Source organism: Amycolatopsis sp. CB00013, assembly GCF_001905755.1.
Classification (GTDB): domain Bacteria; phylum Actinomycetota; class Actinomycetes; order Mycobacteriales; family Pseudonocardiaceae; genus Amycolatopsis; species Amycolatopsis japonica.
In genome coordinates this window covers 564,494-621,380 of the sequence record NZ_LIWC01000003.1, presented here as the reverse complement: position 1 = coordinate 621,380, position 56,887 = coordinate 564,494, and the positions used below count along the sequence as shown (strand labels likewise).

Genomic DNA, 56,887 nt, shown 5'->3' with positions numbered 1-56,887 from the left:
CGTAGGCCTTGCTCGCGCAGTCGGTGGTGACCTGCGGGCCTTCGACCAGCGTGTACTGGAACTGGCCGGTCTTCGACGGCGGGTCCGCGACCGGCGTCGGCTCCGGCTCGTGGCGGATCAGCCACCAGAGCAGGGCCGAGACGACCGCGATGGCGACCAGCCCGCCGCCCTTGAGCGCCAGGGCCTTGGTGTCCCTCGGCGGCTTCGGCGCGGACGGCGGCCCGCCCGGCCCTGCCGGTCGCACCGGCTGAAGCCGGGCCGTTTCCGTCGGTCCCGGGGTAAATTGCGCACCAACCACGGGAACATACGGTAGTTCACGCGCTCCCGGCGGTTCACCTGAACGTGCTTATCACCCGTTCCACGTCGTCAGCCGTGTTGTAGAGATGGAAGCCGAATCGCTGCCTTCCGGCCCGGGTACCGGCCACGATGCCCGCTTCCGCCACCCGGCGGGCGTCGGCGTCGAGCGAGACGATCGCACTCCCCTGACCGGGTGAGCCGATCGCTTCGAGGAGTGAGTCGGCGAGGCCCACGCAGTGCGCGCGGACGGCTTCGAGATCCAAGGACGCGAGGTAGTCGAGAGAGGCGGCGGCGCCGACGAACGCGAGCCAGGCCGGGGACAGGTCGAGCGACCGGGCGCCCTCCGCCAGGCGCAGCGGGAGCCCGTAGACGGTCTGCCAGCGGTCTTCGCCCGCGTACCAGTTCGCGGCGACCGGCACGGCCCGCTCCAGCACCCGCGGATGCACGGCCAGCCAGGCCGCCCCGCGCGGCGCGAGCAGCCATTTGTAGCCCGCGGCGACCACCCAGTCTGCCCAGCCGAGGTCCAGCGGTCGCCATCCGGCGGCCTGGGTGGCGTCGAGCAGGACCGCCGCGCCCGCCGCCTCGGCCGCGGCCCGGAGCGCGGCTAGGTCGACCTGGGCGCCGTCCGCCGACTGGACGACGCTGACCGCGACGAGGTCGTGCCCTTCGACGCGCTCGGTCAGCTCGGCCAGCGGGACTTCGGTGACCTTCACCCCGCGGTGCGCTTGAGCTGCGAAGGGGAAAGTGACGCTCGTGAAGTCGTTCGCGGCGACCAGGACGCTGGCGCCGTCGGGCAGGCCGGCGGCCACGTTCGCGATCAGCTGTGAGACGGACGCCCCGATCGCGACCCGCTCCGCGGGGACGCCGATCAGCGCGCCGAAGCCCACCCTGGTCCGCGCGACGGGCTCGTCGAAGTCGGTCGGGCGGGCCTCGCCGCGCCGCCACCGTTCGACCGCCTCCGCCACCGCGTCGGCCACGTGCGACGGCGGGATACCGATGCTGGGCGTGTTCAGATAACCGGGCGGGACGGCGAATTCGGCTCCGAAGGTCTGCATGCCCCCGAGGTTAATGAGAATCCGGGAGCAGGGCCGCGACGTCGGCGTAGGAGGGCGGGGCCGGCGGGAGTTCGCCGCCGTCGCGCACGGCCTCCACCGTGCGCAGCGTGGCGGCCAGCGCCATCCGGTACGGCAGCGACCCGAGACTGATCCGGGCGACGCCGAGCCCGGCGAGCCCCGCGACGGTGACCTTTCCGGGCAGGAACAGCAGGTTCACCGGCACCCCGACGGCCTTCACCAGCCGTTCGACGTCCGACGCCTCGGCGAGCCCCGGCACGAACACGCCGTCCGCTCCTGCGTCCACATAGGACAGAGAACGGTCGATCGCGGCGCCGATGTCGGGCTCTCCCAGCCAATGCGTGTCCGTGCGGGCGTTGACGAACAGACCGGGAGCGCGGTCCTTCGCGGCCGCGATCTTGGCCGCGTGCCGCACCGGGTCGCCCAGGGCGTCTTCGAGGTTGATGCCCGCGACACCGGCTTCGGCGAGCTCCGCCGCCAGCGCGCCGACCTCGCCCGGGTCTTCGCTGAACCCGTCGGCGAGGTCGACGCTGATCAGCGCGTCGAGCCCGGCGAGCCGCCGCGCCAGCCGGACGGTGGCGTCCTTCGAGGACGGGGCACCGTCCGGCTCGCCCTCGGCGGCCGAGACCCCGAGGCTGGTCGTGCCGAGTGCCGGGAAGCCTTGCGCGGCCAGGAAGGCGGCGGCGCCGAACTCCCAGACGTTCGGCAGGAGCAGCGGGGAACCGGGGACGTGGAGTGCGGCGAAGGCGGTCATGGCACGACGGTAGCCAGCAGACACTTCGGTGACGGCCGAAGCGTCGGTCCCGGTGGTCGTGAGTGGCAAGGGCGGCTCTCTTGAGGGCAGGCCGAAGGTGTCGTGCGCAGACACGGCACGCCGGCCGCCGTGGCGGCTCAGGCCGCTGATTGTGTGGATTTTGGGACGTTGGATGACCCGAAATCCACACAGTCCCCTGTCATCCCTGTGTGTGAGCGGGATTCGCTCCGTTCCAGACCGGGTCGAGTGTTGTCTATGAAGGATTGGGGACGTTCACTGTCCCAAATCCTTCATCAACGGATCCAAACGTGGAGGAGCCGAGACGTTCCGCGCCCCGAATTCCTCAGGCTCGACCCACACCAGTGGGTAAGCAAAACGAGTCCCTCAAGGAGTCCTTCACGGACCGGCGACCCACCGGACCGAAGCCTCAAGCCCGTTCCAGGAACGGCGTCAGCAGTTCCGGCACCGACTCCTCCGCGAACAGCAGCCCCTGCTCCTCCCCCGCGTCGTACACCGAGTACGCCCCGGCACCGGCGGCCGTGGTCGCCACGACGGTCAGCAAACCCTTGCGCCGCTGGAAGATCGACTGCTTCACCGTCCAGCCGATCACGCCGTCGCGCTCCAGCGCGAACGTGCTCCGCCGCACGGTGCCGTGCCGTCCGACGAGGTACCGCCCGGTGATCCCGTGCCCCAGGTTGCGATAGGCGTCCAGCGCCAGCAGCACCGACGCGGGCAGCAGCACCACGCCGAGCGCGGCACCGATCACCAGCAGGACGTCGGTCAGCAGGAAGCCGAGGATCGCGAAGATCGCCAGCAGGACCACCACCGAGCCGATCCACCAGCGCAGCAGCCGTCCCCGCGCGGCACGCGGATGCCCGGTCAGCCGGACGGCTTCGGTCGGCGACACCGGTTCGCGCAGCACCGCCGCGGCGATCCGGTTGGCCGTCGCGACCGGCGCGGCGGGCAGAAGCGTGTGGTAGTCGGTCTTGTCCTTGTCGTCGCTTTGGCGCATGCCGGTGGCGATCGCGTCGACCCGCGCCGCGCCGGAGATCCGGTTCCCGAGCGGCTCGACGAGGTCGATGCCGCGCATCCGGCGTTCCTCGATCGAGATCGAGCGCGTGGTGAACAGGCCCCGGCGCACCCGCAGCGTGCCGCCGGCCTCACGGTCGAGCCGGTAGTTCCACCACATCTCGACCCACAGGCCCAGCGCGCCGATCAGGCCGACGAGCATCGCGATCGCCAGCAGGATCAGGATCGCCACCACCAGCGGGATACCGCGGAACAGGCCGATCACCCAGTCGATCAGGCCCTTCTGCAGACCCGCCCATTCCGAGACCTGCATGAGCCCACCGCCCGCGGCGAGCCCCAGCGCCGGGGTGAGGAACGACATCGGCGCGTAGCGGATCCAGCTCCGGTCGAGTTCGGCCAGCGGCGCGTCCTCGTCGGTCTCCACGGTTTCCGCGCGGCGCAACAGTTCCGCGCGCAACCGCTCGGCTTCGGCGCGCGAGACGGGGTTGAGCTTGATGCGGCCCTGCCCGCCCGACTCGTGCGAGCCGGTGCCGATGGTCACCACCGCCACGCCGAACAGCCGGTGCAGCGGGTTCGCCGTCAGGTCGACGTTGCGGATCCGCTCGCGCTGCAGGGATTTCCGCGAGCGGAAGACCAGGGTGAACGCCGTCTCCAGGCGTTCCGGCGTGAGCCGGTAGCGAACCCCCTTCCAGTAGAAGAGATCCGCCAGCACGCCGCCGGCGACGAGGACCAGCCCGCCTGCCACGACCCAGGCGAGCGCGACCCAGAAGCTCGCGCCGCCGCCGACGATCGCGGCCGTGGTCGGGATGGCGGCGCCGACGGCCGCGCCGGCCATCATCACTGCGGTGACGGCGAGTGTCCGCTTGTCGAGCGTGTTCCAGTCCTCGAATTCGCCCGAGGTCATGTCGCGTCCCCTGGCGTCGCCTGCGTCGTTTCGGTGAGCTGCTCCGCCAGGCTCGCGGCCAGTTCGTGGTCGAGGCCGCGGATCTTGACCGCGCCCCGCGCCGACGCCGTGGTGACCGTGACGGTCGCGAGCTTGAACAGCTGCTGCAGCGGCCCGCGCAGGGTGTCCACGGTCTGGATCCGCGACATCGGCGCGACTCGCCACTCCTGCCAGAAGAACCCGGAGCGCGCGTACACCGCCGTCTCCGTGACCTCCCAGCGATGCACCTTGAACCACCACAGCGGCATCGCGATCACCCACGCCAGGCCCGCCACCGCGAACACCACCGCCGGCGTCAGCAGCCAGAACCGCGCGGGCGTGATGAGCAGCCCGAGCACCACCAGCACCAGTACCGGCGCACCCCAGAAAAGCGTTCCCTGCAGCCGCCACCAGCCCACGACCCGCTGATCCAGCACGTTCCGCGGCGGCCGCAGCCGTACCTTCCCCCGTTCGGCTTCCACCGAGTTCACCCCCGAGCTCGTTTACAATGCGATCGCATCGTAATAACCTGGGACAGTAGTGGCAATGCGATCGCATTGCAAACGGCGGAACGGATGGTGAAGGTGCCGAAACAGGTGGATCACGCCGCGCGCCGCGCGGAGATCGCCGAGGCGCTGACGCGGCTGACGGCCACGCGAGGCCTCGAAGGAGTCAGCCTCCGGCACGTCGCCGCCGAAGCGGGCATGTCGATGGGTTTGGTGCAGCATTACTTCAAGACCAAGGACGAGATGCTGCTGTTCGCCGTCGAACGCCGCTCGCAGGTCTACGAAGAGCGCATCAAGGCCCAGCTGGAGGCCGGCGAACTGCCGTCGACACCCCAGGCCATCATCCGCGCGATCATGGTCGAGATCCTGCCGCTCGACGAGCGCCGCCGCGGCGACTGGCTGATGGGGGTCGCGTTCTTCATCCGCGCGATCTCCGATCCCTCCTTCACGGCCGCGTTCACCGACGGCGTCCCGCAGCTGTTCGAACTGCTCGCCCTCCTGATCCGCCAGGGCCAGGACGCGGGCACTGTCGACAAGTCGGCCGATCCGATGCACGAGTCCGCGATCCTGTGGGCCCTCGCCGATTCACAGGGCACCAACATCGTGATGAAGCACCGCACGCCGGACGAGGCGCTGTCCACAGTGGACTATTACCTCGACCGGCTGTTCGGTTCAGCCCCCGCCGGATGAGGACGCTGCCGACGCCCGCACCGCCCGTAGCTCCCGGAACAGCTTCCGCAACGCGGGGACCGCGTCCCCGCCACGCTCGCCCAGTTCTTCGATCCGGTCCCGGTACCGACGCCTGTCCCGGCCCGAAACGACACCGCGGAGCTCCACCGCGGCCACCAGCGCGGTGAGCGCGGCGTCCACGGTGTCCACATCGGACGCCGGCGCCGGACCGCGTAACGCCTGATCGACCGAGGCCCGCAACCTTTCCACGACGGCCGGATCCCGCACGACCGGACGGCGCGACGGGAACAACCCCAGGATCCGGGCGGTCTTCAAGTCGATCACGCCCGCCGTGTCCAGTTGGGACTCCAGTGCCTCCAAGGTGCCACGCGCGTCCTTGCGCACCCACCCTTTCCACTTGCGCGGGCTCTCCCGGCCGATCTCGGCCAGGAGCTCGTCGAGGACGAGGTCCCCGGTCGGCCCGTCGCCCGACACCGCGACCCGGCCGTCCGCGTCGGTGACGCGGCCGCGCAGCACGAGATCGGTGAGCGCGGCGCCGCGGATCAGCAGGCCCGCACGAGCCCGGTCGCGCAGCTTGGCCTCGCCGACGTCGCACGCGAGCAGATAGGTCTTGGCGGGCAGCGAAAGTTCGGTCATCGTCAGTGCCTTTCCAGCTTGGGCCAGATCTCGTCCCAGGAACCCCGTCTACCGTCGTACCGCCACAGCAGTCCTTCCACCACCGGGGTCACCGTGGCGAAGTAAGGCTTGAGCAGCCTCGGATCGAATCCCAGGAACAGCACGCCGTCCGCCGAATCCGGGGGCCGGTTGAAATACCAATAGCCGCGATGTCCACTGTAGACGTGGTCGATGCCGTACCGCCTGCCGTAGAACTCCGTGGCGGCGGCGAACGGATAGATCTCGGCGTAGACCGCCGTGCGTGCGCGCTGATCCGGCGGCAGGGCCGCGTACGCCTCGCCGACCGCCTTGACCAGTTCCTGTTGCGGCAGTTCACCACCGGCGAAGGAACTGCCGAGCGCGATCGGCCCGAAGCTCGTCCTGGCCATGGTCGCCGGATAGATCGGCAGGCCGGCGAGGGTGATCACCGCCGAAAGCACCATCACCGGCCACGCCACCGGCCGCCATCGGGGGACGTGCTTCGCGAAGCCCGTCGCCGCGGCCGCGAACGGCAGCGCGAAGACGCCCATCAGATAGTAGGAACGTCCGTGCAGCACCAGGAACGCCACGATCAGCGCGGCTATCGCCACCCCCAGGAAGCGATAGCCGCGAAGTTCGCGGGAGAAGTTCAGCCGGACTAGCCCGTAGACGAACGCGAGCACACCCGCACCGACCCCCGCCGTCAAGAAGCCGTCGCGCAGAAAAGGCCACGTGCCGGGGAATTCCGCCGAGACGACCTCGTTCATGATCAGATACGGCCAGCCGTTCCGCGCCTGCCAGAGCAACGTCGGGATCGTCGCGACGACGGCGATTCCCGCGCCGAGCCACAGTTTCGGCCGCCGCACGAGCTCCCTCGGCCCGAGCACCAGCGCGGAGAGCAGGGCGAGCACCCAGAAAGCCGGGACGAGGAACTTCGTCTGCAGGGAGACGGCGGTGACGACGCCCGCCCAGAGCAGCAGCCCGTCCCGGCGGACGCGTACCCAGCGGACGACCAGCCAGACGATCACCGTCCAGAGGAACGGATCGAAGACGTAGGTGCCGATCCAGTGGCTGACGATGATCACGCCGGACGTCGCGTAGAGCCCGGCCGCGAGCACCTGGGCGCCGCGTCCGCCGCCCAGTTCCCTGGCGATCAGCGCGGTGACGACCACTCCGGCGGCGGCCGCCAGGGTCATCGGCAGCCGCAGCATCACCAGCGAACCGGGGAACAGGGTGTCCATCGCCCCGGCCAGGGCGGGGATCAGCGGCGGCTGGTCGAAGTAGCCCCACGCGAGGTGTTCCTTGCCGGCCATCAGGAAGTACAGCTCGTCGAAACCGTGCGCGTAGCGGCCGCTCGTGGCCAGCAGCGCGCCCCCGGCCAAGGTGGCGACGACGAGCACCGGGAGGCGGGCGAAGGTCTGCTCCCGTCCTGTCCGGACGGTCTGGGTCGCGATGCTCATGGTCTCCAGTCCAGCCGAGACGGTCCTGGCCGGATACCCGGTAAGGAGGGTCATGGGATAGACGAAAGTTGCGGATCATCCCGTCGCGGTCGCCGGGTGGTTACCGTGATCCGGTGGAGAGAAGCAGGTCGTTCCGGCCGGGCCCGGTCGACACCGGGTGGCTCACGCTGGCGGCGCTCGCGTTCGCAGGCCTGGACGTCACGCTGTACGTGTTCGGCGAACCGACGTCCGGCTGGGCGGGGCCCGCCGCGGGCGTCACCCTGCAGGTGCTGCTCGATCTCTCGCTGATCCTGCTGTTCCGGTTCCCCCGGCTGATCGCGGGCCTGATCATGGCGGGCGGGCTGCTGATGCTCGCCTCGGACCTGCTCTCCCCCGGCCTGCTGGTGCCGGAACGGCAGCTGACGCTGATGACCGTCCCGACGATCACCCCCGTGGTACTGAGCCAGCTGGCCCGCCTGATCGACCGGCGGACCCTGCTGTGGCTGACCGCGATCCTCGCGATCTGCGCGTCCCGGCCGTGGGACGCGCACTGGAACACCACCCCGTTCGGGCTGCTGAGCACGGCGCTGCCCACCACGCTTTCGCTGTATTTCGAGGCCCGGCGCCAGTTGCTGCGCTCGCTGCGGGACCGGGCCGAACGGGCCGAACGCGAACAGCACCTGCTCGCCGAACGCGCCCGTGCCGAGGAGCGGCGGAAACTGGCCGAGGAGATGCACGACGTCGTCACGCACCGGTTGAGCCTGATGGTGCTGCACGCCGGCGCACTCGGCGTCGTCTCGGCGGACGAGGCGGTGCGGACCTCCGCCGAGGACATCCGTCGCGAAGGCGCGCTCGCGCTGGACGAACTGCGTGATCTCGTCGGGGTGCTGCGCAACGGCGCGAACTCCGAGCCGCCCACCCTGACCGAGGGCCAGGCGGGCGATCCGGCGACGCTGGTCGCCGAATCGGCGTCGGTGGGCATCCCGACCGAACTGATCGTGCGTGGCGACCCCGGCCGGATCTCCCCGACTGTCGCCCGGACGGCGTACCGGGTCGTGCAGGAAGCGCTGACGAACGTCCGCAAACACGCGCCGGGCTCGTCCGCGACCGTCGAACTCCGCCACCACGCGGACGGTGTGGACGTCGCGGTGGAGAACACGCGTGCGGGCGCCCCACCTGATCCGGCGCTGGCGGGCAGCGGTTCGGGCGCCGGGCTGGCCGGATTGCGGCAACGGGTCGAGCTGATCGGCGGCCGGTTCGCGGCGGGGCCTCGACCGGGCGGCGGATTCCGCGTCGATGCGATACTGCCCGCCTACGTCCCGACGGCGGAAGGGGATCGGTGATCCGGGTGGTCGTCGTCGACGACGAGCCGATGGTCTGCGCGCATCTGCGGACGATCCTCGGCTCCGCGGACGACATCGAGGTGGTCGCGCAGGCGCAAGACGGCGCCGAGGCGGTGGAGGCCGTGATCCGGCACAAGCCCCGCGTGGTGCTGATGGATCTGCGGATGCCCGGGGTCGACGGGCTGACCGCCATCGAGCGGATCGCGAAACTCCCGGAGCCGCCCGCGGTCGTCGCGCTGACGACGTTCGACGCGGATACCTACGTCATCCGCGCGCTGCGGGCGGGCGCGGCCGGGTTCCTGGTGAAATCCACCCCGCCGGAGGAGCTGATCGGGCTGGTCCGGGTCGCGGCCGACGGGCATACGGTGCTCTCCCCCGAAGCGGCACGCCGTCTGGTGGCGATGTCGGCCGACGGGCGGCGCCGCGGGGACGACGCGCGCCGGAAGACCGAAGGGCTCACCGAACGCGAAATCGACGTCCTCGCCTGTCTCGGCGAAGGACTGTCCAATGCGGACATCGCGGCGCGGCTGCACCTGGCGGAGGCGACGGTGAAGAGCTATGTGTCGCGGATGCTGGTCAAGCTGGGCTGTGCGAACCGGACCCAGGCGGGACTGCTCGCGCACGAGGCCGGTCTGGTCAAGCGGTGAGCTGACCGTCGTAGCTCTTGCGGGCGTCGAGCACCTCGCCCATGTGGACCCGGGCCCACTTGTCGAGCATCTCGAGCGGTTCGGCGAGGTTGCGGCCGAGGGCGGTGAGCTCGTACTCCACGTGCGGAGGGATCTCCGGATACGCGGTGCGCGTCAGGATCCCGTCGCGGACGAGGCTGCGCAGGGTCTGGGTGAGGACCTTCTGCGAGATGCCGCGCACGCGTTTGCCGATTTCGGTGAACCGGAGCGGGCCGTCGCCGAGCACGCCGACGATCAGCACGGTCCACTGGTCGCCGATGCGGTCGAGCAGCGCGCGGGTCGGGCAGTCGGGGTCGTACGGGTTTCCGAGCACGTGACCTCCTCACTCTCCCGGGGAGAGTAACACGCTCAACGAGAGGGTGCGGGCTGCATCAACGCCTCGAACAGCAGGATCAGATGGCGGCGGCCGCGCTCCCAGCGCGCCTCCAGTTCGGTCTGGTCGCGGGTCGCCCAGCTGGCGATGAGGATGCCGCGGACGACGTCCATCGCCGTGTACACCGCGTGCAGGAACTCCGGATGCGCCGAATGGTCCGGCAGCAGGGCCTTGCCGAACTCGACCAGGCTGCTCGTCGCGATCGGCTCGACCACCGCCATCTGGGCGCGCAGTTCCGCGTCGGTCCGCGACGCCACCCACAGCTCGACGGTCGCCGAGAAGACCGGGCCCTGGTGCATCTCCCACAGCAGCTGCAACGCGTCCCCGACCGGGTCGGCCGAGGCCTTGAGCCGGTCGATCTCCGCCATCGCGACCTCGGTGCGTTTGGCCGCGAGATGCCGGATCGCCGAGGTGACGAGGTCGGTCTTGGTCGGGAAGTGGTGCACCTGCGCGCCGCGGGTCACCCCGGCGCGGTCCGCGACGCGGGTGGTCGTCGTGCCCGCGTAGCCGTACTCGACGAGACAGTCGATCGTGGCGTCGAGCAGCCTGACGCGCATCGCGGCGCTGCGTTCCTCCTGCGTGCGTCGTGGGGCTGCCATGCGCCTACTTTATGGTGCGCCGCGCGAGGCGCGCGCCACGAGGCTCTCGACCATGCGCCCGATGAAGTGGCCGAGGAACCGGCGATGGAACCAGCCGGTGCCCGGGATCTTGGCGGTGAACGTGGAATGCCAGTGGATCGCGGTGCCGTCCCGCTCGGGGGTGAGGTCGACGTAGGCGCGGTAGTCCCGCACCGGGAGCCCCTTCTTCAGCGAGTAGCCGAAGCGTTTGCCGGGTTCGAGGGCGATGACCTCTTCGCAGCTGTTGACGCCGTTGGTGCTGAAGACGCCGATGGCGCCGAGACCGTTGGCGTCGCCCTTGTCGAGCAGGCGGAACGAGCCCATGGGCGACCAATCGGGCCAATGCTCGCGGTCCACGAGGAGCGCGTAGACGGCATCGGGGCTCGCGCTCGTGTGGCCGTGGACGGAAATGCGCTGGATCTTCGCCATGCGTTCTCCTTCACCGGGGTTCGTGCCAGGGAAAGCCATCCGGGGCGGCGGCCGCTCTGGCGAGCAGTTCCGCGTCGTCGTGGCCGTGGACGTCGTGGAGGAAGGGGAAGTCCTCCGGTCCGACGGTGAGTTTGGCGGCCGGCCGGACCGGCACCGGGCTGGCGGCCTGGGTCGGCCGGATGTCCCCGTCCGCCGGTTCCAGGTCGAAGGTCGCGGACGGCAGCAGGTACACGGTCCCTGTCCGCCACGGCCGCCGCGCCAAGGCGGGTGCGCTGATCGAGAAGTGATAGCGGGCCTCGCCACCGGCCCGCACGCACGCGTTGCACATCGACACCTGAGCGCTGTCGCGATCGAGGATCGCGTAGAACATCGGCCAGATCCCGTCGGCCGCCGCGAACACCGCGTGCCTGCTGCCGAACTCCGTGATGTCCGGCGGACGGCGCGGGACGAATTCGGGGATACCCGGGTCACCCGAGCCGTGCAGGACGAAATCCGCGCGGTCGGCGACGTGACACAGGAACTGCCATTTCGGCGCGTCGACGTGGTAATCGACAGGCCGGTCGGGGCCGGCCGCGAGCGCTTCGTCCAGCAGCGCGTCGAACCGCTCGCGCAGCGCGGCCGACGCCGGGACGGCGGGCCGGCGCAGCCAGAAGTCGGGCAGGCTCATGGTTACGACCTTAGCGAGACGGCACCCTTCCCCTCTCGCATTCAGAGGACTGAACGCGGGCGCGATCTCCTCCTCCCGCGCCCGGGCGCTCACGTCGCGAAAGCCACTTTCGGGACATCAGACGTCGCGAAAGTGGCTTTCGCGACGCGCCTGACAGCACCGGAACCTCGCGATGGCGCCGCCAGGACGAAGGCCCACCGTCGCCGACGTTGTGAAAGCCACTTTCGTAACGTTGAAGGTTGCGAAAGTGGCTTTCGCAACACGCCGCCCACCGCATTCAGAGGACTAAACGCGGGCGATGGGCACCGAGAGCGAAGTCCCGCCCAGTTCGATGGTCACCCGGGAGCCGAGCGCGGGCAGCGCCGGGTCGAACATGTCCCCATCGGTCCCGCCCAGGACGAGCGCCAGCCGGTGCCCCACCGCGACGACGTGGTCGAGGCTGCTCAGCCGGAACGTCATCGTGTACGCCTTACCCGGCACGAGCGGCTCACCCCGCCACAGCGACCGGTGATGGCCGAGGTCCGCCCAGCCGGTCGCGACGATCTGTTTGTCCACAGTGGTCAGATCGGCGACGGTGTCGAGGAAGCAGCCGGTGTCCGCGGCGGTGCCCGTGCCCCAGCAGGAACGGGTCGTCAGGTCCTTCGTGCCGAGCGCCGGCCACGTCGTGTTCCGCACGGTCGCGGGCCCGTAATCGACCAGCACCGCGCCGAGCCGAGCGCTCGGCTTGTCCGAGCGGGCGGTCACCGTCACGGTGGCGGTCCCGGCCACGCGCGTGTCCGCCCGCACGGGTTCACCGGCGAAGACGACCCGATCCGGGCTGGGCTGCGACGGGTTCTCCACCCACTGTGACGCTCCGCGCGCCGGATCGTCGGTCACCGAAGCCGTGCCCGGCGACGGGCGATTCCCCAGTCCGCCCGCCACCGATGGCCACATCACGCGCGTCCCCGTCACCGGTGGCCAGCGGCGTTCGTCGGTCCAGCGGTCCGGCGTGTGCTCGACGCGGATCGCGGGTTCGGTCTCGACGCCGTTGCGGACGCCGAGCAGCCAGCGGTCGAACCAGCGGTGCAGCGTCCGCACGAACAGCGACCGGTCGAGGTCGAACGGATCGACGTGCGCCGCCTGGTGCAGCCACGCCTTGCGCGGCACATCGTGGGCGTTCAGCGCCTCCCACCACGGCCCGAACTGGATCGGGTTGACGTTGAGATCGTGGAAGCCCATGGACGCGAAAACGCTCGCGCGCACCTTGCCGGTCTTCGCGACGTAGTCGAGCCCGCGCCAGTACTCGTTGAAGTTCCCGTCCGTCCCCGCGCGCCGCGCGTTGTCCTCTTCGAACGGACGGCACAGCTTCTCGGCACGCTCGTTGTAGAACCCGGCGCCGCCCGCCCAGCCGAAGTAGGCGCCGTGGGAGTTGTGGACCTCGTAGTACGAACTGACCCCCGCGATCGGCACGATCGTCTTCAACCCCTCGATCCCGGACGCCGCCATCCCGATCGCCGTCGCGCCGTCCTGCGATTTCCCGATCGCGCCGACCGACCCGTTCGCCCAGCCCGCGCGGACCCGCTCGGGCCCGAACGGCGTGCGGAAGGCCTGAGCGCGCCCGTTGAGCCAGTTCACGACGCCGTTGCCGGACGCGACGTCGTCGAAGCACCCGGACGAGCGATTGGTGCCGCCGACGTCGACCAGCACGACCGCGTATCCGCGCGGGACGAAGTAGTTGTCGTAGAAGAGCGGGAACTGCGACGGCGTGCCGTCGGGGAGGTACGTCTTCGGCTGGCGCTCGTTGCCGCGCCCGACCTTTTCGAAGTACGGGCTGACGTCCATGATCACCGGGACGCGCTGCCCTCGCGCGGCCGGTTCCGCCGGGCGGATGATGTCGGCGGCGACGCGGTCGATCTGCCCGTCGCGGTCGAGGTCCTGTCCGGTCTCCACCCAGGCGGTCTCCCGGATGGCCTTCTCGTAGGAGAACACCGGCTCGCTGACGCCGTCACGCAGGACGAACGCGGGTGAAGCGACCGCGGGTGCGGCGGTGAGCAGTAGTGTCGCCACGACGGTGGCGGTCAAGGTCTTGAGCCCCATCGTCCGAGTATCGCTTACAAAACCCGAACATTTCCCCCACATTCCTCGTATCCGGCCGCGCCACGCTCTTCGCATGCTGAAACACACCATCGCCGTCTGCCTCACCGCCGCCGGCCTCGTCGCGCTCGCCCCCGCCGCCTCGGCCCAGGCACCGATCACCCTGAGCCCCGAAGAGTCCCAGACGCTGTGCGCCGAATGGCTGCCCAAGCTCACCCAGCGCACCACGAAGCTCACCGAACGCATCAACGGCGGCCCCGAGGTCCGCGGTTCGGTCGCGAACCTCAAGGCCAGGGCCGAGGGCCAGCGCAAGAAGGGCCACAACGACACCGCCGACAGGCTCCAGAAGCGTGCCGACGAGCGCAGCGGACGGCTTCCCGAACTCGCCGCGGCGAAGCAGAAGCTCGACGCGTTCGCCGGGGCGCACTGCAAGGCGGGCAAGTGAAACGCCTGCTGGCCGCGGGTCTGACCGCGCTCGCGTTGTTCGGCACGGCCGCGTGCGGCGACGACGACGCGCCAGCGTCGAGCCCGGCGCCGGGCGAGCTGAGCGACGTCCAGCACACCCTCGACTCGATCGAGCAGGACATGGCCGGCGACCCGGCCCCGTGACAGGATCGGCCGGTGACGACACAACCGGGACGCGGGCTGGTGCTGGTCGTCGAGGACGACCCCGCGATCGCCGAACTCGCCTCGCTGTACCTGCGGCGGGACGGGTTCGGCGTGCACGTGGAGGCGGACGGTGGCGCGGCACTGGCCACGATCCGGCGGACGCGCCCGGTCGCGATCGTGCTCGACATCGGACTGTCCGGAATGGACGGTATCGAGATCTGCCGGACGCTGCGCGCGGACGGCGACTGGACGCCCGTGCTGTTCGTGACCGCGCGCGACGACGAGCTGGACCGCTTGCTGGGCTTGGAGATCGGCGCGGACGACTACCTGACGAAACCGTTCAGCCCGCGTGAACTCTCGGCGCGGGTCCGGACGGTACTGCGGCGGGCCGCCGGGGCGCCGTCGCCCGCCGAGACCTACACCGCGGGCGACGTCCGTGTCGATGTCACGCAGCGTCGTGTCTGGGCGGGCGGCGCCGAGATCGCGCTGACGTCGACCGAGTTCGATCTGCTGACCCATCTGGCGCGACGGCCCGGCCAGGTGTTCAGCCGCGAGCAGCTGCTCAGTTCCGTCTGGGGGTACGCGGCGTCGGCGGGCACGCGGACCGTCGACGTCCACATCGCCCAGCTGCGCGGGAAACTGGGCGAGCACAGTCCGATCAGGACGGTCCGCGGGATCGGCTACGCGGCGGACGCCGGATGAACCGGACGTCGCTCGCGCTGCGGATCACCGTGGTGTGCCTCGCGATCGCCGCGGTCGCGGTGGTGGTCGCCGGGCTGGTCGCGGCCCGGCTCATCCGCACCACCGGCACCGACGTGCTCCGGCAGTCGCTCTCGGCACAGGCCGACGTGGTCGCGAGCCAGCTCGACGAGACCGGGATCGGCAACCGGCTCAGCGTCGGCAAGGTCGCGGAAGTCGTGCGCGGGCAAGGGATCGACGTCGTCGTCCGCCGTCCGAACGGGACACTCGGCGGCGCCGGGACGGAAGCGGCGATCGCCGCCACCAAGGCGGGCCTGACCCGCACCGGCTCGGCCACGGTGCTCGTCGAAGGACGGCAGTACCTGGTCGAAGTCCGCACCGTGGGCGCCAAGGGGGCCGCGTTCGCGCTCGTCCAAGCGACGGAGATCGGCGAGGCACGCGGCCGGACGCTGGTGCGCAACACCGTGCTCGCGCTCGGCGCCGGGCTGGCGGTCGCCGCGATCGCCGGGCTGGTGCTGAGCCGGATGCTGTCACGGCCGCTGCGCCGGGTCGCGTCGGTGGCGAGCGGGATGCGCGCCGGGCGTCGTGACCTGCGGGTTCCGGTGGAAGGCCCGTCCGAGGTCGCGGACGTGGCGAAATCGGTCAACGAACTGGCCGACGCGCTGCAGTACAGCGAGGCGCGGCAGCGCGAGTTCCTGCTTTCGGTGTCGCACGAACTGCGGACGCCGCTGACCGCCGTCACCGGATTCGCCGAGGCGATCGGCGACGGCGTGGCCGAAGGCGAGGACGCGCGCCGCGCCGGGCAGACCATCCATCGCGAGGCGGAGCGACTGGAACGCCTGGTCAGCGATCTGCTGGAGCTGGCGCGGCTGGGCGCGGACGAGTTCCGCCTCGACCCGGCGCGGCTCGATCTCGCCGCGCTGGTCGACGAATGCGCGGACGTCTGGCGGCTGCGGTGCGCGCGGCAGGACGTCACGCTGGTGGTCGAGCGGCCGCCCGGCGAGGTGCCGGTCATCGCCGATCCGCGGCGGCTCCGCCAGGTCGTCGACGGACTGGCCGAGAACGCCCTGCGCGTGACCCCGGCGGGCGCGCCGATCGTGTTCTCGCTGGTCGCGGCGGACGGCCAGGCCCGGCTGGCGGTGCGGGACGGCGGTCCCGGCCTGGCGCCGGAGGACTATCCGGTCGCGTTCGAGCGCGGGGTGCTGAACCGGCGCTACCGCGACAGCCGCCCGGTCGGTTCGGGTATCGGGCTCGCGCTGGCCCACGGCCTGGTCACCCGGATGGGCGGCACGCTGACGGCGGGCCCGGCGCCGGAAGGCGGAGCCGCGTTCACGGTGGCTCTGCGGTTAGGGTGACCGGGTGGAGATGTTGCACTTGCGGTATTTCGTGGCCGTCGCCGAGGAACTGAACTTCTCCCAGGCGGCCCGCAAACTGCATATGGCCGCCTCCCCGCTGAGCCAGCGCATCAAGGATCTCGAACACGAACTGGGCCACCGGCTGTTCGACCGCAGCACGCACCACGTCACGCTCACCGCGGCGGGTTCCGCGCTGCTGCCCATCGCGCGGGACGTCCTCGAACAGGTCAACGCGATCCCCTGGCGGCTGCAGGAAGCGGTGAAACCCCGGCGGAGCACCGTGTTCGTCGGCATCCCCGCCGGCGTGCACCCGGCTTTGCGCGAGCGGGTCAAACGCCTCGAAGAACGCTGTCACGACCGCTTCGAGCTCAAGCGCTGGCCGGGCACGACCCCCGATCTGGTCGCCGCCGTGCACGAAGGCAAGCTGGCGTTGTCGCTGGTCCGGATGCCGGTGACCGATCCCGCGCTGGAGATCGTCCCGGTTCAGGTGGAGCGGCTCGGCGCGGTCGTCCCGGCCGCCCGGTTCGCCGGACGGGAAACGGTGGACCTCGCCGAACTGCGTGATCTGTCCTACATCCCGTCGGCGTCGGAGAGCATTCCGGCCTATTCGGACGATATGGACCACACCCTGTCGAAAGCGGGTATCAAGAAACGGCTCAAGGTCGGCGGAACCGAATATTCGGGCATTTCCGAATTGGTGGCGAACGGTTCGTCGTTCTCGATCACGATGCTCGATCCGGCCAGCCCGATGCATCTGTTCCTGGTCGACGGCGCGACCATCCTGCCGTTCGCCGATTTCCGCCCCCAGCTGGAGACCGCCCTGGTCTGGCGCCGCGACCGCGGCGAGGAGGGCGACCTCGCCGAACTCGTGTCCGGAGTCCGCGAGATCTTCGCCGAACCGCTTTCGACCTGAAGAATGGTATGACCACCGCGGTCATACCATTCTGCTTTTCTTGATCATTCCCTTCATCGTAATTCGCACCTAACTTCGGTTGTAGAGCGAACAACGGCGAAGGGAAGCAAAATGACTCACACCGCCACCGGACCACTGGACGGCGTTCGCGTGATCGACCTCTCGACGGTCGTCATGGGCCCGTACGCCGCGCAGATCCTCGGCGACCTGGGCGCCGACGTCATCAAGATCGAGTCCCCCGCCGACACCGTGCGGGTGGGCAGGTTCCGGACGACGCCGGGGATGACCGCGCTCAACCTGAACGTGAACCGCAACAAGCGCAGCGTCGCCCTCAACCTCAAGGACGAAGAGGAACGCGAGCAGGCGCTCAAACTGATCGACACCGCCGACGTGCTGATCACCAACATGCGTCCCGGCGCGCTGAGCAGGCTCGGCATGAACTACGCCGACCTCGCCGCGCGTAACCCCGGCCTGGTCTACGCCCACGCGCAGGGCTTCCGCGGCGACTCCGACCGCGCGGGTCACGCCGCCTACGACGAGACGGTGCAGGCGTCGTCCGGGCTGGTCGACGTCGCGAACCGCGCCCTGGGCAAGCCGGTCTACCTGCCGACGATCATCGGCGACAAGGTCTCGTCCCTGACCATCGCCTACACCGTGCTCGCCGCGCTGGTGCACCGCGACCGGACGGGCGAGGGCCAGCGGGTCGAGATCCCGATGACCGACACGCTGATCGCGTTCAACCTCGTCGAGCATCTCGCCGGGCACGTCTTCGAGCCCGCGGAGGGCCCGACCGGCTTCGGCCCGTCGATGAACCCCGGCCACCAGGCGGTGCACACCAAGGACGGCATGGCCTGCGTGATCCCGTACAACCCGCAGAACTTCCGCGACTTCTTCCACGCCGCCGGGCGGCCGGAACTGGCCGAGGACCCGCGGGTCAACGGCGACGCTATCGACGGCGCCGACCACGAGGCGCTGGCCGCGATGATCGCCGAATGCGCCCCGGCGCTGACCACCGCGGAATGGACCGAGGTCTGCGCGAAGCACAGCATCCCGATGGCGCCCGTCCTCGAACTCGACCACGCGCAGGACGACGAATACGTCCGCGACGGCCATCTGCTCGACGTCGTCGAGCACCCGAGCGAGGGCTCGATCCGCACCATCGGCATCCCGGTGAAGTTCTCCGCGACCCCCGGTTCCGTCCGGCGCCTGGCTCCCCTGCCGGGTCAGGACACCGAAGACGTCCTGCGTGAACTCGCCACCATTCACTGAGGAAGAACCATGAGCACCAACGAAGTACGCACGGAACGGGTCGGCGGCACGCTGCTGATCACGATCGACCGGCCGCAGGCGCGCAACGCGGTGAACGCCGCCGTCGCGGCGGGCCTTGCCGAAGCACTGGACCTGCTGGAATCCGATCCCACGTTGCGGGCCGGGGTCCTGACCGGAGCGGACGGCTCGTTCAGCGCCGGCATGGATCTCAAGGCGGCGCTGAAGGGCGAATCGCCCGAGATCCCCGGCCGCGGGTTCGGCGGGCTGACCGAGGCCGAACTCTCGAAGCCCCTGATCGCCGCCGTCGAGGGCTGGGCGATGGGTGGCGGGTTCGAACTGGCGCTGGGCTGCGACCTCATCGTCGCCGCCGAGGACGCGAAGTTCGGGCTCCCCGAGGTGAAACGCGGGTTGATCGCCGCCGGTGGCGGGGTGATCCGGCTGCCGAAGCGGATCCCGCATCACCTGGCGATGGAGTTCCTGCTCACCGGCGAGCCGATCGGCGCCGAACGCGCCGGAAGCCTGGGGCTGGTGAACCGGGTCGTCCCGAGCGGCGAGGCCGCCGCGGTCGCCCTGCAACTGGCCGAGCGGATCGCCGCCAACGCTCCCCTGGCGCTGGCACTGGTCAAGAAGATCGTCCGCACGGCGGACGGCGTTCCCGACGCGCAAGCGTTTGCCTCCCAGCGTTCGGAGCTTCCGACGCTGATGAAGTCGGCCGACGTCCGCGAAGGCATGCAGGCCTTCGCCGAGCGCCGCGCTCCACAGTGGACTGGAGAGTGAGATGAAGCAGCAAGACGTTCTCCGGCATGTGACCACGCCGCTCACCAACCCCGCGTACGCCCCGGTGGTGCCCCGGTTCACGAACCGCGAGTACCTGAACATCGTCTACCGCACCGACGCCGACGCCCTGCGCGCCGTCGTGCCGGAGCCGCTGGAGATCGACGAGCCGCTGGTGCGGTTCGAGGTGATGAAGATGGGCGACGTCAGCGGTTACGGGCCCTACACCGAGTCCGGGCAAGCGATCCCGGTGAGCTTCGAGGGCGAACGCGGCGAGTACCTGCACGCGATGTACCTCGACAACTTCCCGGCCACCGCGTCCGGCCGCGAGATCAGCGCCTACCCGAAGACCATCGGCTCGCCGAGGCTGTTCGCCGAGAACGGCGCGCTCGTCGGGACTCTGGACTACGGCAGCCAGCGCGTCGCCACCGCGACCATGGGCTACAAGCACCACCGGCTGGACGTGGCCGAGGCGGAAGCGCAGATCACCGTGCCGACGTTCATGCTGAAGACCATCCCGGACTACGACGGTTCGCCCCGGGTGTTCGAGCTGGTCCGCACCGAGATCACCGACGTGGTGGTCAAGGAGGCCTGGACCGGGCCGGCGCGGTTGCAGCTGTTCCAGCACGTCCTGGCCCCGCTCGCCGATCTCCCGGTGCTGGAGGTCGTCTCCGCGAGCCACATCCTCACCGACCTGACGCTCGCCCCGGTCAAGCCGGTCTTCGACTACTTGAAGGGAGCACGGTCATGACTTTTCGCACCGCCGCGGTGATCGGCGCGGGCACCATCGGCCTGTCGTGGACGGCGTTGTTCGCCGCGCACGACATGGAGGTCCAGGTCTCGGATCCGCGGCCGGATCTCGCCGACGCCGTCGCGGACGCACTGGAGACGTTCGCCCCGCATCTCGGCCGGACCGTCGCGGAACTCGCCCCTCGCGTCCACCTCGCCGCCGACGTCGCGGAGGCCGTCCGGAACGCGGACGTCGTGCAGGAGAACGGACCCGAGAACGTCGAGTTCAAAAAGGACCTGTTCGCGACGCTGGTCCGCGAAGCACCGTCTCACGCGCTGTTGCTCAGCTCGTCGTCCGCGATCCCTTCGACGGCGTTCGCGGCGGAGCTGGACGACGCGTCGCGAGTCCTCATCGGACACCCGTTCAACCCGCCGCATCTGATCCCGCTGGTCGAGGTCGTACCCGGTGAGCGCACGAGTGCCGAGTCGGTCGAGCGTGCCGTGGAGTTCTACCGGTTCGCCGGCCGAACTCCGGTGGTGGAACGCAAGGAGATCCCCGGCTTCGTCGGCAACCGGCTGCAGAACGCGCTGAGCCGCGAGGCGATCTACCTGGTGGAACAGGGTGTCGTGTCACCGTCCGAACTGGACGCGGTGATGACGAATTCGCTCGGCATCCGCTGGTCGACGGTCGGGCCGTTCCTCGGCTCGCATCTGGGCGGCGGCCCCGGCGGCTACCGGCACATGGCCGAGCACATCGGCAAGTCGATGAAGAAGATGTGGGCGGGCCTCGGGCAGCCCTCACAAGACCCCGAACAACAGGAACGGCTCATCGAAGCCGTGGAATCCGCTTACGGCTCCTCCACGTACTCGGAACTCGCCGAGACGCGCGACCGCAAGCAGCTCGCCGTGCTGTCCGCTTTGGACGGTGCCGCCAGGGAGGAGAACTGAAATGACCGCCGACTTCTACGCCTACGAGGACCTGCTGCCCGAAGAGGAGCGCAAGTTGCTGCTCAAGACGCGCGACTTCATGCGCACCGAGGTCAAGCCGCTGGTGAACGAGTACTGGGCCAAGGGCGAGTTCCCGCACGAACTCGTCGGCAAGTTCCGCGAACTCGGCCTCGCCGGGCTGCCCTACGAGGGCTACGGCGAACACCTCCCGGCCACCAGCCATCTGCTCAGCGGCATGATGGCGATGGAGATGACCCGCACGGACCCGTCCGTGGCCACGTTCTTCGGTGTCCACAACGGACTCGCGATGTACAGCATCTACTCGGGCGGCGACCAGGAACAGCGTGATCGCTGGCTCCCGTCGATGGCGGCGATGGACAAGATCGGCGCCTTCGCGATGACCGAACCCCTCGGCGGTTCCGACGTCGCGGGCGGCATGCGCACCACGGCGCGGCGCGAGGGCGACACCTGGATCCTCAACGGCGCCAAGAAGTGGATCGGCAACGCGACCTTCGCCGACCTGGTCATCGTGTGGGCCCGCGACGAGGAGGACAACAACGTCAAGGGTTTCGTGGTCGAGAAGGACTCGCCCGGATTCGTGCCCGTCAAGATCGAGAACAAATTCGCCTTCCGGATCGTGGAGAACGCCGAGATCACCCTGACCGACGTCCGGGTGCCGGAGACGAACCGGTTGCAGGGCATCGACTCCTTCCGCGACGTCGCCGAGATCCTGCGCGCGACGCGGGGCGGCGTGGCCTGGCAGGCGCTCGGCGTGATGATCGGCGCCTACGAACTCGCGCTGGACTACGCCAAGGAGCGCAAGCAGTTCGGCCGTCCGATCGCGCGGTTCCAGCTGGTGCAGGACCTGCTGGTGAAGAGCCTCGGCAACATCACCGCGTCGTGGGGCATGCTGGTGCAACTGGCGCGGCTGCAGGACGCCGGGATCTTCAAGGACGAGCACTCGTCGCTGGCGAAGGCGTTCGTGACCTCGCGGATGCGGGAGGTCGTCGCCTGGGGCCGTGAGATCTTCGGCGGCAACGGGATCGTGCTGGACAACGACATCATGCGGTTCTTCACCGACGCCGAGGCGATCTACTCGTTCGAAGGCACGCGGGAGATGAACACGCTGATCGTCGGGAAGGCGATCACCGGCCAGAGCGCCTTCGTCTGATCTGAAGGCCAAGTCCGTGAAGGCCTCCTTCCCTACCCTCAAGGTAGGCAAGGAGGCCTTCACGGACTTGGCGGCTAGCGGTACTTCGTGCCGCAGGTGTCCTGGGTGCCGGACGAGAAACCGTCGCGGAAGGCGGCGACTCTCGCGAAACCCGCCGGAAGCGTCCGGCCCCGGACGTCCGCGGCGATCAGGCTGTTCCGCGTCAGCATCTCGGCGATCGCCTCGTCGAGGTCACCCGGCGACAACGTGAGTGCTCCGCCGTCCGTGAGGGTCGACGCCCAGAAACCGGTGAGGCACGCGGTGCGCTGCGCGGCCACCGGGCCGTCGAGCCGGAACCCGCCTTCCTGTTGGACCGCGAGCGTGTAGCGCGACGCGACCTCGGCGAACGCGGCGAAGTCACCGATTCCGCCCTGCCGCCCCCTGCGCGGCGGGGTCCCGATGCGGACGAGGCCGTCGAGGTCGAGGTTGATCTGGTTGGACTCCGAGCAGTACGACGCGAGCGCGTCCTCCGCCGTCACGCCGCAGGCCGCTCCGGTGGTGAGCGTCGGCGGGGTGGCCGCGAGCCGGAAGGCCTGCCGCAGACTGGTGGTGAGGTCGGCCAGTGCCTGGCGATCGTCAAGGCGGACGTTCGCCGCGGCCGAACCGAATCCGCCTTGTGTGCTCCGGCCTTCGATTTCCCGCACGTCGATCTTCGCGCACCGCGCGGGCCCGTCGGTGAACCCGAACTGGAACGCGGAAACCCGGTCGAACGCGTTGCCGTGCGCGCCGTCGTCGTCGAAGGCGACCCCCGCGGAGTCGCGGATCTGGAACAAGGCGGTGAGCACCTCGTTGAGCCCGCGGCCGGTGGAGACCTGGAACATGGGCGACCTGCCCTCGGCGACCCAGCGGAGGTACGCCCCGGTGTAGCAATCGGCCTGCTGTTCCTTGACGATCGACGGCGCCGCGCCCGGCAGACCGAGCCGGAACTGGACTGCGTGGCCGATCTCGTGGGCGAGCACGGTCATCACCGCCGCCGGGCCGAGGGAATCGTTGAGCATCGGCAACAACTCCCCGCGATCCCAAGCGACGACGTCTTCTCCCGCGCAATAGAAGGCGTTCACCAGCCCGGCGGTCGAGGCGCCGCAGACCTCGCGGCCGCGGCCACCCGAGTCGTAGGAGACGAGCGTGGTCAGCGGCCGGAACTCCCGGTCGAAGGTCGCGGGCAGATGCTCGCGCCAATACCGCTGGACGTCGGCGACGGCGTTGGCCGCGAGCCGGTCGATCTCGCCGCCGTCACCCCCGACGACCGGGAGACCGGCGTCGAGCACGCCGGGTTTGAACCCGCTGGGGCCGTCGGTGATCTCGAGCCCCGCGACGCGGGTGGGGTCCACCGGTTGTGCCGCTCCCCCTACCGTCGCGGCACAACCGGTGAGGCAGAGGGAAAGACTCAGCAGAACCGTCCAGCGCTTCATCACACCATCCCCGTCTCCGTGACTTCCCCGGCTCCAGGGACACGGACGGCGGCGCGATGCGGTTCAAAAAAATCTTGACTTGCTTCCGGGTAGTCGCCGTTCCGCGACCGAATCACCCTTCAGTGTTATTCGCACGTTTTCGATTGTTGCTTAAAATTACGAACACATGTTCGACGGACTTGCGGTATTATTGCGGCGTGTCCGAGACCTTCCTCCCCGAGTTGCCGCAGGAACTGTGGCGCGCCGGCAAGCTGGAGCTTGCCCATGGCGTGCAGCAGTCCTTGCAGCTGATTCGGATCGCGACCGCCTGTCTAGGCCGGTTCCTGGCGGAGATCGAGTCTCGGGGCGCGAAAGACTTGTACGGGCATGGGAGTACGGCCAGTTGGTTCGCGGAGATTGCGGGGCTGTCACGCGGTGAGGCGGGTCCGATCGTGAAGCGCGCGATCGCGTTGAACCCCACCCGAGCCTTGGATGGCACTGAGGTTCCGCCTCTCGCTCCCGCCACCGCCGCCGTCGCCGCTCAGGGACTGGTCGGGGATGAGCGGATCGACCAGATCCTGGAGATCCTGAAAAACCTCCCTGCCGACATTTCGGCGGAGGAGCGGGCGGGTGCGGAGCAGATCCTCGCCAATCTCGCCCCGACTGCCGGTCCGCGGCAGCTCGCCAAGGCCGAGGCGAACCTGCAGGGCTTGCTCAACCCGGACGGCAAAGAACCCAAAGACCCCGAGCCGAAGGAACCGCGCCGCGAGATCACCCTGGAGCGGCGTAAGGATGGGTTCTGGAAGCTCACCGGCCTTCTCGATGACGAGACCGGTGCCCGGACCGCGGCCGCGTTGGAGGCGCATGCGCAGCCGCGGCCGGTGGATGAGTTCGGGCAGGCGGATCTGCGGATGAAGTGCGAGCGCATGGGAGATGCCTGGGCCGAACTGCTCGATCTGGCCATCGCGTGCCCGGACCAACCTGGGACCAGCGGCTACCGGACCTTGGTGCACGTGACCATCGGACTTGAGGAACTGAAGTCCGGTCTCGGGACCGCGTGTCTCGACTTTGTGGGGACGATGACGGCACGGGAAGCCCGGCTTGCCGCCTGTGATTGCCTGATGGTGCCGGTGGTGATGGGTGCCTCGGGCGAGCCGCTGGATATGGGGCGCCTGAGACGGTTCGTCACCCCCGGCCAACGACGAGCGCTCAACATCCGAGACGGGGGCTGTGCCTTCCCGGGCTGTCATCGGAAGCCGAAGAATTGCCACGCCCATCATATTGAGCACTGGGCAGACGGCGGACCGACCGATCTCCGGAATCTCGTGCTGCTCTGCGGCTTCCACCACCGGCTGATCCACCACGGCGACTGGGAAGTACGCATGGCCGCCGACGGGTTACCGGAATTCATCCCACCCCAATACCGAGACCCGCTCCGAAAACCCCGCCGTAACACCCTGCACCACGTCTGAACCCCGAGGAGCCCGCCAGCCACCAGGCGACGGGCCCCTCGTCATGCCCACAGCTCGGACAAGACCGGCGAACATCAATCAAGCAGAGCAGCGCGATGGGCGAGCAGGGCGGCCTGCACACGATTGACGCACCCGAGTTTGGCGAGGATACGACTGACGTGGGTTTTCACCGTGGCTTCGCTGAGATAGAGCTCGGCGGCGATACCGGTGTTGGACAGACCGCGAGCGACCGCGACGAGCACTTCACGTTCTTTGGCGGTCAATACCTCGAGCCGCCGTTCGGCGTCGGCTCGCGGCCCGGTGACGGGATCACCCGCGGTGAACCGGGTGAGGAGACGGCGGGTGACCTTGGGCGAGAGCATCGCGTCGCCACGGGCGGCGGACCGTACCGCGGCGAGCATGTCGTTCGCCGTGGCGTCCTTGAGCAGGAAACCGACCGCTCCGGCATGCAGCGCGGTGTCGACGTATTCGTCGAGATCGAAGGTCGTCAAGACCACGACTTTCGGCGGGTCCGTCAACCCCTGTAGCCGGCGAGCGGCGTCGAGACCGTCGACACGGGGCATCCGGATGTCCAGCAGGACCACATCGGGCCGGGTGGACCTGGCCAGACTCACCGCCTCTGCACCGTCAGCGGCCTCACCTGCGACGATGACGTCGTCGGCGGACTCCATGATCGTGCGCAGCATCGAACGCACCATCCACTCGTCGTCGACGATGAGAACACGGATCACCGTTCGGACTCCCCGGTGACGGGGACCACGGCTTCGACGAGAAAACCCCCGCCCGCGGTGGGCCCCGCGGTCAGTTCGCCCCCGAGGAGCCGGATTCGCTCGGCGATACCGAGCAAACCGTGTCCGCCGCCGGGCAAACCACCCTGTCGTTCGATCTCGGTGCCGGCCTCATTGAGCACGACGAGCCGAATCAGGTCGGTTTCACGACGTACGCGGACTTGGGTTACGGCATCGCCGGCGTACTTCCGGACGTTGGTGAGCGCTTCTTGGACCACCCGGTACACCGCCTGTTGGACCAGCGCGGGTGCGGGCACGCCGGAGTTCACGTCAAGGACGACAGGAACACCTAGCGCCCGGGTCTGGTCCACCAGATCGGCGAGATCCGCCAAACCTGGTTGCGGCGTAAGCGGAACCGCACTATCGGCTCGCAAGACGGACACCAGGGAGCGCAGTTCGTCCAGTGCCGCGCGTCCGATCGTCCCTATCCGTGCGGCGACCGTGGTGACGTCGCGGCCGCGTGTCGCTTCCAGCGCGGTCGCGTGCAGCACTATGAGCGAAACGCGGTGGGTGACGACGTCGTGCATGTCGCGGGCGATCTGGGCACGTTCGTCACTGCGTGCCTGCTGAACCCTCAGGTCCCGGTCCTGTTCGGCCTGTTCGACCCGTTCACGCATCTCGGCGATCAGCTCGCGCCGGGTGCCGACATAGAGGCCCAGCAGGGCGGGAGCCACGCAGACGGCGACGCATTGCGGAAGACTCGCGTCGAACCCGCCGAGCCGCCAGATCGGTACGCCGACCACGACCAGCGTGACGAACGTGCCGACGGCGGTGAGCCGCCACGAGCGGGTGCGTTCGGCCACGGTGTACTGCGCCAACACGACCGCGAAGATCCCCGACAGCGCCACCCAGCCCGTCAGCGCGATGACCGCGAACCACCACTGATGGCGCCGCCGGAACCAGGCCGCGCCCCCCACCAGTATCGCGGCCGGGAGCCAGAACCACAGCGGAGGCTGCCAGCGGAAGTAGCCGTAGATGAGACCCGAAACCGCGAACGGGGTGGTCGTCAGCGCGCAGCAGACCGCCAGCACACCGTCGGCCACCCGCGTCGGCACGGGGAACGGAAGCGCGACCTCGATGGGCATACCGATCAACGTAATCCGATCACCTCCGAAGGGCATCAGTGGAAAGTTGTAGTCGCGGGTGACGGGTATCCCTCTCTCGGCGTGCGTTTCGCGTCGTCGTGCCGATGCGACTGGTGCGGCCCGAATACGACACTTCAGCACATGACGAAATCCCTTTTCCATGATTGGCGCAAAATGTCCCCTCGGGCACGCCCGCGAGGATGGCAACTCGGCTTCGCGGCGTTCTCCGTCGTCGCGATCTTGGTCCTGTTTCCCGGGGAGAACACTCTTCTGCCGACGATCCGCACGATGGGGGTGATCGGTTACGCCGTAGCGGCCGCCCTGTCCCTCGGGTGCGCCGTCGGCTTGCCGAAGCCTGGCGCTAGAAGGCTTGCCATCGGCTTCCACCTCGCATTCGTGCCGCTGCAGTTCCTCTTCGCCTTCCCGAACCCGGTGCCGAACTTCGGAATCGCGCTTTCGGTGGCGATCGTGGTCGGTCTGCGGCCTCGGTTCCCCCGGCTTTCACTACGGGTCAGGAAGATCTGGCTCATCCTGCACATCGGCTTCAGCGTCGGCTGGCTGGGCCTTTCGCTGGGAATGCTCACACTCGCGCTTGTCGGACTCCTCGCCGACACCCACGCCGTGCGGCACGGCGCCTACGAGATCTTCCACGTCTTCGACCTTGTGATCGTGATCCCCAGTGTGGTGTTGACGATCGTGACCGGTCTCGTCCTTTCGCTGGGGACGCCGTGGGGGCTGGTCAAGCACCGGTGGGTGCTGACCAAATTCCTGATCTCCCTGAGCATCCCGGCCGCGGCCGCCGTGGAAAGCAGATGGGTCAGCGAACTGGTCGCACGCACGGAAGACCCGGCCGCCACGGCGGGGTCATTGGGTGTCGCACTCGTCGTCACCGTCGGGTGTTTCGCGATCTCGCTGTGGACCGCCACCATCCTGTCCGTCTCGAAACCGTGGGGTAGAACCCGTTGGGGCCGGGACGACTCCGATCCTTCCCTCCCTGTCATCGTCACCCATCGGCGACGAGTCGCCGAAGACACCGTCGAGCTGACTTTGGCCTCTGTCGGTGCGCATCGCCTGCCCCCGTGGACACCTGGTGCGCACGTCGATCTGATCATGCCGTCGGGCTTGATCCGCCAATATTCGCTGTGCGGGGACCCCGCCGACACGCACGAATACCGGCTCGCCGTGCTGCGCGAGGATTCGGGCCGTGGCGGTTCAGTCGAAGCACACGCTCTGACGCGAGGGGCCGAGGTAAGGATCCGACGGCCCCGCAACAACTTCCCGATCGCCGAGGCTCCGGCGTACCTGTTCGTCGCCGGCGGCATCGGGATCACGCCCTTCCTGCCGATGCTCCCCCGTCTCACCGTGGCCGGTGTTCCCTGGCGGCTGGTGTACCGCGGGCGGTCACTCGCCCGAATGGCTTATGCAGGTCCACTCGCCGCGACCTATCCGGATCAGGTCTCTTTGTACCCCGCCGACACGTGTCCTCGGCCGGATTTGACAGCGTTGATGCGAACGCTGCCCGACCGCTCCGCGGTGTACTGCTGCGGTCCCACGAGATTGATCGAAGCGGTGACCGAGGCGATGCCGATCGGCTGTCCACAGGGGACACTGCATGTCGAAAGGTTCGCCTCCACGGCTCGGGCCGGGGAGAACCACGCGTTCGAGGCGGAGCTGCGACGCAGCGGGCGGACCGTGTCGGTACCCGCGGACGGCACCCTGTTGGCCGCCATTCACGAAGTCGACCCCGCCGTGCCCGCGTCCTGCGTCGACGGGGTCTGCGGCAGCTGCCTCACTCCGGTGCTCGCCGGCGTTCCCGACCACCGGGACGATGTACTACAACCCCATGAACGAGACCGCACCGACGTTATTTATCCGTGTGTCTCACGGGCCCGGGGCGGCAAGATCGTGCTCGATGTCTAAGCCTCAGTTCACGCAGCCTGCCATCGCGGGCGGCGTGGAAGCACCGGACGACGAAGGCGGAGCCGCGATCGAAGAAGTGGCCGCGACCGGCTTGATCCCGATCCCGCCGGTCGAATCCCCCACCGCGGCGACACTCGTCGCGTTCAGCGCGGACTTCACGAACGCCTTCACCTCGGCCGGATCGACCTTCACCGCGTCACCATCGGACGGCGTCGGCAGCGAAAGGCTCTGTACCGGGATCGTCTGGAACTTCAGCGCCCCCGAGCTCATCCCCCGCAGCTGCTGCGCGAAGCCGAGCACGTCCCAGCCGCGGTCGAGCACGACCGAACCCTGGATCGCGCCGATCAGGGAGCTCAGCCTGGTGGGATCGGTGAAGGTCCCGGCGTCGAGGACGGTCTTGGCCATGCTCGACAGGAACGCCTGCTGCCGCGCGATGCGGTCCAGGTCGCTGGGCAGGCCGTGCCGCTGCCGCACGAAGGCCAGCGCCTGCGGGCCCGAAAGCAACTGCTTGCCCGCCGGGAACGACGCACCGGAGAACTTGTCCTGCACGGGGTTGTTGAGGCAGACCTCGACACCGCCGACGGCTTCGCTCAGCGCGGAGAACCCGGCGAGATTGACGGCGGCGTAGTGGTTGATGGACAGGCCGGTGAACTGCTCGATCGTCTGGATCGTGAGCTTGGCGCCCGCCTCGTTGGCCTTGACCTCGAGCTGCGGGCCGGACAGGCCCTGCGCGCGCAGCGTGTTCATCGCGGCGTTCTTGCCGCGACTGTACGCCGAATTGATCTTGTGCTTGCCGAATCCGCCTGCGATGTCCACATAGGAATCACGCGGGATGGAGATGGCCGTGGCGCCCGCCCCGCCCGCCGGGATGTGGACCACGATCATGGTGTCGGTGGTGTCGCCGCCGTCGTCGCCGCTTCCGGCGTGCAACGCGTCGAGGACGTTCTGCGGCAACGGGTTCCCGTTGGTGTCGGTCCGGGAGTCGATTCCGACGAGCAGGATGTTCTGCGCCACCTTCAGCGGTTCGCCCGCCGGGCCGTCGGGTACCTGCGCGGAGGGGGCGATCACGTCGGCCGTGACGATCGCTTCGTCCAAACGGCTCAGCTGGGTCCACGCGAAACCCGTGACCCCCAAGACCGCCGTCGACACCAGGCCCAGTGCGACACGGCCGCCGATCCGCCGTCCTCGCGACGTGAGCAGCACGACCTTCTCCCCGCTTCCGTGAATGATCCCCCGCATTCGAGGATCACCGCGTTAGCTGGGAATTACCTGAGAAACGTGTCATAACCGGGTCTTAAAGCCCGTTCGGACCATTCGAAGTGATCAAGCGGACAGCCGGTCGCGACACCGAGTGCCGGACCGACCGCGTAGCGCTTCCCTAGCGGGGCATGCGGCGCCAGATCGCGCGTGGCACCACGCGCATCACCGCGAACAGGGGCCTCAGGAGTCCCGGCACCCACACCGTTCCCCGGCGCTTCCGGAGCGCGGCGACCGTCGCGTCGGCGACCTGATCGGGAGTGCTGGAGAACGGCGCCGGCGACATGCCCTCGGTCATCCGGCCGATCACGAAGCCGGGGCGGACGAGCAGCAGATGCACACCGGTGCCGTGCAGGGCGTCGGCCAGCCCGCTCGCGAAACCGTCGAGGCCCGCCTTCGCCGATCCGTAGACGTAGTTCGCCCGCCGGACCCGCACCCCGGCGACCGAAGAGAAGACCACGAGGCTGCCGTTTCCTTGCTCACGAAGCACATTGGCCACATGCGTCAGCACACTCACATGAGCCACATAGTCGGTGTGCACGATCGCGACGGCGTGTCCGGCGTCCGCTTCGGCACGCGCCTGGTCGCCGAGGATCCCGAAGGCGGTGACGACGACGTCGAGCGGCCCGTGTTCCGCGACGACCTTCTCCAGGAACGGCCCGTGCGCGGCGAGGTCGTCGGCGTCGAACTCGACGGCGTCGACGGTCTCCGCCCCCGCGGCCAGCAGCCGTTCCGACTCCGCGCCGAGGTCCGCGCTCCGTCGCGCGGCCAGCACGATCCGGCGCGCCCCGCCCTTGGCGAGCCGTTCCGCGACCGCGAGGCCGATCTCGCTGCGTCCGCCCAGTACCAGCACCGTTCCGCTCACCCGCCGCAGTCTGCCAGGCGGCCCGGCGCCGACCGGCAGTGGCACGGTTCACAAACTGCAATTTTGCAGTATCTGCATCTTTGCGCGTATCGTGGTGCTCATGCCCGAACCCGTCAAAGGTCTCCGCGAGCGCAAGCGGCTGGAAACCCACCGCGCGCTGGCGACCACCGCCGTCCGGCTCGTCGCCGAACGCGGCCTGGACCAGGTGACGGTCGAAGACATCAGCGCGGCCGCGGGGGTTTCACCGCGCACGTTCTTCAACTACTTCGCGTCCAAAGAGGACGCTGTGGTCATCGCGCACGCCGACACCGCGGAGCGGACCCAGCGCACCATCGAGAAGTTCCTTGCCACGCCGAAGGAAGTCAGCACTCCGCGCGCTTTCGTCGACGCGCTGAAGGAAGACTTCGCCCAAGTCGACGAGAACCGCGAAGAGTGGCTCGGCCGCATGAAGGCCATTCAGGAGAACGCCACCCTGCATTCGCGCGCGGTGGCCATGAACCACGACACCATCGCGCCGATGATCGAGGCGATCGCCCGCCGCACGGGCGTGGATCCGAAGGCCGATCTGTACCCGGCGCTGGTGCTGTCCACGCTCGGCGGCGCGGTCAACGCCGTGCTGATGCTCTGGTATCAGCACGACGGCCGGATGTCCGCGCTCGACCTGCTGGACGACGCCGTCGAACTGCTTCTCGCCGGGCTCCCGGAGCCCGGCGGCCGCGCGCGCTGACGCGCCCGGCACCACAGGAACACGAAGGGGGACCACCATGTCCGTATCCACGACCGAACCACGAGAACCGGAGGCCCCGGCGGGCTCGATGGGCCGCAAACAGGTCCTCGAAGCGATGTCGGGGCTGATGATGGGCATGTTCGTCGCCATCCTCGCCTCGACGGTGGTCGCGAACGCGTTGCCGCGGATCGTCTCCGAGCTCGGCGGCTCGCAGGCGTCTTACACCTGGGTGGTCACCACCGAACTGCTCGCGATGACCGCGACGGTGCCGCTCTGGGGCAAGCTTTCCGATCTGTACAACAAGAAGCTGCTGATCCAGCTTTCGCTCGGGTTGTTCGTGGTCGGTTCGCTGGTCGCCGGGTTCGCCGGCAACATCGAGCTCCTGATCGGCAGCCGGGTCGCGCAGGGCATCGGCGCGGGCGGGCTCACCGCGCTCGCGCAGGTGATCATGGCGGCCATCGTCTCGCCGCGTGAACTCGGGAAGTACTCGGGGATCTTCGGTGCCGTGTTCGCCGTCGGGACCATCGCGGGCCCGCTGATCGGCGGGGTCATGGTGGACACGTCGTGGCTCGGCTGGCGCTGGTGCTTCTTCCTCGGGGTCCCGTTCGCGATCGCGGCGATCCTGCTGCTGCAGCGCACCCTGAACCTGCCGACGATCCGGCGTGACGTGAAGGTCGACTACCTCGGCGCGTTCCTGATCATGGCCGGTGTCTCGACGCTGCTGGTCTGGTCTTCGCTGGCCGGGCACCAGTTCGCGTGGGGCTCGTGGTGGACGGTCGGCCTGGTGACCGCGGGTGTGGTCATCCTCGCGCTCGCCGTCTACGTCGAGTCGAAGGTGGCCGAGCCGATCCTGCCGCTGACCCTGTTCCGCAACCACACGGTCACCCTGACCACCCTCGCGAGCTTCCTCGTCGGTGTCGCGATGTTCGGCGGGACGGTGTTCCTGTCGCAGTACTTCCAGCTGTCGCTCGGCAAATCGCCGACGGTGGCCGGATTGCTGAGCCTGCCGATGATCTTCGGCATCCTCGTGTCGTCCACGGTTTCGGGCCAGCTGATCAGCCGGACCGGCCGGTGGAAGAGCCACCTGCTGCTCGGCGCGACGCTGATGACGGCGGGCCTGGCGCTGCTGGGCACGATCGACGCGAAGACGAACCTCGTCGTCCTCGGCGCGTACATGGTGCTGCTGGGCGTCGGCGTCGGCATGCTGATGCAGAACCTCGTGCTGGTGTCGCAGAACGACGTCGACGCGCACGACCTCGGCACGGCGACCTCGACGCTGTCGTTCTTCCGCAGCCTCGGCGGCTCGATCGGCGTGAGCGCCCTGGGCGCGGTGCTCGCGAACCGGGTCCTCGCGCTGATGAGCGAGAAGCTCGGGCCGCTGCCCGGCGGTGGCGAGAGCGGCGCGGTACCGAACATCGCCACGCTGCCCGAACCGGTCGCGAACGTCGTCCGCGAGGCCTACGGGGAGGCGACCAGCGAGCTGTTCCTCATCAGCGCGCCGATCGCGCTGCTGGTGATCGTCGCCGTCGCCTTCCTCAAGCACAAGCCGCTCAAGACCCAGTCGGGCAACGAGCGGCTGGCCGAGGAGACCGCCGCCGCCTGATCGCCGCGACAGAGGGGCCCGGTTCGCGGAACCGGGCCCCTCTTTTCGCGCGCACGAAGAACACGGTGGAAATTCGAGGAACGCGATATCGAGTGCTTTCAGGCGGCGTTGCCGACGCGAATCAGCTGGCGCCGTTCACTACCGGTCAGCCCGCCGAAAACGCCGTGGGCCAATCCGTTGTCCACGGCGTAGGCCAGACAGGCCGATACGACCGGGCACCGCGCGCAGACGGCCTTCGCCCTGGCCGCCTGACGTGCGCCGGGGCCGGTTTCGGTGACCGGGAAGAACAGTTCGGGATCCTCACCGCGGCAAGCGGCCTCACTCAGGTCTCCCGCCATCCTCATTTCCATTTTCCTATCACCTCCTTTTTTCCGATTTTCCCTTCCCCGTCAAACGACTTCCGGGTATCCGGCCGGGTACGCACCGCAAACATCACCTTGACCGAATCGTTACACTCAGCGGCCCGCTCACTGCACCTGTCCTGTGAGGGCATTCGCGTCAGGCGGCTGAGAGCGGTGAGTGCGGGTGATGGGCCACGACGGGTTCGACGAGTTCTTCCACGCCGAATTTCCGCTGCTCACCGGCTTTCTGTGCAAGGCGGGCTTCGCGCTGGACCCGGCACGCGACGCGGCCGCGGAGGCGATGCTCAACGCCTACGAAGACTGGCAGGGCATCACGCATCCGAAGGCGTGGGTCCGCCGCGTCGGGCATCGGCGGGCGAAGGAGCAGACCGCGGTCCGGGCCGATTGGGCCTCCGCCGACGCCGGCCGGGAGGACAAGCTCACCGCGCTCGCCGACGAGGCGTCGGCCGTCCTGACGATGCTGGGGAGCCTGCCGAAACGCCAGCAACTCGCCATGGCCTGGACGATGGACGGCTACTCGGCGCGGGAGATCGCCGGGGTGCTGGGGATCGCGGACGAGGCGGTCGGGGCGACGCTGCGCCACGCGCGTGGCCGGCTGGCGGAGCACGATCCCGGCTTCGCCGACCGGCTGGCCAGCGCCAACTGCGCCTTCCTCGACGCCCTGCGGATGGGACTCGACGCCGAAGACACCCTCGCCCGGATCAAGAACCGCGCGATGGTCAGGGAACTCGCCCTGGTGGCGCCCGGAACCCCGGCGGACTCGGAACCCGAGCAGGTGACGCCGTCGCAGTGGTACACCCTCGACGAACCCGTCGCGGCCGCCGGGAAGGGTGACAAGCGTGCGCTGAACCACCTGCTGACCACCGTGCGCCCGCTCGTGATCCGGTACTGCCGGTCGCGGATCGGCAGGCAGGAGCGGACGTACGCGTCGGCGGACGACGTCGCGCAGGAGGTCTGCGTGGCGATCCTCCGCGCGCTGCCGACCTATCGGGAACGGGGACGGCCGTTCCTCGCCTTCGTCTACGGCATCGCCCAGCACAAGGTCGCCGACGCCCGCCGGGCCGCCGCGCGCAACCGCGCCGAGCCCGTCGCCGAAGTCCCCGACGGGATCTCGGAGTCCGTGGGCCCGGAGCAACGGGCGCTGCACAACGAATTGAGCGACCGGATGGGCGAACTGCTGCGGATCCTGCCGGACAAGCAGCGGGAGATCGTCGTGCTGCGGATCGTCGTGGGCCTGTCGGCGGAGGAGACCGCCGGTGTGGTCGGTTCGACGGCCGGCGCCGTGCGGGTGGCTCAGCACCGTGCTTTGACGCGTTTGCGGAAGATCCTCGCCGAGGAATGAACGTGCCAGCGGGTGCCGGGCTCGTGAGTGGCAAGGACGGTTAGAACCGTCCTTGCCACTCACGAGTCAGGGGCGGCAGCGTTCCGCGGTCGCGGCGGCCGTCTTCAGCTCCGGAGCGCCCAAGACGGCCGCGACCGGGTCGAGCGCCCCGTGCGTGTCCTTCTGCGCGGCGATGAGCCCGTCGACCGCACGGCCCTGCGCGGCGGTGTCGTTCTTCCCCGCCGCGTCCAGTCCCGCCTTCGCTTTCACGGTCTTGTCGCGCGCCGAGGTGTACTTCGCGAGGAACTCCTGCTTCGCCGCGTCTCCGGCCGGAACCGGAGCGGCGGGCAGCGCGCCGAGGCCGTCGACCGTCTTGGTCAGAATCGCCGCGTAGTGCCCGAGCTGGTCGCTCGTGCTCTTCTTGATGGCTTCCACGGTCTCACCACTCGCCGACGGCATCTTGTTGTTGCCGTCGATGAAGTCCTTGACCACGCCGCAGAAGCCGTTCATCCAGGCCACCGCCGCGGCCGGATCCGCCGCCGACGGCGAAGGCGCCGCCTGCGGAGCCGCCTCCGGTGCCGGGTCCGGCGCGCAGCCGGCCAAGACCGCCACGGCCAGGGCGATTCCCGCCAGGGCCGATCTCTTGTGGGCAGCGCACATGTCCGTTTCCCCTCTCCGCCGTCCGGTGTTCCCGCCGGCGTGAGGACGGTGACATGGCGAAACGCGCGCGGTCTGCGTCATCTGACTCAGAACGACGCCCCGCGCTCGAACTCGTAACGTTCGAAGCACGGCGACCGGACGGCGTAACGGGGTGCGGGCAGGTGGCGAGTACCGCTTTACCCCTGTTCGCTCGAGGGCATCCAGCCGAAGAGGTAGCACCATGGCCATCAAGATCATCGCAGCGCGGCTCGAAGGTGGGAAGTTCCACGAAAGCATCACGAAACTGCGCTGGATCAACCCCGGCAGCGGCGAGACCGGCGAGAGTTTCGTTTCGGCGATCGTGGCGTGGCTCGAGGACGACGACGGGAAGGCCTACGTGGACGAGGGGATCCACCGGGTGGCCGTGGAGATCATCAAGCCGACCTTCGGCCCGAAATTCCTCCGCACGCGCGCGGACGGGATCTGGAAGAACAACCTGCTGGAGCTTCCCCGCTTCTGAGGCGGGCCGGCTAATTCCGGAGACGCGGGCACGAGCACTCTGTTAGCTTGAGCGAGCACTCCCGGTGCGCAGGTAACGGTTACTTCCTCACCCGAACGGCACCGTCACCGACAATTTCTCGGGAGCCATGATTTCGGATGTGCCCGGTGCGCAGGCGACGGTTACTTCGATTACCCAAGGGTTGCGGGTTCGAGCCCCGCCCGGCGGTCATCCCGCCGGTAGCTCAATCGGTAGAGCATTGGGCAGCCACCGTCACCGACTTTTTCTCGGGCCTCATCCGGAATCACAGCTCCCCTCGAACGAGACGAGGGTCGAGGGTGTCGAAGTTCAACACCACCGGTACACGGCCGGCGACGAGCTCGCCGATCGTCGGCGAGCGGAGCCCAGGCGGCGTCACCCACGAAGGCGGCGACGGCTACGCGCGGGACACCCAGTCCGAACTGTTCCTGCTCGCCGTCACCAACATGGTCGGCGAGAACACCTTCTACGAGACCGGCGACAAGCGCGACACGCGGTTCGCCGACCTCGTCCGGGAGACGGCGCTCGCCGACCCGGAGTGGACCGCGCGGTTCCTCCGCTGGCTCCGCACGGAGGCGAACATGCGGACCGCCGCGATCGTCGGCGCCGCCGAATACGTCCACGCGCGGCTCGCCGGTGACCCGTCGCCTGTCGCCCCCATCGCGAACCGTGCCGTCGTCGACTCCGTGCTCCAGCGCGCCGACGAACCCGGTGAACTGCTCGCCTACTGGACTTCCCTGTACGGCAAGAGGATCCCGAAGCCGGTCAAGCGTGGCATCGCCGACGCGGCCGTCCGGCTCTTCACCGAGAAGTCGTTCCTCAAGTGGGACTCCGCCGCGCGCGCTTTCCGGTTCGCCGACGTCCTCGGCCTGGCCCACCCGGACCCGAAGGACCCGGTGCAGGACGCCCTGTTCAAGCACATCGTCGACGTCCGGTTCAACCCCGGCCGCGAGATCCCCGCCGAACTGGAAGTCCTCGGCGCCCGCGCGGACCTCATGGCGTGGGACAAGGACAAGCGGCGCGATCTCTTCAGCCGGCCCGACACCGCACGGTCCACCCTTCGGCGGGCGGGCATGACGTGGGAGTCCCTGGCGGGCTGGCTCCAGGGTCCGATGGACGCGCGCGCTTGGGAAGCCGTGATCCCTTCCATGGGCTACATGGCGCTGCTGCGGAACCTCCGGAACTTCGACGAGGCAGGCGTGTCCGACGAGGTCGCCGAGGGCGTCGCGGCACGGCTGGCCGATCCGGAGCAGGTCGCGAAGTCGCGGCAGTTCCCGATGAGGTTCCTCTCCGCGTATCGGGCGGCGCCGTCGCTTCGTTGGTCGTACACGCTGGAAAAGGCGATCGCCGAGTCGCTGGCGAACGTGCCGCGGCTCGCCGGGAGGACACTGATCCTCGTCGACACGTCGGGTTCGATGAACGCGGGTTTCAGCAAGGACGGCACCCTGATGCGGTGGGACGCGGCCGCGATCTTCGGGATCGCGCTCGGCGCCCGCTGCGAGACGGCGGATGTCGTGTCGTTCTCGAACGGCTACTACGGCGGCACCGGTTCCAAGGCTTTCGACGTGCCCCGAGGCGAGTCACTGCTGCGCGGGCTCGACCGGTGGAAGAACGGCGGCTACTTCATCGGTGCGGGCACCGACACCGTCGGCGCGATCCAGCGTCACCTGCGTCCGGGTCACCACGACCGGGTGGTGATCCTGACCGACGAGCAGCACTCGTCCGGCAACGTCGACCAGACCGTGCCGCAGGACACGGCGTTGTACACGTGGAACCTCGCGGGTTACGAGCGTGGCCACTCGACGTCCGGGCGCGGAAACCGGCACACCTTCGGCGGCCTCACGGACGCCGCTTTCACGATGATCCCACTCCTCGAAGCGGGGCGGAACGCCGACTGGCCGTTCTGACGAGGTCGGGGCGCGCGGCCATGTCGCGAAAGCCACTTTCGGGACGTCAGACGTCGCGAAAGTGGCTTTCGCGTCACTGATGGCCGGCGACTTTTCGCAGCCAGATGTTTCCGCCGGGATTGTTCACCATCATCGGAATCCGTTCCTCCAGCAGCCGCCGGTGGTGTATCCACATGTACTGCTGGAACCAGCAGATCTCGAAACGGTCGTTGTACATCAGGAACGCCCGTAGCAGGTAGTCCTCCTGCCACGCCCGCCCTTCGGTCAGCCAGGTCATCGGGTACTCGAAGGGGAAGAACACATCGTGGAGATGGATCCAGACGCCGTCGGGCAGCCGCGGCAGCACCTCGAAGAACAGGTAGTTGACATCCGAGCCTGCCTTGACGACGTGGGTCGAGTCGATGAACAGCACGTCCCCGGCTTCGAGTGCCTGGAACGTCTCGACCGGGACATCCTGCACGGGCTTGCCCAGTATCCGGACGCGTTCGCCGTCTCCGGGCCGCAACAGGCTCTCCAGGAGCTGCGGGTTCGGCTCGACACAAGTCAGCTCGGTGTCATCGAGCCAGCCCTCGATCGTGTCGAGCGTCATCGCCGTCGAGTAGCCGGAGCCGACCTCGATGACCCGGCGCGGCCGGAGGTGGCGCAGCATCGTGTGCAGCGTGATCGCGTCCGCCCACGAGTACTCCGGGTTGTTGAAGAAGTAGCGGTGGCGCTCGTTCGGTTCCGCGGTGAACGGCAGGTCCGCCGCCAGGTCGGCGAGTTCGCCGAACAGGGCTATCTGGTCGGCTTCCCGTAGGTCGACGGCCTCGGGGCGGGCATCGACGTCGAAGAGCGCGGCAGCACGCCGATCGATCTCCTCCTTGGCGGGGAAGGGCGAGTAGAAATGTCCCGGCGGCACCCAGGTGCGATACCGGTCTTCGAACGCCTGCTTCGCGCGCAGCAAGTCTTCGTGCCGGGACCGCAGGTTCTCGTGCTCGACCGTGAGCAGGCGGTGGCTCTCGTCCAGCGCCGCGTTCCGCTCTGCCCATTCCGAGGCACGCAGAACCATGTCGTCGTAAGACTTGCGGGACACCGCCCACCGCTTGACGATCCTTCGAAGCCGCCGTTCCAGCGAGCCGGACCACGAGTCCGGCGAAGTCAGCGCCATGCACGCGAGACTAGCAAGGCCGGACGAGCTCGATGTCGATCAATGCCTCGGTGTGACTTCGCGGCCGACGGGCGGGCGGCCAGCCGTCTGTGGTCGGGAGCAACGCCGGCCACGGCGTGTCGGCGTCGAAGACGTGCCAGATGCGGCGGCCGCCGGCTCGGCCTGGACGACATCGCACAGCGTCTCCAGCCGGAACCGGCGATCCGAATCAACCTCAGGGAGTTCTTCCGTCATGCCGCCACCTTCGCAGGCGCCCCCGACAAGTCCGGTGACTTCTCGCCGGGATTGGGATGCGGTGAAACGGGATATCAAACCCATCTCTAAGAGAAATGGGGCGAAATATCGGGCGATGATTCGGCTGTGGCATAACGTCTGGGATTTTTCGACCGAGCAGGCCGCGCCCCGATGGCCGATCTGCTGAAAGCCCGCACTGAACCCTCCTTCGCCATCACGTTCGGTGACCGCAGGTGGAGGAGTTCGATGTCGGAATTCTCGATAAGGCGGAAGAGCACCGCCATGTTGCACCCAACCGCGGCTGGATGGTGCTTAGCCGCGGTTGCGTTCGTGTGCCCTGGTCAGCACGCTCGACATTCTCGAGACCTCTTCGTCGGAGCCGGTCAGGTTCGGCGCGACGAGCTGGACGGACGTAAATCTCCCTCCACTGCAGGTTTGTCCGTTGATGGCTTTGGGGTTCTCCCGAGTGGGAATCAGATTCACGGTGCGGGAGCTGCCTGCCGGTAGTCCTTGAACCTCCAGCAGCGTGGAGAACAGCTCACAGGCACGATCCGGCGCGATCTCCTTGCCAGACGCGATCAAGTCGCGAGCCGCCTCCAGTTTGCGAGCCGTCTCCGGATCGTCGAGCAGTCCCGACTTCTTCACCTGCTCTATTGCTGCGGGCAATTGCGTCGCCCACTTTTCTGCTGACGTACCGATCACCTGGACGCGACCCCCGGCAGGCGTCTCCCAGTGACACGCGGGCAATCCGCCGACAGCCAAAGACTTCGGATCGGACACCTCTCCGGTGAGCATCGACAGCTCAGCCGATGTGAGAAGTTCACACAAAGCGTCCGGAGTGGGCGTCTTGGTAGCCGGGTCAGCGGACGACGGGGCCACGCCCTCGGCGACCTTGCCTTGCGGCGCCGAACCAGACTTGTCCGACGAACACCCGACCAGCCATAGCATTGCCGACGCGGCGACAAACACCGCGATTCGACCGGCTCTCAGATAGCCGAGGCGCTCCACGTTTGGCATCTTGCACTCATCTCCCCCAGGCAAAGTGAACAGAGGCTACCAGGACTGCAGTTGCGAACAGGCTGGGAGCGTGCCGGCGACACGCGAAGAGGTCGATGCGCCTCGGCGCCGTCTTCGCCCCTCCTGCCGTTCCGTACTCCTAAAACACACCGCCAGAATCAAGCTGGGAGTGAGCGTGCTCTTCATGAACATCGCAAGCTTGTCCAGCCGTGGAAGCTAAAGAACTCCGGACCTGCCGAGCCCCACCGCAGCGGTTGTGACGAAGAAGCAGAAAGGCTGCTACACCACCAACCGGCTCCGCAGAGCATTTCTCCTGCCATCGGCACACCGGAGCAAACGGAGCCCAATCGCGATTGACGCCAAGGCGAAATTACTGCCGAAGGACTAAACTCCCCGGAGGTGGGCAACGATTTCGACGTGGTGGGCCGGGTCGGGCTCGAACCGACGGCCAAGGGATTATGAGACCGCAGCTCCGGCATGTCAGCCAGTGCCGTTAGATGCTAAATTCTGCCGATTTGCGCAGGTCAACGCCAGTTTAAGCCTGGACGGAGTGTCGCTGTGTGTCGGCCTGTATCGGGCTCTACGTCGGCAACGGAGCCCAATCGGAGACAGCGTAGGGCACGAAAACCCGCAGCGCTTGAGGAGTAAGTTCGAAGCAGTTGCCTTGTCAACCACTCCGGCAACAGATAATCAAGGGCTACATTGGCCTCCGCACCGAGGCCAGCGGTGACGTCAAAGCCCGAGTGCGCAACACTCTCGGGATCTCGAACGCCAGCTCCCATTCGCTCAGATTGAAACCCTCGGTCATTTCGGTTAAACCTGCATCCGCCGCCCCAGCTTGCGCTTGGCTCCCACAGCCCGGCCGCGACTGGTTGAGATCATCGCCAACCTTCGGGACCGAATCCGGGAAGCTCACCTCCACGGCTGGCTCGGCGAAGTCGCCGGACTACAGGCCAGCCTCAACAAAGCTAACCAGCCTCGACCGAGCACACGCCCGCGGTCCAGCCGGCCCTGTCGACCTTGGGTGCCGGTCATCGCCGACTCACCGAGATAAGCAGCTGAGTACACAGTCCCGTCCGGCCTCAGCAACGCCGACACCTTCCCCGGATAACAACAGCCAACCTAATAAGGACAGAACCCAACGCTCTGTCATGCCGATGCGAGGGCGATAGGCGCTGGCCCCTTCGCGTGGACCACGACCGCACACGGGATCCTTGACAGCCCTTCCCTGCGCGGCCGGAAACCTGGACTCTCTAGGGAGATCAACGTGGGCACCGTCTGGGCCATAACCGCCCTGCTGACGTGCCGGTGGACTGTCAATGGCTGGCGCGCCGATGGTCGGCGGGCGCGGACAGAGTGCTGTTCGTCAAGACAGATACCTGACGGAGGTTCGATCACGAACGGCACCTGCGCCACCGGAATCCGCGGCGAACTCGGCATCGACGGCCGTCGCCACGATCCCCCGGCCCCGAGGGCAGACGGTCCCGATGATGCTGTGGAGGTCCCGTCTACGTCGGCGCGGCTCCATTGGTGCTCTTGGCGTTGGCGTTGGCGATCTTGGTGGCCCTTTGACCATCATCGACGTCTCCGGTCGATTTTGATTCTGGCGGCCATGCACCTACACTCCTGCCGGCTCCTGAATGCCAAAAGGCAGGCCAGGTGGCAGTCATCGTATGGCAACCAAGCTAACCACCACTGCTTCTGTCCTCTTTTTGTCAAGTCTCCGGCACGTTACTTCGCCGCCGAATATTCACCCATTTAGCTCAATCATTGAATCGGTATCTGGTGGAGGTAACATTGAGGCAGCCAGCTGGGATACCTCCACGCACGGAGGACCGAGCGGGGACCGTTGTGACTACGCGTCAGGGAGGAAGTTTGGACGACGACCTGGTAGCGGAGGCTGCGCGCTACTTCGCCGACGCATGCAGTGCTAGCGGGCACGCTCTCAGTTCGCCAAACGGTCCATCCTGCCGCTGTGAGGCTCTGGCTGCACGTCTTGATGCCGACAACAAAACGCGGTTCGACGCCCAGACCTTCGACGTCTCCAAAGCCTTCCTGAAGGTCGACGGTCCTGACGCTTTTCCCAGCGCAGAGTGGCCTCTACCAGCGTTAATGCGCACCGTCGTCGATGAGATTACCGAGCCGCCCTGGGCAACCAAATATCCCGCCAAGCGAATGGTGCGCGTGACGAAGGCACTGGCACACATTGGGGAACTCGGCCTCCCGCCCGATGCCCTAGTAAGAGTCGGACTCGCGCGTCACTTACGACTCATGATCACATCGTTTGTCATCGCGCATTTTCGCTTCAACGACGCAGCCAAGCCATCAAGCCCCGTTCCCGAAGTGCAGGACTGGCTCGACCTGGCCCTTTCCTGCCTTGATTCCTCCGCCACCGGGCAACAAACCCTTCCCAACGACGACCTGCTGAGCGTGGTGCCCGCACTGTGGCGCGGCGGCTTCTCCGACAAGATCGACGATTGGCTTCAGACTGCGTGCATCCGCGACATCGTCGCTTGGCAACTCGACGCAGAGCCTCACGACGCTCTGACTGAAGAAGACCTAAACATTCGAGGTGGCCGCGAGGCGATCCTCTGGATCATGGACAGGTTCTCTCAAACCCACCACAGCACGTGGCATCGCACCTCGCTCTACTGGGAGCTCAGATTCTCCAGCAATCCCGAAGCCACCGCAGCCGAGGCCGGCCTGCCAGTCTCGACACTATCGCAACGCCCTTCCCACACCGGCCTCATCGTGGAAGCGATCGTGTCTCGAGCCTCTTTTGCGCTCGACCACGAGACTGCGGTCGACGACATCACCCACGACCAGCTCAAAAACCAAGTGTTGTTCCTGCTGCAACGCGGCTTCACTGCCAAGGCGGTCACCACATTGCGGACCGTCCTTCGGACATATCCGGGCCTCAACGAGGTTCGGTCTATGCTCGCCTTCTGCTTGATTTCAATAGATCCGACCGAAGCATTGTCCGTGATCGAACGCGTCCGACCCGAAGCCATGCTACCCAGCGAGTTAATATCGATCAACAAGATCTCAGCATTGTGGCGCATGGGCGAAGCTCAGTCCGCACGTAAACTTCTGGAGACACTGCTGCCATCATTTTCCGAAAAACTCGAATACCTGCTATGGCAGCCTGACGATCTTGCCGTTAAACCTGGCTCCCAGCTCCGCATCGCCTCACTTACCGCCAAGAAGTGGGCATCCCAAGCACTGGCCGCGCTTCCACCTCTAGACGACGTCAAGCAGGACTGAGCGCTCGCTGCGCATCGTCGCCCTCGTCGTCATCCTCGGGCCTAACATCCTCGTTCCAGTCAGCGCCTTCCGCGGACCTGTCCGAGATGAAGATGCCAGCTTCATTCAACCCCGCTTCGATCAGATGCATGGGAATCATCAAGTGCAGAGGATCGGTGGGCGACTGCATGAGATCAGCGTGCTTGAGATAGAAGTCCCTGGCTCGCTCGTCGCGCGCATGAATCAACATAGCTCGAACGCCGACAGCTCGTGACAGCCGCAGTGACCTCTTCATCGCGTCAGCGAAAAGTGCTTGTCCAATTCCTTTATCCTGATAGCCCCAGTCAACCGCAAGTCGAGCCAGCAATATACATGACACTTCGGCAGGAGGATTGGGTCCTGCAACTTTTCTTGGAACGTTCTGTTTGCTGACCCCGGCGACAGCGATTGCATAGTAGCCAACCACGCGGCCTGTGCCAGTAATAGTGACGTAGGTGATTGCGTTGTTCGCTTTCTGATTGACCCATGCGAACTTCGTTAGCCACTCGTCGAGCTCGTCAGCACCACTCTGGAAACCTTGCGCGTTAGCGCCGTCACGCCGCTCCAGCTTTCGAGGCGGGAGGACAACCGCATCCTGGTCGTCCTCCCCCTCATCATGAGCCACCGTCGGAGCCCGAGAACGGACTCGGCTTGCCAAACAGCTTTGTCAGTTTCGGCGTCTCGTGCACCGGCACCTCAAGCAAGCGTTCGAACTCCTGCCACCGCTCGTCGTCTAGAACGAACCAGCGCCGATCGGCCAGCACTCGCTCAGCCTGGGTGACAGCCGAGTCGAGGACAAAGTCCGTAACCGAACGGTCAGTGGCTGCTGCAGCGTGACGCAACAGGGTCTCCTGCCGACTACTGGCCCGTAGGTTCAGCCTTCCCTCGCGGGGTGCTCGCTGGGCGGATTCCTCGGTTGACATCAAGCCCCTCCCTTCAGTGCCGACAGCCGTGTACGTACACGGTACATACATCGGAAGGTGGTCTGCATAGTTACATCACCCAACCGGGGCAACGCTCATAGCCGCCTAATTCGTTACAAACTCTCACTTTGAGCTTAAGGGCAACTACATACAGTTGCGAGCATCGGGTCTTGCGCATCACTTGGCCCAACAGGCACAAGCACCGACAAACCAGTTACTAGCACGTTGACCTGGGGATACCGCATGACACCTATCTAACGGCGAGCGATCGAACTAATGACCGATTCTTCTAGCTTGCGCGGTCCGTTCCGATGCCCTCCGGGTTGGCTTTGTCCTGCTTCTGTCCCCTTGAAACCCCTCCGAGCATAGGGCCGAGCGACGACAACGGCTCCGACTCACGAACGAGTCGGGACGTTGACAACTCCCATCCACAGATGTCTTCGTGCTCACGGACAACTATGTCCGTGAGCACCTCACACAAGAGACTGGCAGCCATCACTAGCGCGAGCAGTCTGCTGCAACCGCCGAGTCGCCATGCTCGCCGATCTTCAAGTAACGATTCACCAGACTTCTACACGTCGCTGCCGTGCGCCGGCCGGAGCGCCACAGGGCGGTGCCGCGCTCTGTGATCGCTCTTGCTCGATCAAGCACCCATTCTTGAGGCCGCTGCCTAAGGGGTTTGTCACCGCCCAGTCAATCCGCGATACGATACTCTCGTTTGTAACGACACAGCGTCGAATGCGACGATGCGTTAACAACGAGATGCCAAGAAATCGACCTTTGAGCAGAACACGGGACTCAGCGATGTCACCGCGATGAGGTACACGCTGCTGTGTGGAAGGGGCCACCGGTGGCGATCTTTCAAGCCGCCCGACAACGACGAAGGCCCTCCGTCAGAGAGAGGACCGACGCGGCGTCACGACTGGGGACTCTTCGCACTCTATCCGCTGGCGGCATTTCTTCTGACCTTCCTGCCGGTCATCTTGGCACTTCAGTCCAAGACTGAGGTTGCCCCCGGAATCGGACACCGGGGGTTTATGCCACGAGGGCGAGGTTTCAGCAATAGCTTATGCAGGTTTCGCGCGATGCTCGGTAGTCGAGTGTCGAATGTAGACGGTCGTGGTTGTAGTAGCCGACGTAGGTGAACACGGCTCGTCAGGCGTCATCTCGACTGGCCCAGACCTGGGTTCCGATCTCGGTTTTGAGGGTGGCAAAGAACGACTCCGCGACCGCGTTGTCGTGGCACGAGCCGACACGCCCCATCGACGGACGGATGCCCGCGGCGTCGAGCTTGCCGCGGAACTCGGCCGAGGTGTGCTGGGTGGCGCGATCGGAGTGAAAGACCGCGTCTGCGCTGCTCAGTCTTCGGCCGATGGCGAGAGTGATGGCGTCGCAGACCAGTTCCGCGCGCATGTGCTCGGCCATCGCGTGGCCTACCACTTCCCGGCTGTAAAGATCGATCACGGTGGCCAGATACAGCCAGCCTTCCTGGGTGGGCAGGTAGGTGATGTCGCCGACGAACCACTCGCCGGGCGCGTCGGCGGTGAAGTCCCGGCCGATCAGATTCGGTGCTGCGCGACGGCCGTGTCCTGCTTGGCCAGCGAGCGACGCCGTCGCCGGGTGATGCCGGTGATCCCGCGTTCGCGCATGATCCGCTCGACGCGTTTGTGGTAGCCCCGCCGACCACGGCGACGCAGTTCGACGGTGACCCGCGGCCGGCCGTACGCGCCACGATGCCCGGTGTGGACCTCGGCGATCTCCGTTGCCAACTAGTCCGTCCTGGGCGGCTCGTTCGGCCCGTGCGGGGGCCGCGGTGAGCCATTCGTAGAACCCAGGACGACGGACCTCAAGGACTCGGCACAGCCGGGCGACGCCGAAAGTGGCGCGGTGTTCGCAGATGAACCTGTAGCTGTGGGTCAACGACCCATCTCCTTGGCGAAATAGGCGGTTGCCTTGCGGAGAATCTCCTTCTACGCCTCCAGTTCCGCCACCCGCTTGCGCAGCGCACGCAGCTCGTCCTCCGACGCCGCATCGGCTGGCTTCGCCTGACCGCGTTCAGCGACCTTGACCCAGTTGCGCAGGGTCTCATGGCTCACCCCAAGCTCGCGGGCGACCAGACACAAGGGCGATCCGAGGAACGGACCAACTCGACCGCGTCCTTGCGGAACTGTTCCGGATACTTCGACGAACGTGACACGGGGACATCCTTCCCCAGAACACTATCTGGGATCAGGGTGGCCGTTTCACAGGCGGCAACCTCAGGATCTCATCGATCGCCAAGGTTGGCAGGCATTCGAGTGGTGGGCGCGCAGTGCCGAGGTATCGGCACTGCGCGTTGGGAATGCGGGAGGGGCATGAGCGAGTCAGTGGTGGCGACCTCTCCCACGCCTGCTCAAGACGCTGTGAGGATGCACGATCAGGGGACGGTCGCTCAGGCGTAGGCGTTCGCGAAAGCGTCGGCGAACGCCGGTTCACTTACTGTTCCGTTGCCACCACTCCCTGTGGAGTAACCCTGGGAAGCCAGGCCGACGATCGGGTCGAGTACTTCCACGCGGAAGAAGCTACTCCAGTCACTGACCTTCTGGTTCTCGTACAACGAATGCGGGGTCAGGACAGCTAGGCTCCCGCCCGGCGATTGCACGACACCCCAAATGACGCGATACTGAGCCATTTCACTTACGATGAGCCCATTGGCGCGGACCTCCACCTTTTCGACGAGGCGGGGAGCCACCCGGGCAATGGCGCTCTTGATGTCCCCGATTCGCTCGGTTCCTTGGACGGTGATGACGAGTCCTGATGCGTCCACAAGCTTGTGGAGCGCTTCCACCAGCGTTCCCCGCGCGGCGGGGCTGATGCTCAATGTGGTCATCTGTAATCCTTTCTCTGCTGGGTATTCAACGCCGAATAGGGTCGGTCAGTGGAGATCTCCAATGCCTGGCCGGTCATCGGAATGCCGTTGAAGAAGGGAAAGCAGTGAGACGGTGCCACTGCGCAGTGGGCGGGCTCCCGCGGCGACGAGGATCTCCTGCGCACGTTCAACCACGTCGTCGAGCACGATCGGCCAGCCGCATTCGATCCACGGTGGCGCATCGCAAGGCACCTCGTCGGCGGCCGACCACAGGGTCCACGGGACAGGAGCGGAGGAGAAAGTCGTCGGAGGCAGCGGTTCTACGCGCAATTCATCCTGGTCGCTGTCCCACGTTCCCGGTGTCTGTACCGGCTCGACGACTCGGCGCAGCGTCCCGGATATGCGCAGCGACTCCACGATCTCGGCGAAGTGACGGTTACGACCGCCGAGCCGAGCGGATCGCAGGAAATCATCAGTGGCGTGGTCGATGGCGGCACGCCACCCTGCGCGCTCGGCGACCCGCGGCAGTCGCCACGACATCGACTGCATCGCGGCCCAGGCACCACCCAGCAGGGCGAATCTGGCGAAGCTGTCCTCCGGGAAGGTCAGGCCCTCGTTGAACAGTGCCCGCGCGCGGGCCAGCCACTGCCCGGTCTGGCGATAGTGCTGCTGCGCGAGACGGAAGAGCGCCCGCGCTTCTTCCTCCTCACCACGCCTGCGGGCCACAGTTCCGAGCCCCAGTCGGGTGTCGGCGGCATCGTGGTGGTTGTCCACGGTCAAGAAGTAAGCCAGCGCCTCGGAATACCTGAGGTGCGCCTCTGCCAGGTTTCCCGCACGGAACGCAACGAGGCCGAGGTTGTGGTTGGTGCGGGCGGCCTGGTTCTCCGACGGATCCACGGAGGTCCAGTGGCGGAGGGCGGACAGCAGGTGTTCCCGCGCGAGGTCGAACGACTCCGTCTCCGCCAGGGCCAACCCGGAGTTCTGGTCCAGTTCGGCGAGCTTGCTCGCCAGTTCGTCTTCTCCGCAGGTCTCCCGGTATTGCTCACCGGCCCGGTCGAGGTGTATTAGGGCCTCCTGCGGTCGGCCCAGGTCGACCAGCACCGCGGCAAGGTTCACCAGCGTGTCGGCCGCTTCGCGTTGGAAACCACCGCTCAGCAGGTCGTCGGCGGCTTTCCGGTACTGGTTCGCCGCAACGTCCAGCTCACCGCGCTGGTAGTAGACGTTGCCCAGATTCTGCTCCACGATTGCGACGCTGCGTTCCATGTCCAGGTCGCGGTACAGCGGCAGAGCGGCGCGGTAGCGTCGTGCGGCCTCATCGAGGTCGCCCAGGAAGTAGGCGGTGTTTCCGACGTTTGTCGTTGCGTCCGCGATGCCCTTCCGGTCGTCGGCTGCCAGGAACCCGGCGAGGGCTACCAGGTAGTGGTTGCGTGCTCCGCTCCAGTCGGCACGCTCCGACGCCTTCGTGCCGGCCGCCAACCGGCTCGCTGCCTCGGTCGCGTTCCGCGGCGGCTTGTACTCCGTTTCGTCTTCCGCGTCCGGTGCTGCGGAGGGCCGGGGCACCGGCTCGTCGGTGACCGGGATCGAGGCGATCGCAGCCTCCGGTACGTCGTAGGTCACCAACGAGGCCCACACTAGCGGGGCATGCAGGCGGCGTTCGGCGTCGGTGACTGCCGAACGCCACGAACGCAGCCGGTCGCGCTGCCAGTCGCACACCGAACTGGCCGGGTCGTTCGTCGTCAACGCCTTGTCAACGGCCAAAGCGAGTGCGGTTGTGGCACGTCCGATTCCCGCTCCCCCGGAGACCAGGTTTTCCGAGCCGTCGCTGGGCAGGCTCCAGCGGGTCGTTGTCACGGTGCGCGCGCCCGCATTTAGAGCTGCCAGCGTCAGACCGAGCTGCTCGGTATACCCGGCGTCATCTGACTGGCACGCGACGAACGCCACCCGTCGAGGCGCGGGCCACTTCTCGGGTTCCCGCAGCCACCTCCCGGCGGTAAGCCGTCCCTCCCCGGAGTTGCGATCGGGGGCGAACTCGAGGCCAGCCGTAGTCGGCATCGTGGTGTCAGCCGCTGAGGCGTGGCCGACGAACACCAGCCGCGACCACGTCCGGGCCCTCAACACTTCACCCAGTTCGGCCGGTGAGCAGCCCGCGGGTGTGACTGCGCCGAGCACCATATTCTCCGCGTCGGATCTGTCGTGCCACTCGTCGGGTAGCCCGTCGGGGTAGATGCGCCCGCCACCGGTTCGACTCCCGGCCTCGATGGGGTCGACCACGCGCAGCGCAGGACCGCCGCCCAGGAACGGGGCAGCCGGACGGGCTACGTTGACCAGCAGGCCAGGGCTGATGCCGCCCAGGACGTTCGCGCGCTCAATCAAGCGGACGTCTTGCTCGTCGTCCACGACCAGCAGTTCCCACGGCACAAAGGACAAGCCGGGGCCGGGAGCGATGACGACCGTCGTAGTGCTCGGCTCTGCCTGTCCGAGCCGGTCTCGGAGAACCGGCGGCAGCAGCATCGACCCGAGTTCGCTGAGCATCGCGACGTTGTCCGCCAAGTCGACCATCGCCCCCGTCCACGAGCGCCGCGCGGCGCCGTCGAGCACAGCGGCCCGTCGGGCGAGAAGTTCGATGCGGTCAGCGATAACAGCAGCCACCGCATCTGCCTCTTCTTGACCGATAACGGCGTCGGGGGTGTTCGATGTCGCGGAAGTCGGGAACACGGCCTGTTCGATGTGGTAGTCGATCTCGGCGAGGGCCATCCGCTCACGCGTGGTGAGGCCGGGAAGCGCGGACATCAAGGCGTTCAGTAGTGAGGTGAGCCGATGGCGGGGTATGGACCCCACCTCCGGCGGCTCGACATCCGGTTGATCCGATGACAGCCACCAGTGCACATGCCCAGCGGTCTGCCAGAAACCCAACCACCACACACATCGAGGACTGCTGGGAATCTTCACGTGATCCTTTCGGTGCTGGAGGTCAGACACCGTGCCACCATGTGTTGGTGACTCGACTGAACCTGCCGCTGGACGACGGCTCGTACCTCGTTCTGACCGGACTCGCCGACAAGGGCTCATCGGACGAAGAGCTGTCCGGGAGAGCACACACGTTGAACGTGGCCGATTTTCTCAGGGATGCCGTGCTGGCCGGTGTGTCCGGGAACTTCAGCTACGACATGTTGAAAGCCGTCGGCATTCAATTGCGGTCCCGGGGACTCCTGGTAAAGCGCCCACAGCCCTCGGCCGCTGATGTCACTGAGACCGCTGTCCAGTGGCTCGAGTCAGCCGGTCACCCCGGGGTGCTGGTGTCGCGGGCGGAGCAGTTGGCGGACAAGTCCTGGTCTGTCGAGGGAACCGTCGTCCAGGGTCGATTCGATGCCAGGGTCGACCCTGAGGGACAGGTCATGCAGATCCGTGTCCGATGAGTGACTAAATCAGCCGTTGCCACAGTGCGGGCATGTGTTCACGCGTTCCGACTTCTTCTGTCCGCAGTATGCACATTCCACGCTGTCGGCCATGTCCGCCTCTTCCAGGTAGGTTGACGTATCCGTCGCGGCAGTGGTCTCGGGCGTTACACCGGAGCCGGGACGAGAAGCGCGCTGCTGTTCCGTTGGGGGTGGTCGTGCGAGGCGAATTTTGCTCCGCCCGTAGGCGACTCGTCTCTCAGAACAACGTCTCGCCCGAACTTCGGGCAGGGTGGATTCCGCAGATTTTGCTCATGTTGTAACGGCGCTGGCTCACGCAGCGAGCTAAGGGGCACGGCTGAGAGCAATTCCCGTTCTCTGCCAGAGATTCAGGCCCGGATGTGCACGGCCGACGCGGGCGTCCCCGCCGGCGCCCGAAGACGGTCTATGCCGACCGTGCCTACGACCACGACAGGTACCGCAGACGCTTACGCGCCAAGGGAATCGCCACCCGGATCGCCCGCCGTGGGCAACCTCACGGCTCTGGACCCGGCACGACCCGCTGGGTCGTGGAACGCACCATCGCCTGGTACCACGGCATGAAACAGCTACGCATCCGCTGGGAACGCCGCGACGACATCCACGAAGCCTTCCTCAGCCTCACCACCATCATCTGCGACCGCCACCTCAGCAGATTCCGTTAGGACCTCGGGACTGTAAAACGAGCGGTGCAACTCCCGATCATGGAAGTGCACCTGATGACCGACATAATGCCCGACGTGGAGAACGCTGAGGACTCGAAGCCCGACATGGGTTTGGACGGCTTGGACGAGCAGCTCATCGCGCAGCTGTTGAGCACTGCCAAGGCCAGCGGGCTGAAGCTGACCGGCGAGGGCGGGGTTCTGCAGCAGCTGACCAAGCGGTTGCTGGAGTCCGCGCTCGAGGGCGAGACCACCGATCACTTCGGCTATGACAAGCACGCCCCGGCCGGCCGCGGGACCGGCAAATCGCGCAACCCACCCGCCCGGGTTACGGAGTGATATCGCCTTGGTGGCCGGGTAACAGAGGCGTTGCCGCCGACGACACCTGTCCGGTGTTAGTGCTGTCAAACGTGAGTGCCGAGGAGGCGATCAATGGGGTTATTCGGCAAACGGCGAGATGATCCCGGCCTGCCAGCCGACATCGTCGAGCGAGTTCTAGCGTATATCCGCACGGAAACGCGCAGCCCGAACGCCCCGGCGTCGTTCGACGCGGCCGCGCTCATCTACCTGCCGCTGTACCCGCTGGCCAAGGCGGATCCAGCCGGTTTCACGGCGCGGCTGGCGGCGGCGGTCCTGCCGGCAGGGGGTGAAGCAGCACGCGGAGGCGCTCGGTTGGTATGGGACCTCATCGATGGGCCTGACCGGACCGACCCGAATTACCTGGCGATGCTGGATGCGGGCTTGATCTGGCTTCGATCGACCGGTGTCGGTATGGCTTATCTGACCGGCTTCGAGGTCGAGCATTGGCACACGACCCGCGGAGTGGGTAATTGGTGACTACGTTGATCAGGGAGTTGCGGTCCCCCCGGCTTACGCGGGGCCGGCGATGAGAGTGCCGCCCCCCGGACACAGCATTGGACGACGGCTGCCGCACGCCGGGGAGCTCTTCACGGATCGAGAGAGCGAGTCGCAGGCCTTCAAGACCGCGTTGGCAGAGTTCCGGCGGCATGTCGAGCGCGATGACGAAGCCGGGATCGCCCGCCGGAACGTTCTGACGTTCTACGGGTTAGGTGGCATTGGGAAGACCGCGCTGTCCGAACGGCTGGAAGCTTGGGTGGACCGCCGTCTTCCGCTGGTCAACGGGTGGGGACCGCCGCCGGCCACGAGGGTCGACGCCACCGCGCGGATCGACCTGCACGACTCCGCCGGGCAGGTCGATCTGCTCGGCGCCCTGCTAGCCCTGCGTGCCGGCATGGCGAAGATCCGCGACCGCTGGCCGGTGTTCGATCTCGCCTTCGCCGCCTACTGGTCGGCCGCCCACCCCGGGGAGGGCCTACCCCGATTCGCCGGACGAGATGAGGTCGGCGCAGTCATCGGCGAGACGGTGAAAGATGTTCTCAGCGACCTCGGCTCAGTGGTCGATTTGGCGACGGGAACCGGGGCTGGCCTCGCCGTGCGGGGCGTCCGGAAGCTGATCGGCGTACTTCGCCGACGGCGAGACCTCAAGATCGCACTGGACGCCTTCTCCGGATTCGAGGACTTCCTCCTGAGGTGCGCGGACGAACCCACCCCCACCGAACCTCAGCCGGATCTGCTCTGCGATATCGCCGCAACGCTGTCGTGGGAGATCGCCGCCCTCAGCCCCGTCCGGCTCGTCGTGGTGTTCATCGACACCACCGAACGGCTCAAGCTGGATCCCCGGCGGGTGGCGGAACGGCACCTGAACACGCTGATCCACGGAATGCCGAACGTGCTGTTCGTGCTGACCGGGCGCGACCTGCACGACTGGTACGACGAGACCAGGACCGAACTGCCTCACCGCGGACCGTGGACCTGGCCCGGCCTGGTGCCGGGGGCGGCGGGGGAACCGCGGCAGCACCTCGTCGGCAACCTGTCCCCTTCGGACACCCGGGAGCTCATCCGGGACAGCCGTCGCCGGCTCGCGCTGCCGATGAGCGACCAAGTGGTGGACGATCTAGTCACGGCCTCGCGTGGCCTGCCCCAGTACATCGAGGTGGCACGTCAAGTCGCGCTGTCCATCAAGGACGCCGGGGGGAACAGGCAGGTGCTTCCTGGAGATGTGACCGGTTCACTGAACTCTCTCGTCCTACACGTTCTGGAGGACGTACCGACTGACGAGCAACGCGCCATCCGAGGTGCTTGCCTGTTCCGGGTCTTCGACACCGGCTTGATTGCCGCGGCAGCGGACGTCGATCACGGTTGCGCCGAGAGGGCGGTTCTGCGGCCGATGATCGACCGGCACGAAGGGGACCGGTTCCCCTACCGGATGCACGATGCGGTGCGCGAAGCCATCCGCTACACCGACTTCCAGGTCTCGGGTGGGTGGTCGGAGCGCGACTGGCAGCTTGCCGCCGGCCGTGCCGTAGCCGCAGCGCGGCGGCTCCACGACAACGCCAAAAGCCGCGATGACAACGGCGGGATCATGCAGGCCCTCGGTATCGCGATCGGCATCGCGTGCGACCAGGAATGTGACATCGAACCGGCGGACAACCCCCACTATGCCGACTGGCTGTCGCGGGCCATCGTGTACTGCCCGTCCATTCAAGGGCTGCGCTCATGGGTTCCTGGTGCGAGCCGGACAGAATACGGGCGCCTCGTCCTCGACTTCATCTCCGCCAAGTCCGTCGAAACTCCCATGGGTGACCGGCTACGCCTTCTTCGTGGCGTGTTCGAATCCGATCATCCGCTCAGCCTCCCGGCCGGCCGCCATCTCGGCTACGCATTGAGGTCGCTGCGACGCTGGGACGAAGCCCTGTCCGTAGCGGACGAAGTCGCCCGAATCGCTCCAACCCCTGTGAACCTGAGGCAGCGGCCAATAACGCTCAGCATGGCCCGGAGGTTCGTGGACGCGAGGCAAAGCGTAGAGGACGCCAGTGCCAGCGAAATCATCCGGCCGGCAGGGTACTCGCACGGTCGGCCCGAGCGGTACTTCGCTGAAGCAGAGGAGAAAATCGCCCGTCTGAAAGCAGCCGGCCGGCAACGGGAAATGCTCGAGGACCGTAGCCTCAACCTCTACCGGAGAGTGTTCTTCAAAGGCGACGTCTCCGCGACGGAGATCACCGAGTCTCTAGAGCAGGCCGAACTGGTGGGGCACGTTATCGCGATTCGCAACACTCTGCTCGCGCTTCTCCTGCATCGCGAGGTGGACATCGAGGCACACCCTGTAGCCCTCGAGCGGCTGGAGACACTGGGCCGGACATCGACCGCGTCCGAGACGATCGACTTCCGGTACGCCTTCGCTGAATTCTGCGACGCCGCGATCGCGGGTGATCGGCTTCGGCTGTTCACCCTACGGAATGAAGGTCGCAAGATTCCCCGCCGAAGCCGTTCGTGGATTCCCGTCGAATGCTGCTTGGCTTCGGTCGGGTTGCCGTTGCCGGAGACGCCGACGCAGTGGCTCGAGCCCTATGAAGACGTGAAACGGCGTTGGGTGGGTCACCTGGACGCGTACCTCGCTCGCCACGGAGCGAACCGAGAAGTCATCCAGGCGCGTTAGCTGCTCGAATGAGAATTTGCCGAATAGGCTTGCCGCACACATGTAGACGTCCATAGGAGGAACCGCTCCCTACGAATCGAGACGTACGCCGTGAGCGCCGAGCAGACTACAACTGAGGCGGAAACACGAGATAGTTCCAATTCCGACAACAGGCTGCTATGGAAGCAGGGTCGGCTTGCCTAGAGCGACATCCGGCAGGACGTGCTGAACACCGCCCGCGGAGTCGACGCCCGCTTGCAACGGAGTCCGAAGTGGGGCGGGGGCGTAGAGGGCGATCCGCAGGCGCTGGGCACCTTTTACAGCGATTTCGATGGGCATGGGTTTCGTAGCCTGGACCATGTAGGTGCCTTTTAGTTGACCGTCCACGTCGATTTCGATTTTGGTCGATACGTCCGCGCCGGTCGACGGGATCCCCGACATAGCCTCGAATTTTGAATATCGGCCTCCAAGGTCGACTTCGTACGTTGCAGGTGATTTACCGTTGCAGTACAGGCTGCACGAGTATCGCAAACTGTCCTCATACCGCGCGCCGTGGATGGAGACGTCATCGAACTTGAGGTCGGTGTTGTTACTTCCCGATACCAATGAGAGCTCGGAGAGAGATGTGCTCCGCACTTCCTGAGCCGGCGACGAGGACGGCGCCGACGCCGGGGTGGAGTTGCCCGGGTTGCCTGCTCCAGCGGTCGAGGAGACGGGCGGAGTGGGGTTCGTTGGCATCGCGGCATTGTCAGCGGTTAGCCAGCTGGTTACCACTGCCGCTGAGATTCCAAAGAACCCCAAGATCCCCAGGACGTCGGCGGTGCGCCCCAACCCGGTCCAGCCTTTACGCACTCGTTCGTGTTCGGCCATGCCCTCAGTGTGCGGCATCGGATTCGGTCCCGACCACCCACCTTGACAATCTTGTCACTCGCGCCCAGCCATGCGCATGTCACACCCGAAATACGTCACCAATAAACAGACCGTATCCGAACCAGGTGGCCGGATTTCTTGACTACACCGTTCGAGTGAGGTTCGCATGGGCAATTTATTCGCGTAACACTCAGGTTTACGTCAAAAGATATCACGCGTGATCGCTGCACATGACCCGCTAGAGGCCAAAGACCTGGTTATTGACTCAGTGAAGGTCGTCGAGTGCCCGTTGTCGTCGTTTCCGCTGCATTCCGCCGGTTCGGTCGTGCGGCTGTCGACGATCTTCCCTGTAACAGCGGTTGACGCGGGCCCGACTCCCAGGCTGTTCGATGTCGATGACGTCCACGTTACTGGAAAGGGCTTCTTCCATGCATGGGTCTCCGATTGTGTCGCGGGCGGGGTGATCGGGATGACCGTTCGAAGGAAATTGTCCTGCAGTCGCCTATGGCACGTTCTCGCATTATCGCCAGTACTGCCGTTACTGGCGCCCACTGTGGTTTCCGGGCAGGAGTCACAGGCCGCACTTCCGGCACTCCAGGTCTCGATACTGGTAGACGAATCGGGAAGCATCAACGAAGCCGATGTTGTAAAGGAGAAGGAAGCGGCCCGTACGATCGCGGGTGGTGTGCTGGCGCCCGGATCGGTCGTTTCCGTGATCGGTTTCGGCAGTTCGAACGGCCCGGGACAGAGCCCGGTCGACGTCGTCTGCCCACCGACCCTGTTCGACTCAGCCCAGAAGCGCGACTCGATCGCGAACTGCATCGGCGGTCTACACCGGCGGACACCCGCTGAAGGCGACGACACCGACCACGTGGCCGCACTGCAGCAAGCGCAAACGTTTTTTCAGGCGAACGGGCCACAGAAGAAGGTTATTTTCCTGCTGACTGACGGCAAACTTAATGTGGCGAACAGCCAGTTCTGGGGCGACACACCGCAACGCCGGAACGCAGCTGCGAGTGCAAAGCTGACCGAAGTGCTCGGGCAGCTCGGCGGGGCCGGCGT

The 56,887-nt window shown here is 67.1% G+C and carries 54 protein-coding genes and 2 pseudogenes (2 of these 56 cut by a window edge); 27 read left to right on the top strand and 29 right to left on the bottom strand.

What is annotated here, in order from left to right; genetic code table 11:
- The 5 genes from AMK34_RS22445 to AMK34_RS22425 form a co-directional block, all read right to left on the bottom strand.
- Positions 1–244: the 5' portion of a hypothetical protein gene (locus tag AMK34_RS22445; RefSeq protein WP_073846695.1), read on the bottom strand. It extends 377 nt beyond the left edge of the window; only the first 244 of its 621 coding nucleotides appear in the window; it begins with the start codon at positions 242–244; its stop codon lies off the left edge, out of view.
- Positions 245–332: 88 nt separating this feature from the next.
- On the bottom strand, positions 333–1,352 hold the full coding sequence (locus tag AMK34_RS22440) for an aminotransferase class V-fold PLP-dependent enzyme (protein WP_073846694.1): 1,020 nt from the start codon (positions 1,350–1,352) through the stop codon (positions 333–335).
- 10 nt (positions 1,353–1,362) lie between these two features.
- Positions 1,363–2,124: an isocitrate lyase/PEP mutase family protein gene (locus tag AMK34_RS22435; protein WP_073846693.1), complete on the bottom strand. Its 762-nt coding sequence runs from the start codon at positions 2,122–2,124 to the stop codon at positions 1,363–1,365.
- Positions 2,125–2,551: 427 nt separating this feature from the next.
- Entirely contained in the window at positions 2,552–4,057 is a 1,506-nt protein-coding gene (locus tag AMK34_RS22430) for a PH domain-containing protein (RefSeq protein WP_073846692.1), read from the bottom strand.
- On the bottom strand, positions 4,054–4,566 hold the full coding sequence (locus AMK34_RS22425; RefSeq protein WP_051972611.1) for a PH domain-containing protein: 513 nt from the start codon (positions 4,564–4,566) through the stop codon (positions 4,054–4,056). The genes AMK34_RS22430 and AMK34_RS22425 overlap by 4 nt, the downstream gene beginning before the upstream one ends.
- A gap of 84 nt (positions 4,567–4,650) precedes the next feature.
- On the opposite strand from AMK34_RS22425, the gene AMK34_RS22420 reads away from it, so the two are divergent.
- Positions 4,651–5,271 carry a TetR/AcrR family transcriptional regulator gene (locus AMK34_RS22420; protein ID WP_038516780.1) on the top strand — a complete coding sequence of 207 codons (621 nt, stop codon included), beginning with the start codon at positions 4,651–4,653 and terminating at the stop codon, positions 5,269–5,271.
- Here AMK34_RS22420 and AMK34_RS22415 read toward each other — a convergent pair.
- Both AMK34_RS22415 and AMK34_RS22410 read right to left on the bottom strand, forming a co-directional pair.
- Entirely contained in the window at positions 5,254–5,907 is a 654-nt protein-coding gene (locus tag AMK34_RS22415) for a GOLPH3/VPS74 family protein (RefSeq protein ID WP_073846691.1), read from the bottom strand. The two genes, AMK34_RS22420 and AMK34_RS22415, sit on opposite strands and share 18 nt — an antisense overlap.
- A 2-nt stretch (positions 5,908–5,909) precedes the next feature.
- A complete protein-coding gene (locus AMK34_RS22410; protein WP_073846690.1) occupies positions 5,910–7,364 on the bottom strand; it encodes an ArnT family glycosyltransferase in 1,455 nt (484 codons plus the stop codon).
- 113 nt (positions 7,365–7,477) lie between these two features.
- On the opposite strand from AMK34_RS22410, the gene AMK34_RS22405 reads away from it, so the two are divergent.
- Positions 7,478–8,686: a sensor histidine kinase gene (locus AMK34_RS22405; protein WP_038523968.1), complete on the top strand. Its 1,209-nt coding sequence runs from the start codon at positions 7,478–7,480 to the stop codon at positions 8,684–8,686.
- Positions 8,683–9,333, top strand: a complete 651-nt coding sequence (locus AMK34_RS22400; RefSeq protein WP_038516785.1) for a response regulator transcription factor — start codon at positions 8,683–8,685, stop codon at positions 9,331–9,333. The genes AMK34_RS22405 and AMK34_RS22400 overlap by 4 nt, the downstream gene beginning before the upstream one ends.
- Here the strand turns inward: AMK34_RS22400 and AMK34_RS22395 are convergent.
- The 5 genes from AMK34_RS22395 to AMK34_RS22375 form a co-directional block, all read right to left on the bottom strand.
- Complete coding sequence (locus tag AMK34_RS22395) at positions 9,323–9,685, bottom strand: winged helix-turn-helix transcriptional regulator (protein ID WP_037343032.1); 363 nt, start codon at positions 9,683–9,685, stop codon at positions 9,323–9,325. The genes AMK34_RS22400 and AMK34_RS22395 overlap by 11 nt on opposite strands.
- A gap of 35 nt (positions 9,686–9,720) precedes the next feature.
- Positions 9,721–10,302, bottom strand: coding sequence for a TetR/AcrR family transcriptional regulator (locus tag AMK34_RS22390; protein ID WP_016332589.1), 582 nt, complete (start codon positions 10,300–10,302; stop codon positions 9,721–9,723).
- A gap of 51 nt (positions 10,303–10,353) precedes the next feature.
- Complete coding sequence (locus AMK34_RS22385) at positions 10,354–10,791, bottom strand: SRPBCC family protein (RefSeq protein WP_073846689.1); 438 nt, start codon at positions 10,789–10,791, stop codon at positions 10,354–10,356.
- A gap of 10 nt (positions 10,792–10,801) precedes the next feature.
- Positions 10,802–11,458 (bottom strand): hypothetical protein, encoded by a 657-nt coding sequence (locus AMK34_RS22380; protein WP_073846688.1) that lies wholly within the window; start codon positions 11,456–11,458, stop codon positions 10,802–10,804.
- A 285-nt stretch (positions 11,459–11,743) separates the two neighbouring features.
- Positions 11,744–13,534: a CocE/NonD family hydrolase gene (locus AMK34_RS22375; protein ID WP_073846687.1), complete on the bottom strand. Its 1,791-nt coding sequence runs from the start codon at positions 13,532–13,534 to the stop codon at positions 11,744–11,746.
- Positions 13,535–13,607: 73 nt separating this feature from the next.
- On the opposite strand from AMK34_RS22375, the gene AMK34_RS22370 reads away from it, so the two are divergent.
- The 10 genes from AMK34_RS22370 to AMK34_RS22330 all read left to right on the top strand — a co-directional run bounded on the left by AMK34_RS22370 (position 13,608) and on the right by AMK34_RS22330 (position 21,998).
- The gene (locus AMK34_RS22370) at positions 13,608–13,976 is read left to right on the top strand and encodes a hypothetical protein (RefSeq protein ID WP_073846686.1); all 369 of its coding nucleotides are present in this window, start codon (positions 13,608–13,610) and stop codon (positions 13,974–13,976) included.
- Positions 13,973–14,140 carry a hypothetical protein gene (locus AMK34_RS43245; protein WP_198941720.1) on the top strand — a complete coding sequence of 56 codons (168 nt, stop codon included), beginning with the start codon at positions 13,973–13,975 and terminating at the stop codon, positions 14,138–14,140. The genes AMK34_RS22370 and AMK34_RS43245 overlap by 4 nt, the downstream gene beginning before the upstream one ends.
- A gap of 12 nt (positions 14,141–14,152) precedes the next feature.
- Positions 14,153–14,842, top strand: coding sequence for a response regulator transcription factor (locus AMK34_RS22365; protein ID WP_073846685.1), 690 nt, complete (start codon positions 14,153–14,155; stop codon positions 14,840–14,842).
- Positions 14,839–16,194, top strand: coding sequence for a HAMP domain-containing sensor histidine kinase (locus AMK34_RS22360; RefSeq protein WP_073846684.1), 1,356 nt, complete (start codon positions 14,839–14,841; stop codon positions 16,192–16,194). The genes AMK34_RS22365 and AMK34_RS22360 overlap by 4 nt, the downstream gene beginning before the upstream one ends.
- A gap of 4 nt (positions 16,195–16,198) precedes the next feature.
- Positions 16,199–17,107: a LysR family transcriptional regulator gene (locus AMK34_RS22355; protein WP_073846683.1), complete on the top strand. Its 909-nt coding sequence runs from the start codon at positions 16,199–16,201 to the stop codon at positions 17,105–17,107.
- 111 nt (positions 17,108–17,218) lie between these two features.
- On the top strand, positions 17,219–18,376 hold the full coding sequence (locus AMK34_RS22350) for a CaiB/BaiF CoA transferase family protein (protein WP_073846682.1): 1,158 nt from the start codon (positions 17,219–17,221) through the stop codon (positions 18,374–18,376).
- A 9-nt stretch (positions 18,377–18,385) separates the two neighbouring features.
- Positions 18,386–19,153 carry a crotonase/enoyl-CoA hydratase family protein gene (locus tag AMK34_RS22345; RefSeq protein ID WP_073846681.1) on the top strand — a complete coding sequence of 256 codons (768 nt, stop codon included), beginning with the start codon at positions 18,386–18,388 and terminating at the stop codon, positions 19,151–19,153.
- A 1-nt stretch (position 19,154) separates the two neighbouring features.
- A complete protein-coding gene (locus tag AMK34_RS22340; RefSeq protein WP_073846680.1) occupies positions 19,155–19,901 on the top strand; it encodes an acetoacetate decarboxylase in 747 nt (248 codons plus the stop codon).
- Positions 19,898–20,827, top strand: coding sequence for a 3-hydroxyacyl-CoA dehydrogenase NAD-binding domain-containing protein (locus AMK34_RS22335; RefSeq protein WP_073846679.1), 930 nt, complete (start codon positions 19,898–19,900; stop codon positions 20,825–20,827). Before AMK34_RS22340 ends, AMK34_RS22335 begins: the two co-directional genes overlap by 4 nt.
- A 1-nt stretch (position 20,828) precedes the next feature.
- Entirely contained in the window at positions 20,829–21,998 is a 1,170-nt protein-coding gene (locus AMK34_RS22330; protein ID WP_073846678.1) for an acyl-CoA dehydrogenase family protein, read from the top strand.
- 74 nt (positions 21,999–22,072) lie between these two features.
- Here the strand turns inward: AMK34_RS22330 and AMK34_RS22325 are convergent, their stop codons facing one another.
- A complete protein-coding gene (locus AMK34_RS22325) occupies positions 22,073–23,449 on the bottom strand; it encodes a neutral zinc metallopeptidase (RefSeq protein WP_073846677.1) in 1,377 nt (458 codons plus the stop codon).
- Between the two features lie 197 nt (positions 23,450–23,646).
- Between AMK34_RS22325 and AMK34_RS22320 the strand changes: the two genes are divergently transcribed.
- Positions 23,647–24,900 (top strand): HNH endonuclease signature motif containing protein, encoded by a 1,254-nt coding sequence (locus tag AMK34_RS22320; RefSeq protein ID WP_073846676.1) that lies wholly within the window; start codon positions 23,647–23,649, stop codon positions 24,898–24,900.
- Between the two features lie 74 nt (positions 24,901–24,974).
- Here the strand turns inward: AMK34_RS22320 and AMK34_RS22315 are convergent, their stop codons facing one another.
- Positions 24,975–25,631, bottom strand: a complete 657-nt coding sequence (locus tag AMK34_RS22315) for a response regulator (RefSeq protein WP_073846675.1) — start codon at positions 25,629–25,631, stop codon at positions 24,975–24,977.
- On the bottom strand, positions 25,628–26,773 hold the full coding sequence (locus AMK34_RS22310) for a sensor histidine kinase (RefSeq protein ID WP_228694599.1): 1,146 nt from the start codon (positions 26,771–26,773) through the stop codon (positions 25,628–25,630). Before AMK34_RS22310 ends, AMK34_RS22315 begins: the two co-directional genes overlap by 4 nt.
- Before the next feature lie 141 nt (positions 26,774–26,914).
- Between AMK34_RS22310 and AMK34_RS22305 the strand changes: the two genes are divergently transcribed.
- Positions 26,915–28,693 carry a PDR/VanB family oxidoreductase gene (locus AMK34_RS22305; protein WP_083649963.1) on the top strand — a complete coding sequence of 593 codons (1,779 nt, stop codon included), beginning with the start codon at positions 26,915–26,917 and terminating at the stop codon, positions 28,691–28,693.
- Between the two features lie 3 nt (positions 28,694–28,696).
- Here the strand turns inward: AMK34_RS22305 and AMK34_RS22300 are convergent, their stop codons facing one another.
- Positions 28,697–29,896 carry an LCP family protein gene (locus tag AMK34_RS22300; RefSeq protein ID WP_073847157.1) on the bottom strand — a complete coding sequence of 400 codons (1,200 nt, stop codon included), beginning with the start codon at positions 29,894–29,896 and terminating at the stop codon, positions 28,697–28,699.
- Between the two features lie 175 nt (positions 29,897–30,071).
- Positions 30,072–30,815 carry an SDR family NAD(P)-dependent oxidoreductase gene (locus AMK34_RS22295; protein ID WP_073846674.1) on the bottom strand — a complete coding sequence of 248 codons (744 nt, stop codon included), beginning with the start codon at positions 30,813–30,815 and terminating at the stop codon, positions 30,072–30,074.
- Between the two features lie 100 nt (positions 30,816–30,915).
- Here AMK34_RS22295 and AMK34_RS22290 point away from each other — a divergent pair, with 100 nt between their 5' ends.
- Positions 30,916–31,542, top strand: coding sequence for a TetR/AcrR family transcriptional regulator (locus AMK34_RS22290; RefSeq protein ID WP_038516823.1), 627 nt, complete (start codon positions 30,916–30,918; stop codon positions 31,540–31,542).
- A gap of 37 nt (positions 31,543–31,579) precedes the next feature.
- Positions 31,580–33,145: an MDR family MFS transporter gene (locus tag AMK34_RS22285; RefSeq protein ID WP_038516824.1), complete on the top strand. Its 1,566-nt coding sequence runs from the start codon at positions 31,580–31,582 to the stop codon at positions 33,143–33,145.
- 98 nt (positions 33,146–33,243) lie between these two features.
- On the opposite strand, the gene AMK34_RS22280 is transcribed toward AMK34_RS22285, so the two are convergent.
- Entirely contained in the window at positions 33,244–33,495 is a 252-nt protein-coding gene (locus tag AMK34_RS22280; protein ID WP_073846673.1) for a WhiB family transcriptional regulator, read from the bottom strand.
- 178 nt (positions 33,496–33,673) lie between these two features.
- Here AMK34_RS22280 and shbA point away from each other — a divergent pair, with 178 nt between their 5' ends.
- A complete protein-coding gene (shbA, locus tag AMK34_RS43770) occupies positions 33,674–34,849 on the top strand; it encodes an RNA polymerase sigma factor ShbA (protein ID WP_073846672.1) in 1,176 nt (391 codons plus the stop codon).
- Between the two features lie 66 nt (positions 34,850–34,915).
- Here shbA and AMK34_RS22270 read toward each other — a convergent pair whose 3' ends face one another.
- The gene (locus AMK34_RS22270) at positions 34,916–35,488 is read right to left on the bottom strand and encodes a hypothetical protein (RefSeq protein ID WP_073846671.1); all 573 of its coding nucleotides are present in this window, start codon (positions 35,486–35,488) and stop codon (positions 34,916–34,918) included.
- Positions 35,489–35,708: 220 nt separating this feature from the next.
- On the opposite strand from AMK34_RS22270, the gene AMK34_RS22265 reads away from it, so the two are divergent.
- Together AMK34_RS22265 and AMK34_RS22260 are read left to right on the top strand one after the other, a co-directional pair.
- On the top strand, positions 35,709–35,987 hold the full coding sequence (locus AMK34_RS22265) for a DUF3892 domain-containing protein (protein ID WP_038516826.1): 279 nt from the start codon (positions 35,709–35,711) through the stop codon (positions 35,985–35,987).
- Between the two features lie 317 nt (positions 35,988–36,304).
- Positions 36,305–37,912 carry a TROVE domain-containing protein gene (locus AMK34_RS22260; protein WP_073846670.1) on the top strand — a complete coding sequence of 536 codons (1,608 nt, stop codon included), beginning with the start codon at positions 36,305–36,307 and terminating at the stop codon, positions 37,910–37,912.
- Positions 37,913–37,985: 73 nt separating this feature from the next.
- Here the strand turns inward: AMK34_RS22260 and AMK34_RS22255 are convergent, their stop codons facing one another.
- A complete protein-coding gene (locus AMK34_RS22255; protein ID WP_198941718.1) occupies positions 37,986–39,059 on the bottom strand; it encodes a class I SAM-dependent methyltransferase in 1,074 nt (357 codons plus the stop codon).
- A 546-nt stretch (positions 39,060–39,605) separates the two neighbouring features.
- A complete protein-coding gene (locus AMK34_RS43540; RefSeq protein WP_241832833.1) occupies positions 39,606–40,301 on the bottom strand; it encodes a DUF3558 domain-containing protein in 696 nt (231 codons plus the stop codon).
- 1,884 nt (positions 40,302–42,185) lie between these two features.
- On the opposite strand from AMK34_RS43540, the gene AMK34_RS22245 reads away from it, so the two are divergent.
- On the top strand, positions 42,186–43,574 hold the full coding sequence (locus tag AMK34_RS22245; RefSeq protein WP_143202563.1) for a hypothetical protein: 1,389 nt from the start codon (positions 42,186–42,188) through the stop codon (positions 43,572–43,574).
- Here AMK34_RS22245 and AMK34_RS42310 read toward each other — a convergent pair.
- The 7 genes from AMK34_RS42310 to AMK34_RS22215 all read right to left on the bottom strand — a co-directional run bounded on the left by AMK34_RS42310 (position 43,561) and on the right by AMK34_RS22215 (position 50,342).
- Positions 43,561–44,217, bottom strand: coding sequence for a GNAT family N-acetyltransferase (locus tag AMK34_RS42310; protein ID WP_083649961.1), 657 nt, complete (start codon positions 44,215–44,217; stop codon positions 43,561–43,563). The two genes, AMK34_RS22245 and AMK34_RS42310, sit on opposite strands and share 14 nt — an antisense overlap.
- On the bottom strand, positions 44,207–44,515 hold the full coding sequence (locus AMK34_RS22235) for a type II toxin-antitoxin system TacA family antitoxin (protein WP_073846667.1): 309 nt from the start codon (positions 44,513–44,515) through the stop codon (positions 44,207–44,209). The genes AMK34_RS42310 and AMK34_RS22235 overlap by 11 nt, the downstream gene beginning before the upstream one ends.
- Positions 44,516–45,670: 1,155 nt before the next feature.
- Positions 45,671–46,075: an IS3 family transposase gene (locus AMK34_RS43535; RefSeq protein ID WP_274534447.1), complete on the bottom strand. Its 405-nt coding sequence runs from the start codon at positions 46,073–46,075 to the stop codon at positions 45,671–45,673.
- Positions 46,075–46,284: an IS3 family transposase gene (locus AMK34_RS43530; protein WP_083649960.1), complete on the bottom strand. Its 210-nt coding sequence runs from the start codon at positions 46,282–46,284 to the stop codon at positions 46,075–46,077. Before AMK34_RS43530 ends, AMK34_RS43535 begins: the two co-directional genes overlap by 1 nt.
- Positions 46,285–46,485: 201 nt before the next feature.
- Positions 46,486–46,638: a transposase gene (locus AMK34_RS22225; RefSeq protein ID WP_083649959.1), complete on the bottom strand. Its 153-nt coding sequence runs from the start codon at positions 46,636–46,638 to the stop codon at positions 46,486–46,488.
- A 308-nt stretch (positions 46,639–46,946) separates the two neighbouring features.
- Positions 46,947–47,384 (bottom strand): hypothetical protein, encoded by a 438-nt coding sequence (locus AMK34_RS22220; RefSeq protein ID WP_073846666.1) that lies wholly within the window; start codon positions 47,382–47,384, stop codon positions 46,947–46,949.
- A gap of 45 nt (positions 47,385–47,429) precedes the next feature.
- Entirely contained in the window at positions 47,430–50,342 is a 2,913-nt protein-coding gene (locus AMK34_RS22215) for a CHAT domain-containing tetratricopeptide repeat protein (RefSeq protein ID WP_158073304.1), read from the bottom strand.
- A gap of 17 nt (positions 50,343–50,359) precedes the next feature.
- Here AMK34_RS22215 and AMK34_RS22210 point away from each other — a divergent pair, with 17 nt between their 5' ends.
- The 5 genes and pseudogenes from AMK34_RS22210 (at position 50,360) to AMK34_RS22190 (ending at position 54,976) form a co-directional block, all read left to right on the top strand.
- Positions 50,360–50,779 (top strand): hypothetical protein, encoded by a 420-nt coding sequence (locus tag AMK34_RS22210; protein WP_158073303.1) that lies wholly within the window; start codon positions 50,360–50,362, stop codon positions 50,777–50,779.
- Positions 50,780–51,144: 365 nt separating this feature from the next.
- Positions 51,145–51,462 (top strand): annotated as a pseudogene (locus tag AMK34_RS22205) (transposase); the annotation flags it as partial.
- A 54-nt stretch (positions 51,463–51,516) separates the two neighbouring features.
- Positions 51,517–51,774 (top strand): annotated as a pseudogene (locus AMK34_RS22200) (IS256 family transposase); the annotation flags it as partial.
- A 117-nt stretch (positions 51,775–51,891) separates the two neighbouring features.
- Complete coding sequence (locus AMK34_RS22195; RefSeq protein ID WP_073846662.1) at positions 51,892–52,296, top strand: hypothetical protein; 405 nt, start codon at positions 51,892–51,894, stop codon at positions 52,294–52,296.
- Positions 52,297–52,345: 49 nt separating this feature from the next.
- Positions 52,346–54,976 (top strand): hypothetical protein, encoded by a 2,631-nt coding sequence (locus tag AMK34_RS22190; protein WP_143202560.1) that lies wholly within the window; start codon positions 52,346–52,348, stop codon positions 54,974–54,976.
- A gap of 156 nt (positions 54,977–55,132) precedes the next feature.
- On the opposite strand, the gene AMK34_RS42295 is transcribed toward AMK34_RS22190, so the two are convergent.
- Entirely contained in the window at positions 55,133–55,825 is a 693-nt protein-coding gene (locus tag AMK34_RS42295) for an NPCBM/NEW2 domain-containing protein (protein WP_158073302.1), read from the bottom strand.
- A 217-nt stretch (positions 55,826–56,042) separates the two neighbouring features.
- On the opposite strand from AMK34_RS42295, the gene AMK34_RS22180 reads away from it, so the two are divergent.
- Positions 56,043–56,887: the 5' portion of a VWA domain-containing protein gene (locus AMK34_RS22180; protein WP_143202559.1), read on the top strand. Its footprint extends 1,852 nt past the window's final position; the window shows 845 of its 2,697 coding nt (coding positions 1–845); the start codon lies at positions 56,043–56,045; its stop codon lies beyond the right edge, outside the window.

Bases quoted from the DNA above. Each gene is read 5' to 3' on its own strand.
- AMK34_RS22440 (WP_073846694.1), bottom strand. From the start codon at position 1,352: ATGCAGACCTTCGGAGCCGAATTCGCCGTCCCGCCCGGTTATCTGAAC.
- AMK34_RS22235 (WP_073846667.1), bottom strand. From the start codon at position 44,515: ATGTCAACCGAGGAATCCGCCCAGCGAGCACCCCGCGAGGGAAGGCTG.
- AMK34_RS22325 (WP_073846677.1), bottom strand. From the start codon at position 23,449: ATGAAGCGCTGGACGGTTCTGCTGAGTCTTTCCCTCTGCCTCACCGGT.
- AMK34_RS22345 (WP_073846681.1), top strand. From the start codon at position 18,386: ATGAGCACCAACGAAGTACGCACGGAACGGGTCGGCGGCACGCTGCTG.
- AMK34_RS22330 (WP_073846678.1), top strand. From the start codon at position 20,829: ATGACCGCCGACTTCTACGCCTACGAGGACCTGCTGCCCGAAGAGGAG.
- shbA (WP_073846672.1), top strand. From the start codon at position 33,674: ATGGGCCACGACGGGTTCGACGAGTTCTTCCACGCCGAATTTCCGCTG.
- AMK34_RS22350 (WP_073846682.1), top strand. From the start codon at position 17,219: ATGACTCACACCGCCACCGGACCACTGGACGGCGTTCGCGTGATCGAC.
- AMK34_RS22375 (WP_073846687.1), bottom strand. From the start codon at position 13,534: ATGGGGCTCAAGACCTTGACCGCCACCGTCGTGGCGACACTACTGCTC.
- AMK34_RS22190 (WP_143202560.1), top strand. From the start codon at position 52,346: ATGAGAGTGCCGCCCCCCGGACACAGCATTGGACGACGGCTGCCGCAC.
- AMK34_RS22390 (WP_016332589.1), bottom strand. From the start codon at position 10,302: ATGCGCGTCAGGCTGCTCGACGCCACGATCGACTGTCTCGTCGAGTAC.
- AMK34_RS22370 (WP_073846686.1), top strand. From the start codon at position 13,608: ATGCTGAAACACACCATCGCCGTCTGCCTCACCGCCGCCGGCCTCGTC.
- AMK34_RS22380 (WP_073846688.1), bottom strand. From the start codon at position 11,458: ATGAGCCTGCCCGACTTCTGGCTGCGCCGGCCCGCCGTCCCGGCGTCG.
- AMK34_RS22410 (WP_073846690.1), bottom strand. From the start codon at position 7,364: ATGAGCATCGCGACCCAGACCGTCCGGACAGGACGGGAGCAGACCTTC.
- AMK34_RS42295 (WP_158073302.1), bottom strand. From the start codon at position 55,825: ATGGCCGAACACGAACGAGTGCGTAAAGGCTGGACCGGGTTGGGGCGC.
- AMK34_RS22270 (WP_073846671.1), bottom strand. From the start codon at position 35,488: ATGTGCGCTGCCCACAAGAGATCGGCCCTGGCGGGAATCGCCCTGGCC.
- AMK34_RS22335 (WP_073846679.1), top strand. From the start codon at position 19,898: ATGACTTTTCGCACCGCCGCGGTGATCGGCGCGGGCACCATCGGCCTG.
- AMK34_RS22305 (WP_083649963.1), top strand. From the start codon at position 26,915: ATGACGAAATCCCTTTTCCATGATTGGCGCAAAATGTCCCCTCGGGCA.
- AMK34_RS22310 (WP_228694599.1), bottom strand. From the start codon at position 26,773: ATGCCCATCGAGGTCGCGCTTCCGTTCCCCGTGCCGACGCGGGTGGCC.
- AMK34_RS22265 (WP_038516826.1), top strand. From the start codon at position 35,709: ATGGCCATCAAGATCATCGCAGCGCGGCTCGAAGGTGGGAAGTTCCAC.
- AMK34_RS22430 (WP_073846692.1), bottom strand. From the start codon at position 4,057: ATGACCTCGGGCGAATTCGAGGACTGGAACACGCTCGACAAGCGGACA.
- AMK34_RS22280 (WP_073846673.1), bottom strand. From the start codon at position 33,495: ATGGAAATGAGGATGGCGGGAGACCTGAGTGAGGCCGCTTGCCGCGGT.
- AMK34_RS22435 (WP_073846693.1), bottom strand. From the start codon at position 2,124: ATGACCGCCTTCGCCGCACTCCACGTCCCCGGTTCCCCGCTGCTCCTG.
- AMK34_RS22195 (WP_073846662.1), top strand. From the start codon at position 51,892: ATGGGGTTATTCGGCAAACGGCGAGATGATCCCGGCCTGCCAGCCGAC.
- AMK34_RS22220 (WP_073846666.1), bottom strand. From the start codon at position 47,384: ATGACCACATTGAGCATCAGCCCCGCCGCGCGGGGAACGCTGGTGGAA.
- AMK34_RS22255 (WP_198941718.1), bottom strand. From the start codon at position 39,059: ATGGCGCTGACTTCGCCGGACTCGTGGTCCGGCTCGCTGGAACGGCGG.
- AMK34_RS22385 (WP_073846689.1), bottom strand. From the start codon at position 10,791: ATGGCGAAGATCCAGCGCATTTCCGTCCACGGCCACACGAGCGCGAGC.
- AMK34_RS22420 (WP_038516780.1), top strand. From the start codon at position 4,651: ATGGTGAAGGTGCCGAAACAGGTGGATCACGCCGCGCGCCGCGCGGAG.
- AMK34_RS22285 (WP_038516824.1), top strand. From the start codon at position 31,580: ATGTCCGTATCCACGACCGAACCACGAGAACCGGAGGCCCCGGCGGGC.
- AMK34_RS22415 (WP_073846691.1), bottom strand. From the start codon at position 5,907: ATGACCGAACTTTCGCTGCCCGCCAAGACCTATCTGCTCGCGTGCGAC.
- AMK34_RS22360 (WP_073846684.1), top strand. From the start codon at position 14,839: ATGAACCGGACGTCGCTCGCGCTGCGGATCACCGTGGTGTGCCTCGCG.
- AMK34_RS22340 (WP_073846680.1), top strand. From the start codon at position 19,155: ATGAAGCAGCAAGACGTTCTCCGGCATGTGACCACGCCGCTCACCAAC.
- AMK34_RS22290 (WP_038516823.1), top strand. From the start codon at position 30,916: ATGCCCGAACCCGTCAAAGGTCTCCGCGAGCGCAAGCGGCTGGAAACC.